A 41,398-nucleotide genomic window follows, 5' to 3' on the forward strand; every position below is an offset into this window, starting at 1 on the left:
AACAACTCGACCGAGGCCCCGGTCGTCGATCTGCCGGTGAAATTCTCCTATCTGAGTTTCGGCATCGGCACGGTGTCGCATTGGATCGATGAGACCAGGACCGATCTCGGCGTCAAGGGCGGGGCCAACCATCCGGCTTTCGCGTCGGTCAAATGGCGAACTCCGGCAGCGCCTAGTCACTATTGCATCCAGGTCCTGCTCGACTGGCTCGACGATGCGAACCCGAACAACAACCTAGGCCAGGACAACACCACCGTCGGTGTCGCCCATTCGCCCGCAAGATTTGAATTTCGCCTGCGCAATGGCGAGCGGGAGAGGATGGGATTTCGTCTCGAGGCCGATGCCTATTCCCTTCCTGAATTGCCGGTCTGTGAGCCGCGCCCTCGCCCGAGGCCGCGTCGCCGGCCCTTGCGCACCTTCCCCGGCACCATCGCGGCAGTGCCTGTCGGCCACACCCGTCAATCGCATCCTTTGCCCGCCGGCTGGCTTGTCACGTTCGAGCCCGCACAAGCGGACCTTGCCCCGGGTGAGGAAATCCCCGTCACTGTCAATATTGAACCGCCAGCCGGTTTCACCGGCCGTAAGGCAATCAACGTTCATGCTTTCTCGGCCCGCGGCCTCGCCGGCGGCGTGACGCTCTATGTCGAGCGATAGGGGGTCGCCATGGCTTATCGGCACTACACCAAATGCGTATCGGTCGGAAATCACCACGGCAAACAATACGGGCAGATGATCATTGCGGCGGCCGTGGTCGCTTTGCCGCTCATCCTTGTGGGCGCCCTTCCCGGACCGGCCGCCATGCTGGTGGCGCTTGCGGCCATATTGGCCTATTGCCGCTGGTGGCTGTACGACCGGCTGATCTGTCTCGGTGGCGACGAATGCGCGGTGGGCTGGCTGCTCAAGGTCGATCCGCCGGAGGAGAAGTCGGGACTGGACCGGTTCGACACCGACTACAGTCTCAATCTGGTGCCGGCCAATGTCGTCGAATTCACCAACCAGGCAACGGCCGAAAAGATAGCGCCGTTTGGACGCCTGATCGCCAACACGCCTGCGATCCAGGGCGCGGGCCTCGACTGGAAAGGTCAGGAAGCGCGCCAATGGGCCAATGACGACCCGACCGCGGTGCTGCATTGCGAGTTCGAAGGCGCCGGCGTCTACGACCTCATGATAGCCTGCCTTGCCGCAATTCCAGTCGCCACGGCCGCCGCGGTTGCTTGCGCCATTCCCTTCTTCGGCTGGATCGCCTGCGCGGTCCTGTCGCTCATCGCGGCGGTCATCGTCATCATAGGCGGCATAGTCGGCCTGCTCGACACAGCCAATCCGACGGATCTCGACGAGAATCTCGGCGATCTTCACGTCAACGATCCGACGCGCCGCGGCGCGGACATCCTGTTCGTCAAGGGAACGTGGGTCTACGATTCGGCACATGACGGCTGGAACGAAATCCATCCCATCAAGCACTGTCAGAAGATCGGCACCTGGAACGGCAGCTGGAACGAATCCCCGGTTCCCGACGGCAGCCCCGCGCGCTGGTGTGAAGCCGTTGAGACGGCAGGATCGCCATTGACCGTCGCATCCCAGCAGGAGCCTCAGAACCAGTGGACGATACATCCCGCCATAGACGGTTGCCGGCCAAAGCCCGACGATCACCGACCGGACCCCGTGCACTGACCTGGCATCCTTCGCTCGCGAAGCAGTGTCATCTGCTCCTCAAAGATGGCTGCAGCGAATGCACGAGGGGCCCATGACACGCAAAATGATCCTTGCTGCCATCGTTGCCATTGCCAGCCCCGCCTTGGCCCAGGCACAGGACCAGGGCATCGAGCTCGGCACACTTGAATGCGCCATATCGGGCGGCACCGGCTTCATCTTCGGCTCGAGCAAGGATCTGAGCTGCACCTTCACCCCTGCCGACAAGACTTTCGCGCCGGAAGCCTATTTCGGCGCGGTCAACAAATACGGCCTCGACATCGGCACGACCAAGCAGGCGGTGATGCGATGGCTGGTGCTGACGCCGCTGAAGAACATCTACGCGCCGGGCGCATTGGCCGGCGACTATGTCGGCGCCAGCGCCGAGGTGACGGCAACCGTCGGCGCCGGGGCCAATCTGCTGGTTGGCGGCTCCTCGCAGTCCTTCACCTTGCAGCCGCTCAGCCTGCAGACCCAGACCGGCATCAATTTCGCCATCGGTGTCAGCCAGTTCCAGCTGCGCAGCACGGAGAACTGATTGGCCGGCGATGCCGGCCGGCCAGGGATGCGGGCATCCACGAACATGTCCAAAAAATCGCTTGAGCTCAAGCTTGGTTGAGGTTCTACAAACCCATCCGACCATGGTCCTGCCGGCCGGCTCCTGGCGCCATGCGTTTGCATCGGGATATGAAATTCGAGGGACCGAAGTGACCGACATCAGCACAAACAGGGTCGACTGGCGCGCATTGTGGGCGAGCGGCGACCTCGCGCGCTTCTGCTTCATCAGCCTCGGCATCCTGCTGCACGCCACCAACGAGACGATGGTGGCGACCGTCATGCCCGCCATGATCGGCGAACTGGCGGGCGTGCAGCTCGTCGGCTGGTCGCTGGCGATCTATGAACTGGGCGCCATCGTCGCCGGTGCCGCGGCCGGACGGCTGGTCAGCTATGTGGCGCTGCGCACCAACATGGTGGTCGCGGCGCTGCTTTACGCGGCCGGCGCGCTGATCTGCGCCACCGCGCCCTCGATGCAATTGTTCCTGGCCGGGCGCCTGATCGAGGGCCTGGGCGGCGGCGCGCTGGTGTCGCTGGCTTTCGTCTCGGTGGAGCGCCTGTTTCCGCGGGCCATCTGGCCGCAGCTTTTCGGTATCATGTCGGCGATCTGGGGCGTCGCCGCCTTCAGCGGGCCGATGCTTGGCGCGATCATGACAGAGCTTCTGTCATGGCGCTGGGCGTTCGGCATCTTCGTGTTCGGCGGTGCGGCGATGGCGCTGGCGAGCTTCGTCGTGCTCGACACGCCGGAAGCGACGAGGCCGAGTGCCGGCGCGGGCAAGGCACCACCCTTCCCGCTCATAGCGCTTGGCTGCCTTGCCGTCGCCGTCGTGCTGATCGCCTCGGCGGGGGTCGATATCGCCCTTCTGCGCTCGTCGCTGCTGATGGTGCTCGGCCTGATCGGCCTTGTGCTGTTCTTCCGTATCGATGCGCGGAAGCCGAAATCGCGGCTTTTCCCCTCGCGGCTGTTCTCGTGGCGCACGCCGGTCGGCAGCGGCATGACCATGGTCGCCGCCTTCTCGGTGGCGACCTGTTCCTTTGCCATTTACGGCCCGCTGCTTCTGACCACGCTGCACCACGTTCCGCTCCTGACCACCGGCTACATCATCGCCGCCGAATCGATCGCCTGGTCGATCCTGTCGATCCTTGTCGCCAACGCGCCACAGGAGCGTGAGAGATCGATCATCGTCATCGGCGCCCTGATGATCGCCACCGGCCTCGCTGGTTTCGCCTACACCATCCCGGCAGGCTCGATCCCGCTGATCCTGGTATGCGCCCTTTTGCAGGGTGGCGGCTTCGGCGTTGCCTGGCCGTTCCTGACGCGCGTCATCGTGGCCTCCGCGCCGGGTGATGAGCAGACCATCGCCTCGGCCGCGGTGCCGACCATGCAGCGCATCGGCTATGCGGTGGGTGCCGCCCTTGCCGGCATCGTCGCCAATGCCAGCGGCTTCTCGCAAGGCCTGAACCGGGACGCGGCGGCTGATGTGGCAACCTGGCTGTTCCTCGCCTTCGTGCCGCTCGGCATCATTGGCTGCCTCGCCGCCCTGCGCACATCGACGACCGCGAACCGGCTGCCGGAAGCTGTCGGCTAATCAGGCCAGGCAACGCTCATTCGACCTCGCGCAGGCGGTAGCCGACGCCGGTCTCGGTGGTGATGTAGCGCGGCTGGTCCGGCGTCTTCTCGATCTTCTGCCGCAACTGCCGGACATAGACCCGCAGATACTGCACGTCGGTCGAATCGTTCCACACCTGCTTCAGCAGGAACTGGTGCGTGAGAACCTTGCCCGCATACTGCACGAGAATGCGCAGAATGTCGTATTCCTTGGGCGACAGCTTCACCTCCTTGCCCCCGACCTTGACGATGCGCTTGACCAGGTCGACGCTGAGATCACCGGTTTGGAACACCGGCCTCTCGCCCTGCTGCTGGAACTTGTGCCGCAGTGCCACGCGGATGCGCGCCACCAGCTCATTCATTCCGAACGGCTTGGTGATGTAGTCGTCGGCGCCGAGTTCGAGCGCGTCGACGATGCCGGCCTCGTCGGTGCGGCTGGAGAGAATGACCACCGGCATGTCGAAGCCGTCGTCGCGCCATTTGCGCAGCAGTTCATGGCCGCTCATGCCAGGCAGGCCAAGGTCGAGCAGCACGAGATCCGGTTTTTCCTGCACCATCAGCTCGATAGCCGCCTTGGCGTTCGGCGCCTCGCTGACCGCGTAGCCCTGGCTGGCGAGGCCGACCCGGAGCAGCTTGCGGATCGGCGGCTCGTCATCGACGACCAGTATCCTGACGTTCGAATTGGTCATCGAGGCTGATCCGCGCTGGAGCCGATGCGATTGCCGGACAGTTCCGCCGGCACCGGCATCCTGATGGTGAAGGCAGCACCCGAACGGTCGGTCCGGTTGGCGGCCGAGATCGTGCCGCCCATCGCCTCGATGAAGCCGCGGCAGATCGACAGGCCGAGCCCGGTGCCGGCGCGCACCTGGTCGCCCTTGCGCACCCGGTAGAAAGTATCGAACACGCGCTCAAGATCCTGCGGAGGGATGCCCAATCCCTCATCCATGATCTGAAGCACGACGGAGCCGATGTCGGTCCAGCCCTGCAGGCGGATCGTCGAGCCGGGCGGCGAATATTTCGACGCATTGTCGAGCAGATTGAACAGGACCTGCTCGAACAGCACGGGGTCGAGCTTCAGCATCGGCAGGTCGGGCGGAATATCGACCTCGATCTTGTGCTCGCTGGTGATCTTGCGGGCGCGATCGAGCGCGGTGCCGACGGCGTCGCCGACATAATGCAGCGCATAGTTGGGCTCCATCGCACCGGATTCGATCTTGGTCATGTCGAGCAGATTGGCGATGAAGCGGTTCAGCCGCTCCGCTTCGTCGACCACCGTCGACAACAGCTCCGTCCGGTCCTGCTCGGGCAGATCAGGCGCGAACTCCCTGAGGGTGCCGGCCGCGCCCATGATGGCGGCGAGCGGCGTCTTCAGATCATGGGAGATGGAGGTCAGCAACGCCGAGCGCAGCCTGTCGGCTTCGGCCGCGAGCTTGGCACGGTCGACATCGGCGACGAGCTGGATGCGCTCGATGGCGACCGCTGCCTGGTCGGCCAGCGCGTCGAGCAGCCGCTGCTGCTCGGGCGTCAGCAGCGGACCTTGCTTGTCGTTGTCGAGGCCGACCACGCCGACCGCCGTGCGTCCGGTGCGCAGCGGCAGATAGAGCCGCTTCGCACCGGGCAGCGTATCGGCGCCGCGGCCGGCGGCGCGGTCGTGCTCCCAAGCCCAGCGGGCGGCGGCGATATCGGCCTCGGCCAGCGTATCGTCGGGCGGATAGCCCGCCTTGACGGTGATGGCGCCGTTTTCGGGCAAAAGCAGCACCACCCGCAATTTCAGCATCGAGGCGATCTGGAAGGCGGTGGCCCACAGGACGTCGTCGAGCGTACCGGCGCCAGCCAGTTTCTTGGAAAACAGGTAGATGTCCTCCGTGGCCCGCGCGCGTGAGCGGGCGGCGGCGGCCTGGCGCTGCACGCGCGCCGTCAGGTTGCTGGCGATGACGGCAACGACGAGGAAGACGGCAAACGCAACGATGCTCTCGGGATCCCTGATCGTCAGTGTATAGCGCGGCTCGAGGAAGAAGTAGTTGAAGGCAAGGGCGCTCAGGAAACAGGCGTACAGGGCAGGCCACAGTCCGAACGTCACCGCCGATGTCAGCACCGCCAGCAGCAGCACGATCGCCAGATTGCGCACGTCGAGGAACTGATCGAGAACCGTGCCGACGGCCAGCGAGCCCGCGACATAGGCCGTGGCGAACAGATACGGCCATATCTGGAACGGCCGCTGCTCGGCCGCCGTCCTGACCTTTCTCGAGGCTGCGTCGGTATCGCGCTCGGTTCCCGAGATGACATGGACGCTGATGTCGCCGGCATTGCGGATCAGATCATAGGTGAGCGAGCCCTCGATCAATTCCCGCCAGCGCGACCGGGTCGGCCTGCCGACCACGATATGGGTGAAATTGTTTGCCGTCGCATGGCGCACGATGTCCTGCGCGACGTTCTGGCCCGGAATGGTCGTCACCTCGGCGCCGAGTTGCTCGGCGAGGCGCAGATGGTTCGCCAGCCTGTCCTTCTCTTCTTCCGACATGGCGGCCGAACGAGGCGTGTCGACATGAAGCGCCGTCCATGGCGCGCGGAGCCGGTCGGCCAGCCTGCGCGCATAGCGCACGCGCGCCGCCCCGCCCGGACGCGCGTCGAGGCAAACGAGCACCCTTTCCCCCGCCGCCCATGGGCCCTGGATGGCATGGGACTGCATGTGGTTGAGCAGTTGTTCGTCGACACGCTGGGCGGTGCGGCGCAGCGCCAGTTCGCGCAGCGCCGTCAGATTGCCCGGCGAGAAATAGTTCTCGATGGCGCGCTGGGCGGTGTTGGGGAAATAGACCTTGCCTTCCTCCAGCCGCTTGATCAGGTCGTCGGGCGTCAGATCGATGATTTCGACGTCGTCGGCCTGGTCGATGATGGAATCGGGAACCGTCTCGCGCACCCTGACCCGCGTGATCTGGGCGACGACGTCGTTCAGGCTTTCGACATGCTGGATGTTGAGCGTCGTGTAGACGTCGATGCCGCGCGCCAGGATTTCCTGCACGTCGAGATAGCGCTTGGGGTGACGGCTGCCGGGCGCGTTTGTGTGGGCGAGTTCGTCGACCAGGACCAGTGCCGGGCGGCGTGCCAGGATGGCGTCTATGTCCATCTCGTCGAGGGTGCGCCCCTTGTATTCGACCGGGCGGCGGGGAATGACCTCGTAGCCCTCGACCAGGGCCAGCGTTTCCTTGCGGCCGTGCGTCTCGACGACGCCGATCACCACGTCGATGCCGTCGGCCAGCCTGGCGCGTCCCGACATCAGCATTTCGTAGGTTTTGCCGACGCCCGGTGCCGCGCCCAGGAAGATGCGCAGACGCCCGCGGCCCTCGCGCTCGGCATGCTCGAGCAGCGCGTCGGGGGAAGGTCTGTTTTCGACGTTGCTTCTGTCGTCCGGCATCGGCATCCAGTTTGAACGGCGCCGGGGACGGTGTCGATCCCCGGCGCCGTTCTTCATTGCTTGGCTGTGTCGTCCAATGCGAGGTTGAGGGCCAGCACATTGACCACCGGCTCGCCCAGGACGCTGAGCTCCCGGTCCTCGACATGGCTGTCGACGAGCGCCTTGACCTTGGCTTCATCGATACCCCTGGCCTTGGCGACACGCGGAACCTGGAAAGAAGCGTCCTCGGGGCTGATGTCGGGATCGAGCCCGCTGCCCGATGTCGTGAAAAGGCCCATCGGAACCGGCGCATTGGGGTTTTCGGCCTTCAACTTCGCCGCGTCGCCCTTGATGCGCTCGATCAGCTTGAGGTTGGTCGGACCCAGATTCGAGCCGCTGGAGGCGCCGCCGTCATAGCCATTGCCGGCCGCCGAGGGCCGGCCGTGGAAATAGCGGTCGCTGGCGAAGGCCTGGCCGATTAGTTCCGAACCCACCACCTTGCCGTCCTTCTCGATCAGGCTGCCATTGGCCTGTTTCGGGAACAGCGCCTGGGCGATGCCGGTCATGCCGATGGGATAGATGAGCCCGGTCAGCACGGTGAAGAAGACGATCATGACGATCGCGGGTCTGATTTGCTTGAGCATCGGAATGATCCCTTATGCAAGGCCGAGGGCCGTGACGGCCATGTCGATTATCTTGATGCCGGCGAACGGCACGATGATGCCGCCGAGGCCGTAGACGAGCAGGTTGCGGCTGAGCAGCGCCCCGGCGCCGATCGCCCGGTATTTGACGCCGCGCAGCGACAGCGGGATCAGCGCGATGATGATCAGCGCATTGAAGATGATGGCCGACAGGATGGCGCTCTGCGGCGTCGCCAGATGCATGATGTTGAGCGCCTGCAGCGGACCTGTGGTCTGGCCGGGTGCGACGTAGAACACGGCGAACATGGCCGGGATGATGGCGAAGTACTTGGCCACGTCATTGGCGATGGAGAAGGTGGTCAGCGAACCGCGCGTCATCAGCAGCGCCTTGCCGATCTCGACGATCTCGATCAGCTTGGTCGGATCGCTGTCGAGGTCGACCATGTTGCCGGCCTCGCGCGCCGCCACCGTGCCGGTGTTCATGGCGACGCCGACGTCGGCCTGGGCAAGGGCCGGCGCGTCGTTGGTGCCGTCGCCGCACATGGCGACCAGCTTGCCCTTGGCCTGCTCGTCGCGGATCAGCTTCAGCTTGTCCTCCGGCGTCGCCTGGGCAAGGAAGTCGTCGACGCCGGCTTCCGCCGCGATCGCCGCCGCCGTTATCGGATTGTCCCCTGTGATCATCACCGTGCGTATGCCCATGCTGCGCAGCTCGGCGAAGCGTTCGCGGATGCCGCCCTTGACGATGTCCTTGAGGTGCACGATGCCGAGCAGACGCCCGTCGCGCTCGACCGCAAGCGGCGTGCCGCCCGATTTGGCGACCTCGTCGGCGATCGCCTGCAGATCCCTGATCGTATCGCTGCTGGGGCGCGTCGCGTGGCTGGCGACAGTCGACTGGTTGACATGGGCGAGCACGGAATCGACCGCGCCCTTGCGCACCGAGGAGCCGTCTATGTCGACGCCGCTCATGCGGGTCTGCGCGGTGAAGGGCACGAAGGTGGCGTGCAGTGTCGCCATGTCGCGGGCGCGGATGGCGTATTTCTCCTTGGCCAGCACGACGATCGAGCGGCCTTCCGGCGTTTCGTCGGCGAGCGAGGCAAGCTGTGCCGCATCGGCCAGTTCCTGCTCGGTGACGCCCTTGACCGGGCGGAATTCGGTCGCCTGGCGGTTGCCGAGCGTGATCGTGCCGGTCTTGTCGAGCAAAAGCGTGTCGACGTCGCCGGCCGCCTCCACGGCGCGGCCGGACATGGCGAGCACATTGAAGCGCACCAGACGGTCCATGCCGGCGATGCCGATGGCCGACAAAAGCGCGCCGATAGTGGTCGGGATCAAGGTCACGAACAAAGCGACGAGCACCGTGACCGGGATATAGCCCCCCGAATAGGAAGCGAAGCTCGGGATGGTAGCGGTGGCCAGCACGAAGATAAGCGTCATGCCGACCAGCAGGATGTTGAGCGCGATCTCGTTCGGGGTCTTCTGGCGCTCGGCGCCCTCGACCAGCGAGATCATGCGGTCGAGAAAGGTGTGGCCGGCGGCGGCGGTGATGCGCACGCGGATCCAGTCGGAGAGCACCTGCGTGCCGCCGGTGACCGCGGAGCGGTCGCCGCCGGATTCGCGAATGACGGGCGCCGATTCGCCCGTGATCGCCGCCTCGTTGACCGAAGCCACGCCTTCGATCACCTCGCCGTCGGAGGGGATGATGTCGCCGGCCTCGACCAGCACGGCGTCGCCCACCTTCAGGCTGGTGCCGGGCACCAGCTTGAATTTCGTTCGGTCCTCGCCGGTCAGGAGCTTGGCCTGGGTCTCGGTGCGCGCCTTGCGCAGCGAATCGGCCTGCGCCTTGCCGCGGCCTTCGGCGACGGCTTCGGCGAAGTTGGCAAACAGCACGGTGAACCACAGCCAGATGATGATCTGGATGGTGAAGCCGAGGTTGCCGCGCCCGCTGGCGAGGTCCTTGACGAAAAGCACTGATGTCAGCGCCGAGACGACGGCAACGACGAACATCACCGGGTTCCTGGCCAATGTGCGTGGGTTCAGCTTTTTGAAGGCGCCGCCGATGGCGGGCCACAGGATGCCGGCATCCATGATGCTGGCTGATTTCGACTGGCTCATTTTGAAGCTCCAGCTTCGGTGTTGTTGGACGGCACCGAGCGGTCGGATGCCGAAAGAAGATGCGGAAGCCCGTAGGCCAGCAACCACAGAACGATCATGACGGCGGCGATGCCGAGGAATGTCGACATGGTGGGGAAAGGAGGAGGCCGTTCCTCCTTTCCGTTGTCGGCGAGATGGCGATCGTTGCGATGCCTGTTGTTGAACCAGGACATTTCCGTTTCAGCCAAGACACTTCCGTCTCAGAATGTCTGCCCGTGGATGGCGGCCAGATGCTCGACGATCGGCCCGACGGCGAGCGCCGGGAAGAAGGTCAGGCCGCCGACGATGACGATGACGCCGACCAGCAGCCCGACGAACAGCGGGCCGTCGGTCGGGAACGTGCCGGCCGAGGCGGACACGGTCTTCTTCGCCGCCAGCGAGCCGGCGATGGCGAGCGCCGGGATGATGACCAGGAAACGGCCCATGAGCATGCCGAGACCCAGCGTGATGTTGTACCAGGGCGTGTTGCCGGTGAGGCCGCCGAAGGCCGAGCCGTTGTTCGCCGCCGCCGACGTATAGGCGTAGAGGATCTCGGAGAAGCCGTGCGGACCGCCATTGGCGATCGATGCCACGGCGCTCGGCAGGACCACCGCGATGGCCGTGAAGGTCAGCATCGCCAGCGGCAGGCACAGGATCGCCAGCATCGCCATCTTGACCTCCTTGGCCTCGATCTTCTTGCCGAGATATTCGGGCGTGCGCCCGACCATCAGGCCGGCGACGAAGACGGCGATCAGGATGAACATCAGGATGCCGTAGAAGCCGGCGCCGACGCCGCCGACGATGACTTCGCCGAGCTGCATGTTGATGAGCGGGATCATGCCGCCGAGCGCGGTGAAACTGTCATGCATGGCATTGACCGCGCCGCAGGAAGCCGCCGTGGTGATGACCGCGAACAGCGCCGAGAGCGCGATGCCGAAGCGGGTTTCCTTACCTTCCATATTGCCGCCCTCGATGCCCAGCGCATGGACCAGCGGATTGCCGGCGGCTTCCGCCCAATAGCAGACCGCAACCCCGGCGATGAACAGCGCGCCCATGGCGGCCAGGATCGCCCAGCCCTGGCGCTGGTTGCCGACCATGCGGCCGAAGACGTTGGTCAAGGCAGCACCGATGGCGAAGATCGACAGCATCTGGATCAGGTTGGAGATGGCGTCCGGATTCTCGAAGGGATGCGCGGCATTGGCGTTGAAGAAGCCGCCGCCATTGGTGCCGAGCATCTTGATGGCGATCTGCGAGGCGACCGGCCCGACGGCGATGGTCTGCTGCGCGCCTTCGAGCGTGGTGGCGCCGACATAGGCTCCCAGCGTCTGCGGCATTCCGAGCCAGACATAGACCAGGGTGAGCACGACGCAGAGCGGCAAAAGCACGTAGAGCGTGGCACGGGTCATATCGACCCAGAAATTCCCGATCGACTTGCCGGAAGCGCGGGCAAAGCCGCGGATCAGCGCCATGGCGATGGCGATGCCGGTGGCCGCCGACAGGAAGTTCTGCACTGTGAGGCCGGCCATCTGCACGAGATAGGACATCGTGCTCTCGCCGCCGTAGTTCTGCCAGTTGGTGTTGGTCATGAAGCTGGCCGCGGTGTTGAAGGCGAGCCCCGGTTCGACCGCGCTCATGCCGGCCGGGTTGTAGGGCAGGCCGCCTTGCAGGCGCTGGAGGAAATAGAGCGCCAGGAAACCGGCAAGGTTGAACAACAGCATGGCGGCGGCATAGCCCGTCCAGTGCTGCTCCTGGTCGCCGGTTCCAGCCAGGCGATAAAGGCCCCGCTCGACGGGGCCGAGCACCGGCGACAGCAAGCTGCGGTCGCCGGTGAAGACGCGATGCATGTAGCCGCCCAGCGGCTTCACGAGCAAAACCAGGATCCCGCAATAGAGGAGGATCTGTATCCATCCGTTGATAGTCATGATTTGGCTTTCCGTGCGCCGGTCAGAAGCGTTCCGGGCGGATCAGTGCGTATGTCAGGTAGGCGAGCAGGAACAACGTCACGCCGCCACCGAGGATGTAATCGACAAGCATGTCCCGATCGCTCAAATTCTGTCGCAGGCTTTGACGTAGGCAAAGGAGAGGGCGAAAAACAAAACCCCGATCCCGAGAACAATGATGTCCATTGTGCTTGTCCTTGCTTTGATTTTTCCACTTTGCGCCCGCTCGAAGCAGCTTGGCGACTACATGAAACGGCGCGCCAACCTGGATTGGTGACGGCGTCAGACGTTTTTCTCAAAGCGGAATATGGACCCGATCGCCATAAAGGTTCGAGACGGGGCAAAGCGGAAAGAAATAGGAATCTTATAAAGATTTTCGGCGGAATGAGTTTGAAGTGGTGAACGCGTCCTGGCGCTCCAGCGATATCGTCAGTCGTAAGGGGTAACAGGTTGGCCGACGAAACGGCTCGCCGCCGGTAAACGCATTCTACCCCTGCGGCTCGACCGCCTTGAGGGTCACGCCTTCTTTACGAACTCGGTTTTGAGCACCAGGCCCTTCACTTGCCTGGTACTGCATTCGATCTCACCGGGATTACCGTTAAGGCGAATGTTCTTCACCAACGTGCCGCGCTTGATCGTCTCCGAAGTGCCCTTGACCTTGAGGTCCTTGATCAGCGTGACGGAATCGCCGTCATTCAACTGAGCGCCGTTGCTGTCGCGCACCATTACATCGTCCGGCATGCCATCTCCTGTGGTCGGGATCACCCATTACCAGATCACCGGGAATTCCAAAACCGGGTCGGGGGCGGCGTGTTCATAGAATGCCCAAGGATCACTCGACGCGCTTCCCAAAGCGCTCGAAACTAACAGCTGCTTTTTTAATCGTGCAAGCCGGTCGGCAAGGTTGATGACCCTGCCCTCCTACGCTGAAGCTTCGGAGGGCATCCTGCTTCGCGCTGTCGATTGAGCCAATCCTGCGAAGCTCGAAGAGCGAAGCAGGATGGCGGAGAGAGCGGGATTCGAACCCGCGTTACGGTTTCCCGTAAACACACTTTCCAGGCGTGCGCCTTCAACCACTCGGCCACCTCTCCGTCCTTGCCTTTCGCGTCGGCCGGTTTCGCCGCGCGGGTTGGGGAGATGCTCTCCCTTTGGGGATGCGTGCGGAACTGCCCGCACCGGGCGCCGCCAACCAGCGGACGCCCTGCCCGCACCTGAGCCGTCGAAGCAACAGGCGCGGGGCTCATCTAGTCGATCCGGCGCCGAATGCCAAGCCATAACGGCGGTCAATTCGCTTTGCCGGCCACACGGCGTTCATGGGGGCCGCCGGCACATCCGTTTGGAGTCCCGCCACTTCAATCGCTGCTTGATGATGTGCACGGGCAAGGCTGCGAGGCCAGCCGCGCTTGACTTCGTCCCGAGCGGCCTGTCGAGTGTCCGAAAGGCTTTGCGGGGGGCATCGTCGCAACATGACGTCAAGCAGCGGAATTCCGGGCGGTACGCCGGACAACGGACAGCCACCGGCCGAGGGAAAGATCCCGGCCCGACATCTGGACAGCGGACTTTCCTATGTCCCGGTGGGCTGGCTGGTTATCGTTATGGCCCTGTCGGTCTATTGGCTGGCGTCGGCCTTGTGGCTGGTGGGGAGTTCAGGCCTGCCGGACCCCGTTTTCTATTTCCTCTTCAGCGGGCTCGTCGCCGACATCATCACCATCCTATGGGGGCTTTACCTGCTCGGCCTCGCCTTCGGCCGTTCGGCGCGCTTCCCCAGCCATTTCACCATCTGGCAGGCCGCCACGATCATATGGCTGCTGGCAAGTCACGCTTACGCACTCGCCGTGCCGGGCTTCGTCTTCTCCGCCAGAAGCCTGGCCATCACCGCCGCCGAGATCGCCATCGGCCTGCTTTGCATCTACCTGTTGCGCCGCGGCTCCGGCGCCGAGACCGTTTATGCCAGGCCGCGAGCCGAAGCGCCGTCGGTCTTCGTTTCCATTGTCGCCGCGCTGCTCGGCATCATCCTCGGCGCGGTCGTCGGCGCGGTGGGTGGCTTCCTGGCCGGTTCGCTCATCGCCGATATCACCGACGTGAGTTGCTTTGAGGGTGCGTGCGGCTACTTCGCCGCCTTCATCGGCCTGGCCGGGCTGGTGGTCGGCGCCATTGCCGGCGGCATTCTCGCCGTCTGGCTCGCCAACCGGCGCAAGCGCAGGCCGGCCGGCTAGGCTGCGTCGGCCGCGATTCAATTCGCGTGCCGTGATTGCGAATAGGGCCTGCGCGCTCTATTTCTCGTTCGGAACACCGCCGGAGATCCTCGGGAGGATGTTGAGGATCGGCCAGGGGAAAGGTCTTTGATGTTTCGCTTTGTCTTTCGTCTCGCGGCCATGGTCGCGCTGTCGATTTCGGTCATCATGGCGGTGCTTGACACGACACGCACTGTGGCCGCCTCGGCACTGGTGCTGACCCCGCTCAATGCGAGCTGGCTGGCCGTGTCGCCCGACACGCGCGCCGCCTTTGAAAGCTTCGTTCGCGCCAAGGCCGGCCCGCTGCTATGGGACGGCGCCATCGCCTGGGTGCTCAACCAGCCGGGCTTTGCCGTGTTCGCGGTGCTTGCCTTGCTGCTCTACGCCATCGGCTACAGGCGGCAGCGGCGCACGGGGCAATTCGCCTGAAGGGCACGGGCATCGCACCCCGCCATGCTTTTCCAAAAGGTCAAAATTCCACGTGAATTTTGTTTCGGGCCGTGCCAGATTGCCGCTGAGCGGGAGGGGAATATACACTCCTGGCTGACGTCGCGCGCATGCCGGAGAACCGGGCAGGCGGGCGGGCGTAACGGAAAAAAATAACCGACAGGGTGTGGATCACATGAAACGTATCGTTCTCGGCCTTCTGGCCGCAACTGCAATGGTTCTTCCGGCTTTCGCCGCGGATGTGCAGCCGGCCATCCTTTATGATCTCGGCGGCAAGTTCGACAAATCCTTCAACGAGGCGGCCTACCATGGCGCCGAAAAGTTCAAGACAGAGACCGGCGTCCCCTATGTCGAGTTCGAGGTCTCCAACGCTTCGCAACGCGAGCAGGCGTTGCGCCGCTTCGCCGAGGACGGCCACAACCCGATCGTCATGGCCGGCTTCGCCTGGGAGGATGCACTGAAGAAGGTCGCGACCGAATATCCCGATCTCAACTTCGCCATCATCGACGATGCCGTCGATCTGCCCAATGTCCGCTCGCTCGTATTCAAGGAGAATGAAGGCTCCTATCTCGTCGGCATCATGGCGGCGATGGCCTCCAAGACGAAGAAGGTGAGCTTTGTCGGCGGCATGGACATTCCGCTGATCCGCAAGTTCGAATGCGGCTATGTCGGCGGCGCCAAATCGGCAGGCGCGACCGACGTCATCCAGAACATGACCGGCGACACGCCGGCCGCCTGGAACGACCCGGCCAAGGGCGGCGAGATCGCCAAGACGCAGATCGACCAGGGTTCCGACGTGGTCTATGCGGCCGCGGGCGGCACCGGCGTCGGTGTGCTGCAGGCGGCGGCTGATGCCGGCAAGCTCGGCATCGGTGTCGATTCCAACCAGAACGGCCTCCAGCCCGGCAAGGTCCTGACCTCGATGCTGAAGCGCGTCGACGTTGCCGTCTACACCGCCTTCATGGACGGCAAGAACGGCACCTTCAAGGGTGGCGTCGAAAATCTCGGCCTCAAGGAAGGCGGTGTCGACTACGCCATGGACGATAACAACAAGGCGCTGGTTACCGACGAGATGAAGGCGGCGGTCGAGAAGGCCAAGGCCGACATCATCGCCGGCAAGGTCGAGGTGCACGACTACACCGCCGACAACGCCTGCCCGTATTGATCTGCCAAACCGACAGCAAACCGCCGGGCATGGTCCCGGCGGTTTTGTTTTGGAAGTCGCTGCCGGGTAGACGCAGACGTCTCGCAAGAAACACGACCCCAGGCCAATGGTGCAGTTGACAGTCGAACCCATGAACGAACGTGACATTGCAGCGGTGGCGCGATTGCGCGTTGCCGCCTTTTTCACGGGCACCGGACGAACGCTGGACGACGACGTGGCCGGACTTCGTAAACTGCTGCACGGCGACGGCTTCGAAACGGCGTTCGTGGCCCGGATCGGCGACGTGCCGGTCGGGACCTGCCTGCTGGTCCGCGACGAACTCGAACCGGCGCATGATCTGACACCATGGCTGGCCGGCCTGGCCATCGCTCCCGAGCACCAGCACCGAGGGATCGGCACTGCGCTGGTCAGGGCAATCGAAGCTCATGCCACATCGCTCGGCGTGGAGGCGCTTTATCTCTACACGTGGGAGGCGCGCGATTTCTACATGAGGCTTGGTTGGAGGGTCGTCGAGCCGTTCAGGCAGAACGGGGAGCCGATGGCGCTGATGTCGCGCCAATGTGGGCTATAGCTTTCCCGCCAGATAACCCAATGCGAAAGCCACGACCAGTCCAATGGCGACCGCAAGTCCGCGCCGGTCGCCGAGAGAATAGAAGCCGACATCATGCGGCTTGGCGGGGCCCCGGATCACCGGTTTAGCGTCCTCAAGACCGACAGCGCGCATCTGCGGCAAGTCGCCGATGCGCTGCGTGATCTGCCGCCAGCGCTCCGCGCCACCGGCGGCTTCGGTGCGGTCGAAAATATGCAGGTGCTCAGCAAGCTGGACCACGGCATCGCGAAAGGCTGGATCGATCTCCAGATCGCGCTCGGCCCGTTCGCGCTCTGCATCGTTCATCAGGCCAAGCACGTAGTCGCCGGCTCTTGCGATGCGATCGCTGGCCATCGCTCGACTTCCCTCCCCTACCAGTGCGGCGGCTTAGTCACCGGCACGTCGGGTGCCGCCTGTTCCTCCAGCGCCAGGAAGCGGTCGGTCAGCGCGTCGAGCTTGCGCTGCATGCGCTCGATCACCTTCCACTGCTCGGCGATCTGGCCGGACAGTTCCTCGATGGTCTTCTCCTGCTCGGCGGAGCGGATCTCCAGCGTCGTCAGCCGGTCGGCGGGCATGGTCATGCAAAGTCCTCAGGTGTCGCGCGCAGTGTCAAATCGGCTTGCCATATTAGCGAATATGAGAGCTTCGGCCACGTTCGAAATTGACAAGCGCGCCGGGATTTGTCGAGAGTGGACGCTGCTCCGGCCAATTGGCACGGGCGGAGCGTCATGCTAGGCATTTTGACCAAGCGATAAAAAAATAAGAGTGGGACAGGCTGCATGGCGCATGCCGCGATTGAACTGGCCGCAATCGAACTGATTGGCATCAACAAGAGCTTTGGCGCCGTGCGCGCCAACCGTGACATCAACCTGGAAATCGCGCGCGGCACCATCCACGGCATCGTCGGCGAGAACGGCGCCGGCAAGTCGACGCTGATGTCGATTCTGTATGGCTTCTACCAGGCCGACAGCGGCGAAATCCGCGTCGGCGGCAAGCCGGCATCGATAAGCACGCCCAACGATGCGATCGCGCTCGGCATCGGCATGGTGCACCAGCATTTCATGCTGGTCGACAATTTCTCGGTCCTGGAGAACGTCATCCTGGGCGCCGAAAGCGACGCCTTGCTGAAGAAAAGCATCGCCAAGGCGCGTTCCGAACTGGAGCGGCTGGAGCGTGAATACGGCCTCGAGGTCGATCCCGACGCCATCGTCGAGGAATTGCCGGTCGGCCTGCAGCAGCGCGTCGAGATCCTCAAGGCGCTCTATCGCGGCGCCGAGATCCTGATCCTCGACGAGCCGACGGGCGTGCTGACGCCGGCCGAGGCCGACCACCTCTTCCGCATCCTCAAGCAATTGAAGGAGCAGGGAAAGACGGTGGTGCTGATCACCCACAAATTGCGCGAGATCATGGCCATCACCGACACGGTTTCGGTGATGCGCCAGGGCACGATGGTGGCGACCAGGGAAACGAAGAAGACCACCGTCGCGGAACTGGCCGAGCTGATGGTCGGGCGCCGCGTGCTCTTGCGGGTGGAGAAGGGCGAAGCGGAAGCCGGCGCGGTAAAACTCGCGGTCAAGAACCTGACGGTCAAGGATTCCCGCGGCGTCACCATGGTCGACGACATCTCCTTCGACCTGCGCGCCGGCGAGATCGTCGGCATCGCCGGTGTCGCCGGCAACGGCCAGTCCGAACTGCTCGAGGCGATCTCCGGCATCAGGCACGCCGTTTCCGGTTCGGTGATGCTCGAGGGCAAGCCGATCGATCTCACCGGCAAGGCCGATCCCGGCGAACTGCGCGACCGCGGCCTCGCCCATGTGCCTGAGGATCGCCATCATGTCGGGCTGGTGCTGGCCTTCGAGGAGAACGAGAATTCCATCCTCGGCTATCATGACGATCCCCGCTACCTCAGAGGACCCTTCCTCAACATCGATGCCATCGTTGCCGATGCCAAGGACAAGATCGAGAAATACGACATCCGCCCCGGCAATCCTCGGCTGAAGACGGCCAACTTCTCCGGCGGCAACCAGCAGAAGATCGTGCTCGCGCGCGAAATCGAACAGGACCCCGGCGTTCTCATCGTCGGCCAGCCGACGCGCGGCGTCGACGTCGGCGCCATCGAGTTCATCCACAAGCGCCTGATCGCCATGCGCGACCAGGGCAAGGCCGTGCTGGTCGTGTCGGTCGAGCTCGATGAGATCCGCTCGCTCTCCGACCGCATCCTGGTCATGTTTGCCGGCCGCATCGTCGGCGAACGCGGGCCGGAGGCGAGCGAGGGCGAGCTCGGCCTGCTGATGGCGGGTGTTGAGCGCCAGGAGGCGGCGCAATGAGCACGCCCTATGCCAAATTGCCGGCCTGGGCCGACTATGGGCTGATCCCGCTGATCAATCTGTCTGTGGCCTTCATCGTCGCGGGCTTCGTCGTGCTTCTGGTCGGCGAGAACCCGTTCCGTGCCGCCGTCATCCTGGTCGAGGGCGCTTTCGGCAAGGGAACAGGTATCGCCTTCACCCTCTTCTATGCCACCACCTTCATCTTCACCGGGCTTTCGGTGGCGGTGGCAGCGCATTGCGGCCTGTTCAACATCGGCACCGAGGGGCAGGCCTACATCGCCGGCCTTGGCATCGCCATCGTCTGTCTCTCCTTCGACAGCGTGCTGCCATGGTGGCTGACATTTCCGCTGGCCATCGTGGCTTCGGCGGCCGTGGGCGCCTTGTGGGCGCTGATCCCCGCCTATCTGCAGGCCAGGCGCGGCTCGCACATCGTCATCACCACCATCATGTTCAACTTCATCGCCGCTTCGATCATGGTCTACCTGCTGGTGGGCCCCTTGAAGCCGCCAGCCTCGCAGGCGCCGCAGACGCGCAATTTCCTCGCCGGCGCGGAATTGCCGAAGCTCAACTGGGTCATCGAGCTGTTCGGCGCCAAGATCCGCTCGGCACCGCTCAACATCTCCTTCCTGCTCGCGCTGCTCATGGCCTTCCTGGTCTGGCTGCTGATCTGGCGCACCAAGCTCGGCTATGAGATGCGTACCTACGGCCACAGCCCAAAGGCGGCGCGCTATGCCGGCATTTCGGAAACCCGCATCATCATCACCGCCATGATGATCTCGGGCGCGCTCGCCGGCATGATGGCGCTCAATCCGGTGATGGGCGACCAGCACAATGTCGCGATCGACTTCGTCAGCGGCGCCGGTTTCGTCGGCATCGCCGTGGCGCTGATGGGTCGCCTGCACCCTGTCGGCATCGTGCTGGCGGCCATCCTGTTTGGCATGCTCTACCAGGGCGGCGCCGAACTCGCCTTCGAGATGCCTGCGATCAGCCGCGACATGATCGTGATCATTCAAGGGTTGGTCATCCTGTTCGCCGGTGCTCTCGAACACATGTTCAGGCCTTACATCCAGGCGCTGTTCGCCTCGCTCAGCCCGAGGTCGGTCGGCATGGAAGCGGTCAAGGGAAAAGGCGCCTGAATGGACACCTTCAACGCGATCGTCCAGACGCTGGATTCCACCATCCGCCTCTCGGTGCCGCTGCTGCTCGCCTGCCTGGCCGGCCTCTATTCGGAACGCGCCGGCATCTTCGACATCGGCCTCGAAGGCAAGATGCTGGTCGGCGCCTTCGCCGGTGCGGCGGCGGCCTCCGTGTTCCATTCGGCCTTTCTCGGTCTCGGCATGGCGGTCGTGATCTCGGTCGCGTTCGCCATGATCCACGGCTTCGCCTCGATCACCCATCGCGGCAACCAGATCGTCTCCGGCGTGGCGATCAATTTCATCGCCGCCGGATCGACCATCATCCTTGGCCAGGCATGGTTTCAGCAGGGCGGGCGCACCCCGGCGCTGCAGCCGGGCGAGCGGTTCGAAGCGATCATCTGGCCCGGCGCCGAAGCTGTCCGAGGCGTGCCGATCCTCGGGCCGATCTACGCGGAACTGATCTCCGGCCATTCCATACTGGTCTATCTCGCCTTCGCGATGGTGCCTTTCACCTGGTGGGTGCTGTTTCGCACGCGCTTTGGGCTGCGGCTGCGCGCGGTCGGCGAAAACCCGGCCGCCGTGGACACCGCCGGCATCTCGGTCGCCTGGCTGCGCTACAGGGCGCTGATCTGCACCGGCATCCTGACCGGCGTCGCCGGCGCCTATCTGTCGATGGTGCAGAATGGCGGCTTCGTGAAGGACATGACCGCCGGCAAGGGCTACATCGCGCTGGCCGCATTGATCTTTGCCAAGTGGAAGCCGGTCAACGCCATGTTCGCCTGCCTGCTGTTCGGCTTCCTCGACGCCCTGTCGATCCGCCTGCAAGGCTCGCCGCTGCCGCTCATCGGCAAGGTGCCGGTGCAGTTCATGCAGGCCCTGCCCTATATTCTCACCGTCATCCTGCTCGCCGGTTTCATCGGCAAGGCGATCCCGCCGCGCGCCGGCGGCGTGCCCTATGTCAAGGAACGCTGAGGATCGAGGGCGCGACGCAAAAGGCGCGCCGGCTTATGGACAAGATCATCGGAGAGAACACCGAAATGTCGCATGAATTGTTCGAAGCGGCGAAGGCTGCCATGGCCAAGGCCTATGCCCCCTATTCGAAATTTCCGGTCGGTGCCGCACTTCGCACCGAGGACGGGCGCGTCTTCACAGGCGCTAACATCGAGGTTGCTTCCTATCCCGAAGGCTGGTGCGCCGAGACGACGGCGCTCGGCCATTATATCATGGGCGGCGGCGGCAAGATCATGGAAATCGCCGTCCTTGCCGAGCGCATGGCCAAATGCTCGCCTTGCGGCGGCTGCAGGCAGCGGCTGGCCGAATTCTGCCGTCCGGAAACGAAACTCTATCTCTGCGACAATGCCGGCGTCGCCGAGACCGTGACCATGGACGACATGCTGCCTTACGGCTTTCGCGGCGACATGCTGAAATGAAGGAAGCGCTCGACCATCTGATCGAACGGCTGGACGGCCTGGCGCCGACCACGGCGCTGGTGCTGGGGTCTGGCCTGGGAGGGCTGGTCAGCCAGGTCGAGAACCCGATCCGTGTTTCCTATGCCGATCTGCCCGGCTTTCCCAGAAGCGGCGTGTCCGGCCATGCCGGAGAGGTGGTGGTCGGGCTGTTTGCCGGCACGCCGGTGCTGATGCTGTCGGGCCGCGCCCACTATTACGAGCACGGCAACGCGGCGGCGATGCGGCCGGTGCTGGAGGTGCTTGCCGGCACCGGCATCACCAAGCTGATCCTCACCAATGCCGCCGGCTCGGTCGATCCGGAGATGGGGTCGGGTTCGGTGATGCTGATATCGGACCACATCAATTTCTCCGGCACCAACCCGCTGATCGGCGAGCCGAGCGACCGCCGTTTCGTCGGCCTGACCGAAGCCTACGATGCCGGCATCCGCAAGGCGATCGAACAGGCGGCAAAGGCGACCGGCACGGCGCTGCACAAGGGCGTCTACATGTGGTTCTCCGGCCCGTGCTTCGAAACGCCGGCCGAGATCCGCATGGCGCGCATCATGGGTGCCAACGCGGTCGGCATGTCGACCGTGCCGGAAGTCATCCTTGCCCGCTTCCTTGGCCTGCGTGTCGCCGCCTGCTCGATCATCACCAATCTTGCCGCCGGCATGACCGGAGCCGAGCTTTCGCACCAGGAGACCAAGGATATGGCCCCGGTCGGCGGCGCGCGGCTGGCGACGATCCTGAAGCGTGTGTTCCGCGACGGACTGTTGGAGAACTGATGCTTCCGCAGGAAATCATCCGCCACAAGCGCGACGGCCACAGACTGCCGGCGCGCGAAATCGCCGACTTCATCGCCGGCGTAACCGATGGCGCCGTCACCGATGGCCAGGTCGCGGCTTTCGCCATGGCGGTGTTCTTCAACGGCATGGGCCGCGACGAGGCCGTGGCGTTGACATTGGCCATGCGCGATTCCGGCGACGTGCTCGACTGGTCGGACCTGCCCGGCCCGGTCACGGACAAACATTCGACAGGCGGCGTCGGCGACAACGTCTCGCTGATGCTGGCGCCGATCGTCGCTGCCTGCGGCGCTTATGTGCCGATGATATCCGGCCGCGGCCTCGGCCACACCGGCGGCACGCTGGATAAAATGGATTCCATCCCCGGCTACGCCAGCCAGCCCGACATCACGCTGTTTCGCAAGGCGGTGCTAGAGGCGGGTTGCGCCATCATCGGCCAGACTGCGGACCTCGCGCCGGCCGACCGCCGGCTCTATGCCATCCGTGACGTGACCGGAACCGTGGAGTCGGTGCCGCTGATCACCGCCTCGATCCTGTCGAAGAAACTGGCGGCAGGCCTGGGGTCGCTGGTGCTCGACGTCAAGGTCGGCAATGGCGCCTTCATGGAGAAGTCGCGCGACGCGACGGCGCTCGCCAACAGCCTGGTCGAAGTCGCAAGCGGCGCCGGATTAAAAGTTTCGGCGTTGATCACCGGCATGAACGAACCGCTGGCGTCGGCCGCCGGCAATGCGGTCGAGGTGCGCAACGCCGTCGATTTCCTGACCGGCCGCCTTCGCGACCGGCGCCTGGAGGATGTGACGCTGGCGCTCGCCGCCGAAATGCTGCAGGCGGCGGGTCTGGTGCCGTCCAACCAGGACGGCATGCGGCGGGCCACCGAAACGCTTGCCAGCGGCCGCGCCGCCGCCACCTTCGCGCGCATGGTGACGGTGCTCGGCGGCCCCGCCGATTTCATCGACAAGCCGGAACGATATTTGCCCGTTGCGCCAACGGAACACGCGGTGAGAGCGATCGCGGACGGCTTCGTCACCGGCATTGCCACGCGTGATATCGGCCTTGCCGTGGTCGGGCTGGGCGGCGGCCGCACCCGGCCAGACGACAAGGTCGACCCGGCGGTCGGCATCACCAGGCTGTTGCCGGTCGGCGCCGAGGTTCGAGCTGGCGAGCCGCTGGCGCTGGTCCATGCCCGCTCGGTGTCCGACGCCGAAGCCGCGGCGGCAACGGTGCTTTCGGCCTATGCGATCGGCGCTTCCAAGCCGCCTGCCGACAAGTCGGTCATCCGGCGCATCCTGCCGCGTGGCTGATATGACCCAACCCCGAACGGCCGTGCCCGCTCACTGGACAAGAAGCAGCGTGCCGTTTTCGGCCTGATATTTGCCCAGCCGATTGAGAAAGCTCATGCCGATCAAATTGGTGTGCAGCGCCTTGTCGTCGAGCACGATGGCCTGCACGTCGTTGACGGTGATGCTGCCGATCTGCAAGCGGTCGATCATCACCACCGCCGCCTTGATCGTGCCGTTGGCCGTGTTGACCTCATGACTGAAATCCGACGGGTTCAGCGACAGACCGATCCTGCGCGCCGTCGAGGTGTTGACGGCGACCAGTGTCGCTCCTGTATCGATCATGCCGTCGATCTGGCGTCCGTTCAGTTTGAAGGCCGACGAGAAATGCCCTCGCGCGTCGGCCGTGACGACAACCTTGCGGCCCATCGGCAACGGCGCCACCGGCTTGTCGGGAGCCGCTGCCAAGGCGACCTCCGGACGGGCGTCGGCCGCTGGCTTGGCCGTCACCGCCGTTTTCAGCAGGCTTTCGAACATCTGCGGATTCGACTGATAGACAATCGGGATGGATGCCGATGTACCGGCAAAGACGCTGAGGACAAGTAGCTTGCGCAGCATGGATCGGCCCTGGCGCATGACCCCGAAAATCGGGATCGATTTTCGGAAAGGATCACGCGCGAATTAAAGTGTCGCAGCGTCCGACAGGACGCGCGGCGCTGTCGTGAAGGCCGATCCTTAACGCCGGGATGGTGTTTGCCGTTTTAACGCCGCTCGAAACCGCGCCGTTGCGTAAACTTTCGGTAAATCACTTTGTCCCGTACATGCGGTCGCCGGCGTCGCCGAGGCCGGGCATGATGTAGCCCTTCTCGTTGAGCTGGCGATCGATGGAAGCCGTGAAGACGGGAACGTCGGGATGTGCCTTGGTGAAGCGCTCGATGCCTTCGGGCGCCGCCAGCAGGCACAGAAAGCGGATGTTGGTGGCGCCGCGCCCCTTCAGCTTGTCGATCGCCGCGATGGCGGAATTGGCGGTGGCCAGCATCGGATCGACGACGATGACCAGCCGGTCGGCAAGGTCGCTCGGCGCCTTGAAGAAATATTCGACCGCCTCCAGCGTCTCATGGTCGCGATAGAGGCCGATATGGGCGACGCGGGCCGCCGGAACCAGGTCGAGCAGGCCTTCGAGCAAGCCATTGCCGGCGCGCAGCACCGAGGCGAAGACCAGCTTCTTGCCTTCCAGCGTCGGCGCCTCCATCGTTTCGATCGGCGTTTCGATGGTCGTCGTCGTGAGTTCGAGATTGCGCGTCACCTCATAGCCGAGCAGCAGCGAGATCTCGCGCAGCAGCCGCCGGAAACCGGCCGTCGAGGTCTCCTTCTTGCGCATGATGCTCAGCTTGTGCTGGACAAGCGGGTGGTCGACGACGGTGACGCCCTTCATGATGTGCTCCGACGTGGTTCGTGGTGAGTAGCCAATAGTGAGTAGTGAATAGTGAGCCGATTTGCGAGTCCCGATGCGCGCTCCGCCAAACTGCTCACTGCTGGCCACTCCCTGTCCACCCAGCCTTCATTCACCTGGCCTTCGCATCCAGCCGGCTGAGCAGCGTTGCCTTGGTCTTCCTGTCGACGAAAGCGGCCTCGATGGCCGTTCGGGTAACGGCCGCCAGCGCCTTCTCGTTCATCGAGAAATACTCGGCCGCAATGTCGTATTCGCGTTTCAGCGAGGTCCAGAAATAGGGCGGATCATCCGAGTTGAGCGTCACCTTGCAGCCGGCCGCGAGCAGGGCGGGGAACGGGTGGGCGGCGAAACTGTCGAACACTTTCAACGCAATATTGGAGCCGGGACAGCATTCCAGCACCACGCCCTCATCGGCGATGCGCCGGACAAGATCGGGGTTTTCGATGGCGCGCACGCCATGGCCGATGCGCGACGGGCGGATGTGATCGAGCGCCGCCTGGACCGTCTCCCACCCTGTCAGTTCGCCTGCATGGACGGTAATGCCGAGCCCGGCCTCGCGGGCGATTTCGAATGCCCTGACGTAGTCCTCCATCTCGCCGACCCTCTCGTCGCCGGCGACACCGAAGCCGGTTACCAGCGGATGCCCGCAGCGCGCGGCAAAGCGCGCTGCCTGCTCGATGGACTCGACGCCGGCATGGCGCACGCCGGTGACGATCATGCGGCCCTCGATGCCGGTCTTGGCCTTGGCGCGGGCCATGCCTTCGCCGAGCGCATCCGTATAAGCCTTCGGCGACAGGCCCGCCTTCGTGGCATGGTCCGGCGAGGTGAAGACCTCTGAGTAGATGGCGCCGTCACGCGCCAGGCTGGTCAGATAGTGGTCAGCCAGCCGTGCATAGTCTTCCTCGGTCCGGAACAGGTCGGAGGCGAAGTCATAGGCGGCGAGAAAAGAGGTGAAATCGTGCCAGACGAAAGAGCCGTTCTGGATATAGGGCGAGATGTCCTTGCCGTATTTCTGCGCCTGTCGGATGACGAGTTCCGGTGCCGCTGCCCCTTCGATGTGGCAGTGCAGTTCCGCTTTCAAAGGCATTCAAACATCCCGTCGGTCAGTCCAGGTCTCGAAACCCGCCACCTGGAAGCGCGGCCGAACACCGCGCCTTAAACAATAGCGCCCGCACCATCGATCGGCTATGGTCCCGCCGGTTTTATGACGGATCAAAAAAATGTCAGTTGAGAGAACCACGGCCGCCGGCGGCATGGAAACCTCCTATGGTTTCAAGCGTGTAGGGGCAGGCGACAAGCAGCCCCTGGTCAACGATGTTTTCCACAAGGTCGCCAACCGCTACGACCTGATGAACGACCTGATGTCGGGCGGCCTGCACCGGCTGTGGAAGGATGCCATGGTAACCTGGCTCAATCCGCCGAAGCGGCCGGGCTGGCGCGTGCTCGATGTCGCCGGCGGCACCGGCGACATCGCCTTTCGCATCGTCGATGCCAGCCATGGGCATGCTCATGCCACCGTGCTCGACATCAACGGCTCGATGCTCGCCGTCGGTCGCGACAGGGCGCAAAAGAAAGGCATGTCCGGCAACACCGACTTCGTCGAAGCCAATGCCGAGGAACTGCCGTTCGCGGACGCCACCTTCGACGCCTACACCATCGCTTTCGGCATCCGCAACGTCCCCAGGATCGACGTCGCTCTCAGCGAAGCGTTGCGCGTGCTGAAGCCGGGCGGGCGGTTCCTGTGCCTGGAATTTTCCGAGGTCGAGATGCCGTTGCTCGACAGGGTCTATGAGGCCTGGTCGTTCAAGGCCATTCCGAAGATCGGCAAGGCCGTCACCGGCGACGGCGAGCCTTATTCCTATCTGGTCGAGTCGATCGCGAAATTCCCCAACCAGGCGAATTTTGCTTCCATGATAACCCGCGCGGGCTTCGATCGGGTCTCGTTCCGCAACTATTCCGGCGGCATCGCCGCGCTTCATTCGGGCTGGAAACTTTGAGGCAGGCCCGGGCATGAGCACCGTCAGCGCTGGATTTCGGCTCATGCGGGCCGGCTGGGTGCTTGTGCGTGAGGGCGTCGTCGCCGCTTTGCCCGGCGAGGAACTGTCCGGCCTGCCGAAATTGGGCTGGCGGCTGGCGCGGCTGTTTACCCGCCGCCGCGCGCTCGCCTATGAGCGCAGCGATCGGCTGGCCAAGGCGGTGGTCCGGCTCGGGCCGTCCTATGTCAAGCTTGGCCAGTTTCTGGCGACACGACCCGATGTCGTCGGCAACGACATGGCGCTCGATCTCGCCATGCTGCAGGACAAGATGCACACCTTCCCGACGGCCGAGGCGGTGGCGGCCATCGAGGGCTCGCTCGGGCGCAAGCTCGGCGACCTCTACACGCAGTTCGGCGACCCGGTCGCCGCGGCCTCCATCGCCCAGGTCCATGCCGCTGAAACGGTCGATGGCGGCGTCGTCAGGAAGGTGGCGGTCAAGGTGATCCGGCCGGGCGTGCGCCGCCGCTTCTTCCAGGATCTCGAAAGCTATTTCCTCGCCGCCCGCCTGCAGGAGAAATACATCCCCTCCTCACGCCGGCTGCGGCCCGTGGAGGTGACCGAGACGCTGGCGCAGACCACCAAGATCGAGATGGACCTGCGCCTCGAGGCGGCCGCGCTTTCCGAACTTGGTCAAAGCACCAGGGAGGATCCGGGCTTTCGCGTCCCTTCCGTCGACTGGGAGCGCACCGGCCGCGACGTGCTGACCATGGAATGGGTCGACGGCATCAAGATGAACGACATCGCCGGACTCGCCGCCGCTGGACACGATCTGAGGGCAATCGCGGCCAACCTCATCCAGTCGTTCTTGCGCCATACGCTGCGCGACGGCTTCTTTCACGCCGACATGCATCCGGGCAACCTGTTCGTCGAGGCTGATGGCACGATCGTCGCGGTCGATCTCGGCATTGCCGGCAGGCTCGGCAAGAAGGAGCGCCGGTTCCTCGCCGAAATCCTCTACGGCTTCATCACGCGCGACTATCTGCGCGTCGCCGAGGTTCATTTCGAGGCCGGCTACGTGCCGCGCCAGCACAATGTCGCGGCCTTCGCCCAGGCGATCCGCGCCATCGGCGAGCCGATCCATGGCCAGCCGGCCGAGACCATTTCCATGGCCAAGCTTCTGACGCTGCTGTTCGAGGTGACCGAACTCTTCGACATGGCGACGCGGCCCGAACTGATCCTCCTGCAGAAAACCATGGTGGTGGTCGAGGGCGTGGCGCGCACGCTCGATCCGGCCTTCAACATGTGGAAGACCGCCGAACCCGTGGTCAGCGGCTGGATATCAGGAAATCTCGGGCCAAGCGGCCTGCTGGCCGACGCCCGCGACGGCGGCAAGGCGATGCTGACGCTGATCCGCCAAGCCCCCGAGTTGGCAGCGCGCACCGAGCGGCTGTCGCGCGAGATCGACCTGATGGCCGAGCATGGCCTGCGCTTCGACGAGGCGACGGCCCGTGCCATCGGCAAGGCCGAAGCGCGCTACAACCGCTCCGGCCGCGTGGCGCTTTGGGTGATAGCCCTGACGCTGGTCTATATCGCCTGGAAGCTGCTCTAAGTGACTGCAATGACAGCGATGCTGTCATTGCAGTCGAAAGGCGGGATAGCTATATTGTGCGCAGGAGTGCGACTATGGCCAGGATTACTGTCCGGAATCTGGAAGATCATGTCATGCAGCGATTGCGTGAACGCGGTGCTGCGCGCGGCGTTTCCATGGAGCAGGAGGCGCGGGATGTGCTCGCGGCATCAGTTGGGCTTCCGACCACGAAAGGCTTCGATGGCGGACGCCTGACATTTAAGGACGAGGCCAAGGTTCAACCAATGGCAGGCAGGCAAAGTTAGCCATGGGTACCCTGACCATTCGCAATCTCGACGAGGATTTGAAACAAAGACTGCGCGAGCGGGCTGCCCGTCATGGTGTGTCGATGGAGCAGGAGGCAAGAAGTCTGCTGCTCAAGGAAGTGGCGCCCACCTTCAAAGGTGCCAAGGATTTCGTTACGGCGGAGGAGATCCTCGAATTCGGCCGGCAGCTGCAAAAAGCAGATTTTGATCAGAAGAAAGTCGCTGATGATCTCTGGTCCTTCATGAGCCTCTCCGGCAAGCGCATCCTGCTCATCATCGGCGGCGGCATCGCCGCCTACAAGGCACTCGACCTGATCCGCCGTCTGCGTGAAAGGGGTGCGGCGGTGCGCGTGGTCATGACGTCGGCTGCGCGGGAATTCGTCACCACGCTGTCGGCCGGTGCGCTCTCGGCAGACCATGTCTTTACCGATCTCTTCGATCGCAATGACGAGCACGATGTCGGCCATATCAGGCTGTCGCGCGAGGCCGATCTGCTGGTCGTGGCGCCCGCCACCGCCGACCTGATGGCCAAGCTCGCCAACGGCCACGCCAATGATCTTGCCTCCACCGTGCTCCTGGCCACCGACAAGCCGGTGCTGATGGCGCCGGCCATGAACCCCAGAATGTGGGCGCATCCGGCGACGCGGCGCAATCGTGCGGCGCTGCACAAGGATGGCATCACCTTCGTTGGCCCCGCCAAAGGCGAGATGGCCGAGAGCAACGAGGCTGGCGAAGGTCGCATGGCCGAGCCGCTGGAGATCGTCGCCGCCATCGAGGCGCTGCTCGATACCGGACCCAAGCGGCTGGCCGGCAAGAAGATCATCGTCACGTCAGGCCCGACGCACGAGCCGATCGACCCCGTTCGCTACATCGCCAACCGATCGTCCGGCAAGCAGGGCCATGCCATAGCGGCGGCATTGGCCAGGCTCGGCGCCGACGTGAGGCTGGTCTCCGGTCCCGTCAGCATCGCCGATCCGGCTGGTGTGAAAACCATCCACGTCGAGCGGGCGCAGGAGATGCGCGATGCCGTGGAACAGCTTCTACCGGCCGATGCGGCGGTGTTCGTCGCCGCCGTCGCCGATTGGCGCACCGACAGCCCGGCTGGCGAGAAGATCAAGAAAGCGCCGGGCGAAGGCCCGCCGGTGCTGCGCATGATCGAGAACCCCGACATCCTTGCGGGCGTCGGGCATCACAAGCAGCGGCCGGCGCTGGTGGTCGGCTTCGCCGCCGAGACGCAGGACCTTTTGCGCAACGCCGAAGCCAAGCTGAGGAAGAAGGGCGCCGACTTCATTGTCGCCAACGACGTGTCGCAGACCAGCGGCGTCGGCCCATCCGGTGTGATGGGCGGCGACCGCAACCGTGTTCGCATCGTCTCGAAGACCGGCGTCGAGGAATGGCCCGAGATGAGCAAGGACGAAGTCGCGGCCCGGCTCGCCACCCTGATCGCAGAACGGCTGAAAACGATCGTGGTTTGACGAGCTGGATCGTCGGAATTCCGCAAAAACAAAGGTTTAGCGCGGGCTGGCGATTCTATCGAACGCTGAACGTGTTAGTCGGCAAGAAGCTCCGCGGTCCGTGCAAGCGCACTGCCGAAGCCATTGAGCGGAATGGAGAAGCTAACCGCTTGCCCCGTATCCGCCGCGAAGGCATCGACCTTCAAGGTGGTGCCCGCCTTGAGCACGGGGACGACATTGGCATCGAACGCCACCGGCACCAGGCAGCCGACAGCCTGGCAAGTGTTGAACTGCAGGCTGCCGTCCAGCTTCTGGTCGTCGATCGTCAGGCTGACGCCCTTGGCGAGCGCCAGGCCGAACGGCAAAGCGAGCGTGCCGGTCGCGTCTTCGCCCGTCTTGCTCGACAACTCTATCGCCAGCAGACGCTGGTTGCTTTGCTTGTTGAACTGCTGGTGTGACAGGCTGCATGCCTTGGCCGCGCCCGATATCTGGCAGTTGACCGCCCAGTCGCCGTGGGTTTCGGACAAGGCCGATGCGCCGCCGGGCAGCTGTGGCTGGTTGGCGGCGGGCCGGCCGCCGCTTTGTCGCCTTTTGTCTGCGCCGCCGTGGCCGGAAGACCGGCGATGCAGGCAGCCGCCAGCATCGCCAGCAGATACGCATGCTTCCTCATAAGGACCCCTTTTGCCCGGCTCCATCCCTGAGCCAGCTGGATGCTGACCCTGAGGACGCACTGTCGGCGTTCTGTTTGACCGTTTCCTCGAAGGCGCCGTTGCATCCGACGGACATGCCGACGCCGTTGACGCCATGGAATTCGAGGCCAGCGTCAACCCGATAGAGCGGTGAATCGACCGCTTCCGTCAAGTGCGATGCGGGCGGCGGGGCAGATTCTCCTCCGCCGCGAAGGGGGCGCGATCACGCGATTTCCTGTTAATCGGCACTCTGGCGTGGCACGAGGGGACAAACGCACTATATGTAGAGTGAATTTTGTTTGTGCGGGAATGAGCAGATGTTGGCGCTTCGGCCATCAACGGTTTTCATGACGGCGGCATTGGCAGCCTCGACGCTGGCGGGCATCTGCCTGCCTGCTTCCGCGCAGGTGCTCATTCCCTCCGTCGACAACAACGCGTTGATCCAGCAGAACGATCTGCAGGCCTTGCAAAACCGTGTCCAGCGGCAGCAGTTTCAGCAACAGCAGCAACAGAATCGGGCTCAGGACCGGGTGATCGTGCAACAGCCGCCGCCCATCGTGCCGCGGGTCAGGCCGAACTGCCAGACCCAGATAATCGGCAACACCGCCGTAAGCACCTGCCGCTGAGGCGGGCTTCCCTTTTATTTAGCCGACTTACATGGTAGGGGCGTTCCGGTGCCCTTGCGGCAGTTTGGGTTTTGCAACGACACCGCGTCACGGTATGGGCACTGCACCGACTGGATTTTACGAATGGCAGCCACCAAGAAAAAGGCCGTGCGCAAGGCCAAGAAGGGCGAGACGATCCGCCAGGTCGCGGCTATCCCTTTTCGGCTGGACCAGCGCGGCGACATCGAGGTGATGCTGGTCACCTCGCGCACCACCAGGCGCTTCATCGTACCCAAGGGCTGGCCGATGAAAGGCAAGAGCGGACGCAAGGCGGCCACCATCGAGGCGCAGGAAGAAGCGGGCGTGCTCGGCAAGACCCTGAAGCAGCCAGCGGGCACCTATTCCTATTGGAAGCGGCTGGCCAACCGGTTCGTGCGCGTCGATGTCATCGTCTATCTGTTGGAAGTAACGCAAGAGCTCGCCGACTGGCAGGAAGCCAAACGGCGGCAACGGGCCTGGCTGGCGCCGGCCGATGCGGCCATGCTCATCGACGAACCCGAACTTTCGACGCTGGTAAGGACCTTGAAGCTTCCCCAGCCGGCACAAATCGGCCCTACGTAAAGGCCTCACGCCCCGGCGCCGTCCTCTTCGGGGAGCGGTCGCACTGGCGTCCCGGCATAGGCCCACAGCCATTCGCGTGGCAGCGGACCTTTGTTCCGCTCGGCTTGCTGGGATTGTTCCCAGGCATGCGCCAGGATGCCGACCGAGCGCGACAGCACGAAAAGCCCCCGCGTTAGCGGTGGCGGAAAGCCGAGCTCGCCGTAAATGACGGCGGTCGCGCCATCGATGTTGAGCGGTATCTTTTTGCCCTTGCGCCGCGCGACCTCCGCCTCGATCGCCTCGGCGATATCGGCGAAGCGGCCATGGATCACGCCGCGCGCGGCAAACTCCCGAGTCAGTTCCATCAGGCGCGGCGCGCGCGGGTCGACCGGATGGAAGCGATGGCCCAGCCCCGGCACGTAGCCCTTTTCCCCGGCAAAGAACCGGTCAAGCCGCCCCGAGACAGCCTCTTTCAGCGTCGTGCCGCCATCGAGCGCCGCGGCAATGTCGCCATAGAAGGCAAGCGCCTGCTCGCCGGCGCCGCCATGGACGTCGCCAAGCACGTTGATGGCCGAAGCCATGGCGCTGTTGATGCCGACACCGCAGGTCGCCGCCATGCGGGCGATAGCGATCGACGGCGCCTGCGGCCCGTGGTCGACTGCGGCGCCCAGCGCAATGCCGAGCAGCGCGGCCTGTTCCTCGCTGGGCAATTCGCCGCGCAGCATCAGCCAGATGACAGCCGGGAAGCTGACGCGGCCGATCAGGTCCTGGATTTCATAGCCGCGCAGCCGGATGACGCCCGGCCGCATTTCGATGATGCCGGTCTGCCACCACTCCTCTGCACGCTCGCGGCCCGTCTTTTGCTCACTCATATCGTCTTTTGCTCGTTCATGTGAGTGCCTTTGTCTTCGCTCGGGGCGACAGGCCGGCGAAAACCTCGTCCATGTGCTCGCCCAGGGCCGGTGGCGGGGAGGCCGGCAATGGAGCCGTACCATCGACCATGAAGCCGCCGCGCAGAACCGTCAGCGGTCTCTCCATGTCAGCCACGCCGTCGAAAGCCCTGGTCATCTGGCGCTCCAGCACCTGCGGTTCGGCCAGCACTTGCGGGATCGTCAGCACCCTGCCCGCCGGCACCCCGGCGCGGTTCAGTTTTTCTTCCCACGCAGCCGCCGGGCCATTCGCCAGGGCCCCCTCGATCTCGATCTTCAGCGCCGCACGGTTCCGCTTGCGCGTCTCGCGCTCGGCAAAGCGTGGATCCGACGCCAGCTCCGGCCGTTCGATAAGCCGGCAAAGCGTTACGAACTGCTCCTGCTTGTTGGCGGCGATGTTGAGCAGACCGTCGCCGGTGCGAAAGGCGCCCGACGGTGCCGCCGTCATGTTCTCATTGCCCATCGGCTTGGGATCGACCCCGGCCGTCAGATAGTTGGAAACCGGCCAGCCAAGCGCCGACAATGTGCATTCAAGCATCGATACGTCCAGGAAGGCACCCTCGCCGCTCGTCTTCTGCCTTACCAGCGCCGAGACGATGGCGAAGGCCCCGACCAGTCCGCCCAGCGTGTCGGCGACGGGATAGCCCACCCGCAAGGGTGCCGTCTCCGGCGTGCCGGTGATGCTCATAATGCCCGAAAGGCCTTGGATGATCTGGTCATAGGCCGGATTGTCGCGCATCGGCCCGGTCTGGCCGAAGCCCGATATCGCGCAGTAGACAAGGTTGGGGCGGACCGCCTTCAGCGCCTCGTAGCCGAGGCCAAGCCGGCCCATGACGCCGGGGCGGAAGTTTTCCACCAGCGCATCGGCGCTGGCGACCAGGTCGAGGAAGCGTTCGCGCTCGGCTTCCTTCTTGAGGTCGAGCACGACGGAGCGTTTGCCGGCATTCTGAGCCAGGAACGAAGCTCCCATGCCGGCCTGGTTGAGTTCCGGCGAACCGCCGAGCTGTCGCGCCAGGTCGCCGCCTTGCGGCGCCTCGACCTTGATGACGTCGGCGCCGAGCAGCGCCAGCTGGTAGGCGCAGTAGGGCCCGGCCAGGACGTTGGTCAGGTCGAGCACGCGGATGCCGGAAAGCAGGTCTGTCATGTCACTTCAAATCGATCAGGCATCGCCCGGCACATGCTCCGGCCCCCGCAATCGGCGGCGTTCGATGTAGGCCCAGATATGCGGCCCGACCAGGCCGATGAAGGCCAGCGTCAGCAGGGTCAGCGACAGCGGGTGCTTGTAGAACACCGACCAGTCGCCGTTCGAGATCGTCATGGCGCGGCGGAACTGGGTTTCGGCGAGCGGTCCCAGGATCATGCCGATGATGACGGGCGCGGTCGGGAAATCGAAGCGCCGCATCAGGAAGCCGGCAGCACCCAGGAGATAGAGGATGGCGAGGTCGATCGGCGACTGCGAAATGCCGTAGGTGCCGACGGTGGCGAAAACCAGGATGCCGGCATAGAGCTGCGGCGCCGGGATCTTCAGCAGCCGCACCCAAAGCCCGATCAGCGGCAGATTGAGGATGACGAGAATGACGTTGGCGACGAACAGGCTGGCGATCAGTCCCCAGACCAGGTTGCCTTGTGTCGTCAGAAGCAGCGGGCCTGGATTGATGCCGTAGCTCTGGAAGGCCGAAAGCATGATTGCCGCCGTCGCCGAGGTCGGCAGCCCGAGCGTCAGCATCGGCACCAGCACGCCGGCAGCCGAGGCATTGTTGGCGGCCTCCGGACCGGCTACGCCCTCGATGGCGCCAACCGTGCCGAATTCCTGCTTGTGCTTCGAAAGCTTCTTTTCGATGGCATAGGACAGGAAGGTCGGGATCTCGGCGCCGCCGGCCGGCATGGCGCCGATCGGGAAGCCGATCGCGGCGCCGCGCAACCAGGGCTTCCACGAGCGCCTCCATTCGGCCGCCGTCATGTAGAGCGAGCCCTTCAGCGGCACGATCTCGTCCTTGCCGGCATAACGGCGCGAGGCCATGTAGAGCGTCTCACCGACGGCGAACAGGCCGACGGCGGCGATGATGACGTCGACGCCGTCGAGCAGTTCGGTCATGCCGAAGGTGAAGCGCGGCTGGCCGGTCTGCAGGTCGACCCCGATCATGCCGATAACAAAGCCGGCGAACAGGCTGGTCAAGCCGCGCACCGAGGACGAGCCGAGCACCGCCGAAACCGTGATGAAGGCCAGCACCATCAGCGAGAAATATTCGGCCGGGCCGAAGGCCAGCGCGAACCTGACCACGATAGGCGCCAGGAAGGCGACGCCCAGCGTGCCGAGAGTGCCGGCGACGAAGGAGCCGATCGCCGACGTGGCAAGTGCGGCGCCGCCGCGCCCGGACCGGGCCATCTTGTTGCCTTCCAGCGCGGTGACGATGGTAGCGCTTTCGCCTGGCGTGTTGAGCAGGATCGAGGTCGTCGAGCCGCCATACATGGCCCCGTAATAGATGCCGGCAAACAGGATGAAGGAGGCCTCCGGCGCAACCTGGTAGGTGATCGGCAGAAGCAGCGCGATGGTCAGCGCCGGTCCGAGGCCGGGCAGCACGCCGATGGCGGTGCCAAGCGTGGTGCCGAGCAGGCACCACAGAAGGTTGACCGGAGTGAAGGCGACGGCGAAACCGTGTGCCAGATGGCCTAGCGTTTCCATGGCGTCAGCCCCTCAGCGTGCTGGTGAACGCATCGATCACCGTATTCAGCTGGTTCTCGATGAAACCGGCGCCGATATTGACGCCGAGCGCCCTGGCGAAGCCGAAATAGGCGGCCAGCGCCAGCACGAGGCCAGTGAGCGCATCGCGCAGCGTATGCCGGCTGCCGAAGCCGTAGCAGACCAGAACGAACATGATGACGGATGCCGCGGTAAAGCCGAGCGGCTGGATCAGGAGCAGGTTGGTGACAAGGCCGATGACGACGAAGCCCATCGCCTTCCAGTCGGTCGGCGTCTCCTTTTCCTCTTCCGGCTGCCAGCCGCCGCGCAGTGCGGCGACGATGAGCAAGAGCGAAAGAACCACCAGGCCGAACATGGTGAGGTAGGGAAAGACGGTCGGGCCGACCTTGGAGTAGAGCGGCGACACCGGGATCGCCAAGGTCTGCCAGGCGACCGCCCCGGCACAGGCCAGAAGCCCGATACCGATCAGCAGTTCGGGTACGGCAAGGCGCGAGGACGCAGCCTGCTGGTCGCTGGTGCTCATGAATGTCCTCCCAAGACAGCCGGCATCTCACAGCCGGCTTTTATCCTATCTTCATCCCCGGTGGATCGCATGTCCATGCGAACGGCGGGAGGAAAAAGGGCGGGCCATGAACCCGCCCTCTTCAGGGAAATCAGGCGAGCCCGAGATCCTTGAGGATGGCTTCGATGCGAGCCGTATCCTCGGCAAGGAACTTCGCATAGTCGTCGCCGGTGAGCAGGATGGGCGTCCAGTTGCGGTTCTTGCATTCCGTGGCCCAGGCATCGCTCTTGGCCATGGTCTCGACCAGCGTGATCATCGCCGCCTTATCGGTATCGGAGACGCCGGGGGGTGCGAAGACGCCGCGCCAGTTGAACAGTTCGACGTCGATGCCGGCTTCCTTCAGCGTTGGCGCATCGATGCCCTCCTGCCGCTTGTCGGCGGAAATGGCGAGCAGCCTGAGCGCCCCGGCCTTGACCTGTTCGGAGAACTCGCCAAAGCCGGAAATGCCCGCCGCCACCTGGTTGCCGAGCAGCGCTGACAGCGCCTCGCCGCCGCCCGCGAACGGCACGTAGGACAGGTTTGTCGCCGGCACGCCCGCCGTCTTGGCGATCAGGCCGAACAGGATATGGTCCGAACCGCCGGCCGAGCCGCCGGCGACGGGAACCTTCGTCGGATCCTCTTTAAGCGCGGCGACGAAGTCGGCGGCCGTCTTGAACGGCGAGGCCGCCGGCACCACCAGCGCTTCGAACTCGCCGGTGAGCCGGGCGATCGGCGTGACCTGCGTCAAATTATTGGCAGCCTTGTTGGCGATGATGGCGCCGACCATGACCATGCCGCCAACCATCAGCGAATTGCCCTTGCCGTTCCATTGACTGATGAATTGCGGCAGCCCGACCGTGCCGCCGGCGCCGCCGACATTGGTGATCTGCGAGCCGGAGATCAGCTTCTCGCTGCGCAGCACCTGGTCCATCGTGCGCGCGGTCTGGTCCCAGCCGCCACCGGGCGCCGCCGGCACGAAAATCTGGATCTGCGGCGTGCCTTGGGCAAGAGCGGGAGAAAGACGCGACGCCACCAGCCCGGCGGCCCCCGCGGCAGCGGTGCTCATCAAAAATTTGCGTCTGTTCAGCATGGGATTCCTCCAAATCACGACACCTCCTCCGGTGCCCGCCAAAAACGCGCCTGAAACCAGACCCGTGCTTGAGTTCAAGCAGACTTTACCGCGTTCCGTCAACAGGAACGATATTCTGCTGGACAGAATGCTTGAGCTGCGCGACACAATCGCGCCGCTCGACCTTTGTTCGACTGGGGACCAATGAATTCGGCAGGCAAACCAGCTGGCATCGAAATCCGGAGCGCGTCAGCCGACGGTGTTGCCGCGCTTGACCGGGCCATTGCCATCCTCGATGCATTCACCACGGCGGACCGCTCGCTCAGCCTTTCCGAGATCGCGGCCCGAACGGGCCTCTATAAGAGCACCATTCTGCGGCTGGCCAATTCGCTTTTGCGCGGACAATTGCTGGAGCGCCTGGACGACGGACGCTACCGCATCGGACCGGCCAGCTTCCGGCTCGGCGCGCTCTATCAGCGGTCGGTCGTGGCGGTCGACATCCTGCTGCCGATCATGCGCGATCTCTGCGAGCTAAGCTGGGAAAGCGTTGCGTTCTATGTCCGGTCGGGAGACGTGCGCACCTGTCTCTATCGCGTCGAGTCCAAGCATCCTATCCGCTATACGATTCGGGAGGGTGACGTCCTGCCGTTGCTGGTGGGCTCCGGCGGGCGTGTGCTGGCGGCGTTTTCCGGACAGCCGGGCGAACCGTACGAAACCATCCGCAAGACCTGCAACTGCCTCGCCATCGGCGACCGCGACCCGCAGACGGCGGGCGTCTCGGCGCCGGTGTTCGGGCCTGGGCGGGTTCTGCTCGGCGCCTTGACCCTGGCCGGCCCGAGCACACGCGTCGACACGGCCTTCCTGCGGCGCATGCGGCGGCCGCTGCTCGAGGCGGCGGCCCGCGCCACCCGCGCCTTCGGCGAGGATGCCTCGATGCTCGATGAGGCGGCTCGCGAAGCCGCGGTGCAAACAGATATGGCCAGTCCCGGCGCGGTTATCAGGAGCAGACGGCGCTCTCGGATCATTTCGACGCCCTTGCGGAACGACCGCTAATGCATGCCGCCCAAAGGGACCTCGGCTTTGGGAGAACGACGTAAAACAAGAAAGCTAAGCGCAGCGCATGAATCCGTTTCGACGCCGCGCGCTTTAGGTACTTGGCGAGTGCTCAGGCCAACCGCTCCAGCAGGATGGTCGGGGTTTCGTGATAGATGGCCCGCGCCACCTCCCGGTAGCCGCACTTCGTCGCCACGTTCAAGGAAGCGGTGTTTTCGGGGTCGATGATGCAGACGGTTTTGCCACGTCCGAAGGTCTCGTCGCCCCAGCCAAGCACGCGGCTGACGATCTCGGTGGCGAGGCCGGCGCCGTGGGCGGCCGGAGCGAGCGCCCACCCGGCCTCCGGAATGCCCTCTATCGGCGGCTCCATATCGCGCTTGAGGTCGTGAAACCCGGCCTCACCGACGAAACGGCCCGTCGCCTTGTCCTCGATCGCCCAGAACCCGTAGCCGAGCAGCGACCAGAGCCCGGCGTGACGCAGGAAGCGCATCCAGCTCTCTTCCCGCGTGCGCGGCCTGCCGCCGATGAAGCGGGTGACGACCGGATCGGCCCACATGGCGACATAGGCGTCGAAATCCTCCAGCCGGTGCGCTCGCAGGACGGCGCGCGTCGTTTCGATCACCGGAACGCCGCTTGTGTCGTGATGGTTCATGGGTCGCCCTCGCTCAAACCTGCAAAGCACCCAGCAAATCACCGGCCGCGTGCAAGGGCCAGGCCAGGACGGATCATCTTCCAGACAGACGGCGCGCGCTTGGCGTGCCCCGATCCAGCCGGGGCAGTCGTTCCTCCGATGGTCCGGCCGCCTCATGGATCGCAAGCCAGAACGGTTGCGGATATCAGCACTTTGCCATTTGAGTACGATTGCAATCTGTTAGCCTGCCCTAGTTGTACCCGTGCAGCCGGTGTCGAGGAGAACTCCGCGCAGCGGTTGAAGATTTAAGCTCTGGGAGGAAATCACGATGAGAAGATTTGTCGCCGCTCTGGCTGCCGCAGTGGCGGTCATGCTTTATCCCGTCGCCGCAGGCGCGCAAACCTATCCCGAACGCACCATCACCGTCGTGGTGCCGTTTGCGGCCGGCGGCCCGACCGACACGGTCACGCGTCTTGTCGCGGAAGCCATGTCCAAGGATCTCGGCCAGCAGGTCATCGTCGAGAATGTCGGCGGCGCCGGTGGCACGCTGGGCGCTGGCCGCGTCGCGAAGGCCGAGCCGGACGGTTACACCCTGCTCCTCCATCACATCGGCATGGCCACCAGTGCCACACTCTACCGAAAGCTCGCCTACGACACGCTGAACGCCTTCGAATATGTCGGCCTCGTCACCGAGGTGCCAATGACCATCGTTGGCCGAAAGGACCTCGAGCCGGCCGATTTGAAGGGATTGGTCGAGTACGCCAAGGCCAACAAGGATAGCGTCACCGTAGCCAATGCCGGCATAGGTGCTGCCTCGCATCTCTGCGGCATGCTGTTCATGAGCGCTATCAAGACGCCGCTGGTCACCGTCCCCTACAAGGGCACCGGCCCGGCCATGACCGATCTCCTCGGCGGCCAGGTCGACATCATGTGCGACCAGACGACCAACACCACCAAGCAGATCCAGGGCGGCACGATCAAGGCTTACGCCGTCACCTCGCCGGAGCGCCTCGATGTGCTGCCCGATGTCCCGACGACGACGGAAGCCGGCCTTCCCGACGTGCAGGTCAGCATCTGGCACGGTCTTTATGCCCCCAAGGGCACTCCGGCGGAGATCACCGAACGGCTGTCGAAATCCCTGCAGGTCGCGCTGAAGGACGAGAACGTCGCCGCCCGCTTCGCCGAGCTCGGCACCAGGCCGTCGCCGCAGGCCGACGCGACGCCGGCCGCGCTGAAGGCCAAGCTGGAAAACGAGATCGCGCGCTGGAAGCCGATCATCGAAGCCGCCGGCCAATACGCCGACTGAGTTTTGAACGGGGCGCCGCCGGCGCCCCGTTTTCGCTTCGGTATCGTCGCGCGCCCGCAGCTTGGGAGGAATGTCATGAAGGCTTTCGCAATCGACAGGACGAACGGCATATGCGCTGCGCTGTTCATCGTTTTCGGCGCATTTTTCGCGTTGCAGTCGCTCGGCCTGGAAATCGGCACCGCCTTCCGCATGGGGCCGGGCTATTTCCCGCTGGTGCTGGCGATCGTGCTGATCCTGCTTGGCCTCGTCATCCTCTTCCAGGCGGTGCGATTCGAGGGCGATCCGATCGGCTACATTGCGTGGCGCGGCTCGCTGTTCATCCTTCCCGCTCCGATCTTCTTCGGCCTGACGGTGCGCGGCCTTGGCTTCATTCCGTCAATCTTCCTGACGGCGCTGATCGCATCGTTCGCCAGCGGCCGCATGAAACCGCTGACCGCGTTCGTGCTGTCGGCTGGCCTGACCCTGTTTGCATTTTTCGTCTTCAGCTACGCACTCGGCCTTCCGTTCCGACGCTTTGGCCCATGGCTGCCATTGTGAGGAGATGAGCATGGAGCTCCTCGACAATCTGGCGCTCGGCTTTTCGACCGCTTCATCGCTGACGAACCTTGGTTTCTGCCTGATCGGCGTCCTTCTTGGCACGCTGATCGGCGTCCTGCCCGGGATCGGCGCCACCGCGACCATCGCCATGCTCTTGCCGATCACCTTTCAGATCGGCGACCCGGTTTCCTCCCTCATCATGCTCGCCGGCATCTATTACGGTGCGCAATATGGCGGCTCGACCACGGCCATTCTCATCAACATGCCCGGCGAATCGTCCTCGGCCGTCACGGCGATCGACGGCTATCAGATGGCCAGGAACGGCCGCGCCGGCGCGGCACTCGCGATCGCGGCGATCGGTTCGTTCTTCGCCGGCACGGTGTCGACCTTCCTCGTCGCCATCTTCGCCCCGCCGCTAACCTCGATCGCGCTGGAGTTCGGCGCGGCCGAATATTTTTCGCTGATGGTCGTCGGCCTCGTCTCGTCGGTCGCGCTTGCGCACGGTTCGATCGTCAAGGCGCTGGCGATGGTCGTGGTGGCGCCGATCCCGGGCAGGACGCCGATCAGCGTGCCAAGAAGGACG

The 41,398-nt window shown here is 64.4% G+C and carries 44 protein-coding genes and 1 tRNA gene (1 of these 45 cut by a window edge); 24 read left to right on the top strand and 21 right to left on the bottom strand.

Annotated elements, in window-relative coordinates; translation table 11 throughout:
• From FJ986_RS24940 to FJ986_RS24955, 4 genes are all read left to right on the top strand, one after another.
• Positions 1 to 654, top strand: the 3' portion of a protein-coding gene (locus FJ986_RS24940) for a hypothetical protein (RefSeq protein WP_140650168.1). Its footprint begins 357 nt before the window's first position; 654 of the gene's 1,011 nt are visible here — the last part of the coding sequence; its start codon lies off the left edge, out of view; the stop codon is at positions 652 to 654.
• 9 nt (positions 655 to 663) lie between these two features.
• Positions 664 to 1,671 carry a hypothetical protein gene (locus tag FJ986_RS24945; RefSeq protein ID WP_140584305.1) on the top strand — a complete coding sequence of 336 codons (1,008 nt, stop codon included), beginning with the start codon at positions 664 to 666 and terminating at the stop codon, positions 1,669 to 1,671.
• Between the two features lie 73 nt (positions 1,672 to 1,744).
• On the top strand, positions 1,745 to 2,227 hold the full coding sequence (locus tag FJ986_RS24950) for a DUF992 domain-containing protein (RefSeq protein WP_140513722.1): 483 nt from the start codon (positions 1,745 to 1,747) through the stop codon (positions 2,225 to 2,227).
• A 169-nt stretch (positions 2,228 to 2,396) separates the two neighbouring features.
• Entirely contained in the window at positions 2,397 to 3,833 is a 1,437-nt protein-coding gene (locus FJ986_RS24955; RefSeq protein WP_140650166.1) for an MFS transporter, read from the top strand.
• 16 nt (positions 3,834 to 3,849) lie between these two features.
• Here FJ986_RS24955 and FJ986_RS24960 read toward each other — a convergent pair whose 3' ends face one another.
• The 9 genes from FJ986_RS24960 to FJ986_RS25000 all read right to left on the bottom strand — a co-directional run bounded on the left by FJ986_RS24960 (position 3,850) and on the right by FJ986_RS25000 (position 13,043).
• Positions 3,850 to 4,542, bottom strand: coding sequence for a response regulator transcription factor (locus FJ986_RS24960; protein ID WP_140556501.1), 693 nt, complete (start codon positions 4,540 to 4,542; stop codon positions 3,850 to 3,852).
• Positions 4,539 to 7,265, bottom strand: a complete 2,727-nt coding sequence (locus FJ986_RS24965) for a sensor histidine kinase KdpD (RefSeq protein ID WP_140650164.1) — start codon at positions 7,263 to 7,265, stop codon at positions 4,539 to 4,541. The genes FJ986_RS24960 and FJ986_RS24965 overlap by 4 nt, the downstream gene beginning before the upstream one ends.
• A gap of 53 nt (positions 7,266 to 7,318) precedes the next feature.
• Positions 7,319 to 7,888, bottom strand: coding sequence for a potassium-transporting ATPase subunit KdpC (kdpC, locus tag FJ986_RS24970; RefSeq protein ID WP_140676097.1), 570 nt, complete (start codon positions 7,886 to 7,888; stop codon positions 7,319 to 7,321).
• A 12-nt stretch (positions 7,889 to 7,900) separates the two neighbouring features.
• Positions 7,901 to 9,994 carry a potassium-transporting ATPase subunit KdpB gene (gene kdpB, locus FJ986_RS24975; protein ID WP_140676100.1) on the bottom strand — a complete coding sequence of 698 codons (2,094 nt, stop codon included), beginning with the start codon at positions 9,992 to 9,994 and terminating at the stop codon, positions 7,901 to 7,903.
• Positions 9,991 to 10,221, bottom strand: coding sequence for a hypothetical protein (locus tag FJ986_RS24980; protein ID WP_246681829.1), 231 nt, complete (start codon positions 10,219 to 10,221; stop codon positions 9,991 to 9,993). The genes kdpB and FJ986_RS24980 overlap by 4 nt, the downstream gene beginning before the upstream one ends.
• Positions 10,222 to 10,233: 12 nt before the next feature.
• Entirely contained in the window at positions 10,234 to 11,934 is a 1,701-nt protein-coding gene (gene kdpA, locus FJ986_RS24985) for a potassium-transporting ATPase subunit KdpA (protein WP_140676103.1), read from the bottom strand.
• Between the two features lie 22 nt (positions 11,935 to 11,956).
• The gene (gene kdpF / locus FJ986_RS24990; RefSeq protein WP_015315765.1) at positions 11,957 to 12,046 is read right to left on the bottom strand and encodes a K(+)-transporting ATPase subunit F; all 90 of its coding nucleotides are present in this window, start codon (positions 12,044 to 12,046) and stop codon (positions 11,957 to 11,959) included.
• 422 nt (positions 12,047 to 12,468) lie between these two features.
• A complete protein-coding gene (locus FJ986_RS24995) occupies positions 12,469 to 12,693 on the bottom strand; it encodes an alkylphosphonate utilization protein (RefSeq protein WP_140624386.1) in 225 nt (74 codons plus the stop codon).
• A 260-nt stretch (positions 12,694 to 12,953) separates the two neighbouring features.
• A tRNA-Ser gene (locus tag FJ986_RS25000) sits at positions 12,954 to 13,043 on the bottom strand.
• A 375-nt stretch (positions 13,044 to 13,418) separates the two neighbouring features.
• Here FJ986_RS25000 and FJ986_RS25005 point away from each other — a divergent pair.
• The 4 genes from FJ986_RS25005 (at position 13,419) to FJ986_RS25020 (ending at position 16,369) form a co-directional block, all read left to right on the top strand.
• Positions 13,419 to 14,168 (top strand): hypothetical protein, encoded by a 750-nt coding sequence (locus FJ986_RS25005; protein WP_224655828.1) that lies wholly within the window; start codon positions 13,419 to 13,421, stop codon positions 14,166 to 14,168.
• 129 nt (positions 14,169 to 14,297) lie between these two features.
• A complete protein-coding gene (locus FJ986_RS25010; protein WP_140513730.1) occupies positions 14,298 to 14,615 on the top strand; it encodes a hypothetical protein in 318 nt (105 codons plus the stop codon).
• Between the two features lie 193 nt (positions 14,616 to 14,808).
• On the top strand, positions 14,809 to 15,798 hold the full coding sequence (locus FJ986_RS25015; protein WP_140496350.1) for a BMP family ABC transporter substrate-binding protein: 990 nt from the start codon (positions 14,809 to 14,811) through the stop codon (positions 15,796 to 15,798).
• A 130-nt stretch (positions 15,799 to 15,928) separates the two neighbouring features.
• Positions 15,929 to 16,369, top strand: coding sequence for a GNAT family N-acetyltransferase (locus FJ986_RS25020; RefSeq protein ID WP_224655827.1), 441 nt, complete (start codon positions 15,929 to 15,931; stop codon positions 16,367 to 16,369).
• Here FJ986_RS25020 and FJ986_RS25025 read toward each other — a convergent pair.
• Positions 16,364 to 16,741 (bottom strand): hypothetical protein, encoded by a 378-nt coding sequence (locus FJ986_RS25025; RefSeq protein WP_140496352.1) that lies wholly within the window; start codon positions 16,739 to 16,741, stop codon positions 16,364 to 16,366. The genes FJ986_RS25020 and FJ986_RS25025 overlap by 6 nt on opposite strands.
• A 17-nt stretch (positions 16,742 to 16,758) precedes the next feature.
• Positions 16,759 to 16,968, bottom strand: a complete 210-nt coding sequence (locus tag FJ986_RS25030) for a SlyX family protein (protein WP_140513732.1) — start codon at positions 16,966 to 16,968, stop codon at positions 16,759 to 16,761.
• A 213-nt stretch (positions 16,969 to 17,181) separates the two neighbouring features.
• Between FJ986_RS25030 and FJ986_RS25035 the strand changes: the two genes are divergently transcribed.
• The 6 genes from FJ986_RS25035 to deoA all read left to right on the top strand — a co-directional run bounded on the left by FJ986_RS25035 (position 17,182) and on the right by deoA (position 23,402).
• Positions 17,182 to 18,714: an ABC transporter ATP-binding protein gene (locus FJ986_RS25035; RefSeq protein WP_140513932.1), complete on the top strand. Its 1,533-nt coding sequence runs from the start codon at positions 17,182 to 17,184 to the stop codon at positions 18,712 to 18,714.
• Positions 18,711 to 19,850 carry an ABC transporter permease gene (locus FJ986_RS25040; RefSeq protein WP_140665027.1) on the top strand — a complete coding sequence of 380 codons (1,140 nt, stop codon included), beginning with the start codon at positions 18,711 to 18,713 and terminating at the stop codon, positions 19,848 to 19,850. The genes FJ986_RS25035 and FJ986_RS25040 overlap by 4 nt, the downstream gene beginning before the upstream one ends.
• Positions 19,851 to 20,822 (top strand): ABC transporter permease, encoded by a 972-nt coding sequence (locus tag FJ986_RS25045; RefSeq protein WP_140665024.1) that lies wholly within the window; start codon positions 19,851 to 19,853, stop codon positions 20,820 to 20,822.
• A 65-nt stretch (positions 20,823 to 20,887) separates the two neighbouring features.
• Positions 20,888 to 21,280, top strand: a complete 393-nt coding sequence (cdd, locus tag FJ986_RS25050) for a cytidine deaminase (RefSeq protein WP_140665035.1) — start codon at positions 20,888 to 20,890, stop codon at positions 21,278 to 21,280.
• Positions 21,277 to 22,083: a purine-nucleoside phosphorylase gene (locus FJ986_RS25055; RefSeq protein WP_140665022.1), complete on the top strand. Its 807-nt coding sequence runs from the start codon at positions 21,277 to 21,279 to the stop codon at positions 22,081 to 22,083. Before cdd ends, FJ986_RS25055 begins: the two co-directional genes overlap by 4 nt.
• Positions 22,083 to 23,402 carry a thymidine phosphorylase gene (gene deoA / locus FJ986_RS25060; RefSeq protein WP_140522474.1) on the top strand — a complete coding sequence of 440 codons (1,320 nt, stop codon included), beginning with the start codon at positions 22,083 to 22,085 and terminating at the stop codon, positions 23,400 to 23,402. The genes FJ986_RS25055 and deoA overlap by 1 nt, the downstream gene beginning before the upstream one ends.
• Positions 23,403 to 23,432: 30 nt before the next feature.
• Here deoA and FJ986_RS25065 read toward each other — a convergent pair whose 3' ends face one another.
• From FJ986_RS25065 to FJ986_RS25075, 3 genes are all read right to left on the bottom strand, one after another.
• On the bottom strand, positions 23,433 to 23,996 hold the full coding sequence (locus tag FJ986_RS25065) for a TIGR02281 family clan AA aspartic protease (RefSeq protein ID WP_140556484.1): 564 nt from the start codon (positions 23,994 to 23,996) through the stop codon (positions 23,433 to 23,435).
• Between the two features lie 187 nt (positions 23,997 to 24,183).
• Positions 24,184 to 24,813, bottom strand: coding sequence for a uracil phosphoribosyltransferase (upp, locus tag FJ986_RS25070; protein ID WP_140496366.1), 630 nt, complete (start codon positions 24,811 to 24,813; stop codon positions 24,184 to 24,186).
• A 130-nt stretch (positions 24,814 to 24,943) separates the two neighbouring features.
• Entirely contained in the window at positions 24,944 to 25,918 is a 975-nt protein-coding gene (locus tag FJ986_RS25075) for an adenosine deaminase (protein ID WP_140676106.1), read from the bottom strand.
• Between the two features lie 133 nt (positions 25,919 to 26,051).
• Here FJ986_RS25075 and ubiE point away from each other — a divergent pair, with 133 nt between their 5' ends.
• The 4 genes from ubiE (at position 26,052) to coaBC (ending at position 30,175) form a co-directional block, all read left to right on the top strand.
• Positions 26,052 to 26,828 (top strand): bifunctional demethylmenaquinone methyltransferase/2-methoxy-6-polyprenyl-1,4-benzoquinol methylase UbiE, encoded by a 777-nt coding sequence (ubiE, locus tag FJ986_RS25080; protein WP_140513738.1) that lies wholly within the window; start codon positions 26,052 to 26,054, stop codon positions 26,826 to 26,828.
• A 13-nt stretch (positions 26,829 to 26,841) separates the two neighbouring features.
• Positions 26,842 to 28,416, top strand: a complete 1,575-nt coding sequence (gene ubiB / locus FJ986_RS25085) for a 2-polyprenylphenol 6-hydroxylase (protein WP_140676109.1) — start codon at positions 26,842 to 26,844, stop codon at positions 28,414 to 28,416.
• Between the two features lie 74 nt (positions 28,417 to 28,490).
• Entirely contained in the window at positions 28,491 to 28,700 is a 210-nt protein-coding gene (locus FJ986_RS25090; protein ID WP_140496375.1) for a plasmid stabilization protein, read from the top strand.
• A gap of 2 nt (positions 28,701 to 28,702) precedes the next feature.
• The gene (coaBC, locus tag FJ986_RS25095; protein WP_210241342.1) at positions 28,703 to 30,175 is read left to right on the top strand and encodes a bifunctional phosphopantothenoylcysteine decarboxylase/phosphopantothenate--cysteine ligase CoaBC; all 1,473 of its coding nucleotides are present in this window, start codon (positions 28,703 to 28,705) and stop codon (positions 30,173 to 30,175) included.
• A 74-nt stretch (positions 30,176 to 30,249) separates the two neighbouring features.
• Here coaBC and FJ986_RS25100 read toward each other — a convergent pair whose 3' ends face one another.
• Positions 30,250 to 30,681, bottom strand: a complete 432-nt coding sequence (locus FJ986_RS25100; RefSeq protein ID WP_246681830.1) for an invasion associated locus B family protein — start codon at positions 30,679 to 30,681, stop codon at positions 30,250 to 30,252.
• Between the two features lie 509 nt (positions 30,682 to 31,190).
• Here FJ986_RS25100 and FJ986_RS25105 point away from each other — a divergent pair.
• On the top strand, positions 31,191 to 31,469 hold the full coding sequence (locus FJ986_RS25105; protein WP_224557047.1) for a hypothetical protein: 279 nt from the start codon (positions 31,191 to 31,193) through the stop codon (positions 31,467 to 31,469).
• Between the two features lie 123 nt (positions 31,470 to 31,592).
• Positions 31,593 to 32,069: an NUDIX hydrolase gene (locus FJ986_RS25110; RefSeq protein WP_140496381.1), complete on the top strand. Its 477-nt coding sequence runs from the start codon at positions 31,593 to 31,595 to the stop codon at positions 32,067 to 32,069.
• 5 nt (positions 32,070 to 32,074) lie between these two features.
• Here the strand turns inward: FJ986_RS25110 and FJ986_RS25115 are convergent, their stop codons facing one another.
• The 5 genes from FJ986_RS25115 to FJ986_RS25135 form a co-directional block, all read right to left on the bottom strand.
• Entirely contained in the window at positions 32,075 to 32,920 is an 846-nt protein-coding gene (locus tag FJ986_RS25115) for a citryl-CoA lyase (RefSeq protein WP_140560259.1), read from the bottom strand.
• Positions 32,921 to 32,936: 16 nt separating this feature from the next.
• Positions 32,937 to 34,121 carry a CoA transferase gene (locus tag FJ986_RS25120; protein ID WP_140560258.1) on the bottom strand — a complete coding sequence of 395 codons (1,185 nt, stop codon included), beginning with the start codon at positions 34,119 to 34,121 and terminating at the stop codon, positions 32,937 to 32,939.
• A 15-nt stretch (positions 34,122 to 34,136) separates the two neighbouring features.
• Positions 34,137 to 35,660, bottom strand: coding sequence for a tripartite tricarboxylate transporter permease (locus FJ986_RS25125; protein WP_140676111.1), 1,524 nt, complete (start codon positions 35,658 to 35,660; stop codon positions 34,137 to 34,139).
• A gap of 4 nt (positions 35,661 to 35,664) precedes the next feature.
• Positions 35,665 to 36,201 (bottom strand): tripartite tricarboxylate transporter TctB family protein, encoded by a 537-nt coding sequence (locus FJ986_RS25130; RefSeq protein ID WP_140522492.1) that lies wholly within the window; start codon positions 36,199 to 36,201, stop codon positions 35,665 to 35,667.
• 130 nt (positions 36,202 to 36,331) lie between these two features.
• A complete protein-coding gene (locus FJ986_RS25135) occupies positions 36,332 to 37,309 on the bottom strand; it encodes a tripartite tricarboxylate transporter substrate-binding protein (RefSeq protein WP_140496391.1) in 978 nt (325 codons plus the stop codon).
• A gap of 183 nt (positions 37,310 to 37,492) precedes the next feature.
• Between FJ986_RS25135 and FJ986_RS25140 the strand changes: the two genes are divergently transcribed.
• Entirely contained in the window at positions 37,493 to 38,341 is an 849-nt protein-coding gene (locus tag FJ986_RS25140) for an IclR family transcriptional regulator (RefSeq protein WP_246681831.1), read from the top strand.
• 112 nt (positions 38,342 to 38,453) lie between these two features.
• Here the strand turns inward: FJ986_RS25140 and FJ986_RS25145 are convergent, their stop codons facing one another.
• Positions 38,454 to 38,993, bottom strand: coding sequence for a GNAT family N-acetyltransferase (locus FJ986_RS25145; RefSeq protein WP_140676114.1), 540 nt, complete (start codon positions 38,991 to 38,993; stop codon positions 38,454 to 38,456).
• Positions 38,994 to 39,300: 307 nt separating this feature from the next.
• On the opposite strand from FJ986_RS25145, the gene FJ986_RS25150 reads away from it, so the two are divergent.
• The 3 genes from FJ986_RS25150 to FJ986_RS25160 form a co-directional block, all read left to right on the top strand.
• Positions 39,301 to 40,278 carry a tripartite tricarboxylate transporter substrate-binding protein gene (locus FJ986_RS25150; protein ID WP_140513748.1) on the top strand — a complete coding sequence of 326 codons (978 nt, stop codon included), beginning with the start codon at positions 39,301 to 39,303 and terminating at the stop codon, positions 40,276 to 40,278.
• Between the two features lie 75 nt (positions 40,279 to 40,353).
• Positions 40,354 to 40,815, top strand: coding sequence for a tripartite tricarboxylate transporter TctB family protein (locus FJ986_RS25155; RefSeq protein ID WP_140513749.1), 462 nt, complete (start codon positions 40,354 to 40,356; stop codon positions 40,813 to 40,815).
• Positions 40,816 to 40,825: 10 nt separating this feature from the next.
• Positions 40,826 to 41,398, top strand: a 573-nt coding sequence (locus FJ986_RS25160) for a tripartite tricarboxylate transporter permease (protein ID WP_181181919.1), incomplete at its 3' end; no start/stop codon positions are given.

Origin of the sequence: Mesorhizobium sp. B1-1-1, from assembly GCF_006442955.1 — a bacterium.
Classification (GTDB): domain Bacteria; phylum Pseudomonadota; class Alphaproteobacteria; order Rhizobiales; family Rhizobiaceae; genus Mesorhizobium.

What these genes read in the sequence shown, in the direction of transcription:
- FJ986_RS24945 (WP_140584305.1), top strand. Translation starts at nt 664, where the DNA reads ATGGCTTATCGGCACTACACCAAATGCGTATCGGTCGGAAATCACCAC.
- FJ986_RS24950 (WP_140513722.1), top strand. Translation starts at nt 1,745, where the DNA reads ATGACACGCAAAATGATCCTTGCTGCCATCGTTGCCATTGCCAGCCCC.
- FJ986_RS24960 (WP_140556501.1), bottom strand. Translation starts at nt 4,542, where the DNA reads ATGACCAATTCGAACGTCAGGATACTGGTCGTCGATGACGAGCCGCCG.
- FJ986_RS24965 (WP_140650164.1), bottom strand. Translation starts at nt 7,265, where the DNA reads ATGCCGGACGACAGAAGCAACGTCGAAAACAGACCTTCCCCCGACGCG.
- kdpC (WP_140676097.1), bottom strand. Translation starts at nt 7,888, where the DNA reads ATGCTCAAGCAAATCAGACCCGCGATCGTCATGATCGTCTTCTTCACC.
- kdpB (WP_140676100.1), bottom strand. Translation starts at nt 9,994, where the DNA reads ATGAGCCAGTCGAAATCAGCCAGCATCATGGATGCCGGCATCCTGTGG.
- kdpA (WP_140676103.1), bottom strand. Translation starts at nt 11,934, where the DNA reads ATGACTATCAACGGATGGATACAGATCCTCCTCTATTGCGGGATCCTG.
- kdpF (WP_015315765.1), bottom strand. Translation starts at nt 12,046, where the DNA reads ATGCTTGTCGATTACATCCTCGGTGGCGGCGTGACGTTGTTCCTGCTC.
- FJ986_RS24995 (WP_140624386.1), bottom strand. Translation starts at nt 12,693, where the DNA reads ATGCCGGACGATGTAATGGTGCGCGACAGCAACGGCGCTCAGTTGAAT.
- FJ986_RS25005 (WP_224655828.1), top strand. Translation starts at nt 13,419, where the DNA reads ATGACGTCAAGCAGCGGAATTCCGGGCGGTACGCCGGACAACGGACAG.
- FJ986_RS25010 (WP_140513730.1), top strand. Translation starts at nt 14,298, where the DNA reads ATGTTTCGCTTTGTCTTTCGTCTCGCGGCCATGGTCGCGCTGTCGATT.
- FJ986_RS25015 (WP_140496350.1), top strand. Translation starts at nt 14,809, where the DNA reads ATGAAACGTATCGTTCTCGGCCTTCTGGCCGCAACTGCAATGGTTCTT.
- FJ986_RS25020 (WP_224655827.1), top strand. Translation starts at nt 15,929, where the DNA reads ATGAACGAACGTGACATTGCAGCGGTGGCGCGATTGCGCGTTGCCGCC.
- FJ986_RS25025 (WP_140496352.1), bottom strand. Translation starts at nt 16,741, where the DNA reads ATGGCCAGCGATCGCATCGCAAGAGCCGGCGACTACGTGCTTGGCCTG.
- FJ986_RS25030 (WP_140513732.1), bottom strand. Translation starts at nt 16,968, where the DNA reads ATGACCATGCCCGCCGACCGGCTGACGACGCTGGAGATCCGCTCCGCC.
- FJ986_RS25040 (WP_140665027.1), top strand. Translation starts at nt 18,711, where the DNA reads ATGAGCACGCCCTATGCCAAATTGCCGGCCTGGGCCGACTATGGGCTG.
- FJ986_RS25045 (WP_140665024.1), top strand. Translation starts at nt 19,851, where the DNA reads ATGGACACCTTCAACGCGATCGTCCAGACGCTGGATTCCACCATCCGC.
- cdd (WP_140665035.1), top strand. Translation starts at nt 20,888, where the DNA reads ATGTCGCATGAATTGTTCGAAGCGGCGAAGGCTGCCATGGCCAAGGCC.
- FJ986_RS25055 (WP_140665022.1), top strand. Translation starts at nt 21,277, where the DNA reads ATGAAGGAAGCGCTCGACCATCTGATCGAACGGCTGGACGGCCTGGCG.
- deoA (WP_140522474.1), top strand. Translation starts at nt 22,083, where the DNA reads ATGCTTCCGCAGGAAATCATCCGCCACAAGCGCGACGGCCACAGACTG.
- FJ986_RS25065 (WP_140556484.1), bottom strand. Translation starts at nt 23,996, where the DNA reads ATGCTGCGCAAGCTACTTGTCCTCAGCGTCTTTGCCGGTACATCGGCA.
- upp (WP_140496366.1), bottom strand. Translation starts at nt 24,813, where the DNA reads ATGAAGGGCGTCACCGTCGTCGACCACCCGCTTGTCCAGCACAAGCTG.
- FJ986_RS25075 (WP_140676106.1), bottom strand. Translation starts at nt 25,918, where the DNA reads ATGCCTTTGAAAGCGGAACTGCACTGCCACATCGAAGGGGCAGCGGCA.
- ubiE (WP_140513738.1), top strand. Translation starts at nt 26,052, where the DNA reads ATGTCAGTTGAGAGAACCACGGCCGCCGGCGGCATGGAAACCTCCTAT.
- ubiB (WP_140676109.1), top strand. Translation starts at nt 26,842, where the DNA reads ATGAGCACCGTCAGCGCTGGATTTCGGCTCATGCGGGCCGGCTGGGTG.
- FJ986_RS25090 (WP_140496375.1), top strand. Translation starts at nt 28,491, where the DNA reads ATGGCCAGGATTACTGTCCGGAATCTGGAAGATCATGTCATGCAGCGA.
- coaBC (WP_210241342.1), top strand. Translation starts at nt 28,703, where the DNA reads ATGGGTACCCTGACCATTCGCAATCTCGACGAGGATTTGAAACAAAGA.
- FJ986_RS25105 (WP_224557047.1), top strand. Translation starts at nt 31,191, where the DNA reads ATGACGGCGGCATTGGCAGCCTCGACGCTGGCGGGCATCTGCCTGCCT.
- FJ986_RS25110 (WP_140496381.1), top strand. Translation starts at nt 31,593, where the DNA reads ATGGCAGCCACCAAGAAAAAGGCCGTGCGCAAGGCCAAGAAGGGCGAG.
- FJ986_RS25115 (WP_140560259.1), bottom strand. Translation starts at nt 32,920, where the DNA reads ATGAGTGAGCAAAAGACGGGCCGCGAGCGTGCAGAGGAGTGGTGGCAG.
- FJ986_RS25120 (WP_140560258.1), bottom strand. Translation starts at nt 34,121, where the DNA reads ATGACAGACCTGCTTTCCGGCATCCGCGTGCTCGACCTGACCAACGTC.
- FJ986_RS25125 (WP_140676111.1), bottom strand. Translation starts at nt 35,660, where the DNA reads ATGGAAACGCTAGGCCATCTGGCACACGGTTTCGCCGTCGCCTTCACT.
- FJ986_RS25130 (WP_140522492.1), bottom strand. Translation starts at nt 36,201, where the DNA reads ATGAGCACCAGCGACCAGCAGGCTGCGTCCTCGCGCCTTGCCGTACCC.
- FJ986_RS25135 (WP_140496391.1), bottom strand. Translation starts at nt 37,309, where the DNA reads ATGCTGAACAGACGCAAATTTTTGATGAGCACCGCTGCCGCGGGGGCC.
- FJ986_RS25140 (WP_246681831.1), top strand. Translation starts at nt 37,493, where the DNA reads ATGAATTCGGCAGGCAAACCAGCTGGCATCGAAATCCGGAGCGCGTCA.
- FJ986_RS25145 (WP_140676114.1), bottom strand. Translation starts at nt 38,993, where the DNA reads ATGAACCATCACGACACAAGCGGCGTTCCGGTGATCGAAACGACGCGC.
- FJ986_RS25150 (WP_140513748.1), top strand. Translation starts at nt 39,301, where the DNA reads ATGAGAAGATTTGTCGCCGCTCTGGCTGCCGCAGTGGCGGTCATGCTT.
- FJ986_RS25155 (WP_140513749.1), top strand. Translation starts at nt 40,354, where the DNA reads ATGAAGGCTTTCGCAATCGACAGGACGAACGGCATATGCGCTGCGCTG.